Below are 57671 nucleotides of genomic sequence, written 5' to 3' on the forward strand. Positions count from 1 at the left end.
GCCTTTGGCGAGGTGGGGATCAAGAAAGTTTATAATGGTGCGATTGCCTATACGCCGGATGGTAATCCGATTATCGGTCCTGCACCGGGGTTGCAGAATTTCTGGCTCAATGAAGGCCATTCCTTTGGTGTGACTGCTGCGGGTGGTGCCGGCTGGCAGCTGGCCGAATGGATTGTCGAGGGCGAACCATCCATTGATATGATGGGCGTCGATCCGCGCCGTTTCGGCCCTTATGTGACTGAAGGCTATCTTAAAGAAAAAGCGGAAGAAGCCTATGCTGATGTTTTCACTGTGCATTATCCTGATGAGGAACGCACGGCTGCGCGTCCGCTGAAGCGCTCGCCGTCCTATGACCGCCAAAAGGCTTTGGGCGGTGTGTTCGGTTCCGTCTATGGCTGGGAGCGTGCCAACTGGTTTGCACCGGAGGGCTATGGCATTGATGTTGCATCGCTGGATAAGCCGGATGTGCTGCTGAACCATAATCATCCGGAGCCGGATGCCAATGGCAAAGTTCAGGAACTCTGGTCGTTCCGCCGCTCGAATTATTTCGAACATGTCGGCAATGAAGTGAAGAATGTCACCAACAATGTCGGCCTGCTGGATATGTCACCTTTCGCCAAGATGGAAGTGACCGGTTCCGGCGCGCGCCAGTGGCTGGAAAGCATTCTCGCCAATCGTGTGCCGAAGAAACAAGGCCGCGTGGCACTGAGCCATATGCTGACACCGCAGGGTGGCGTGCAGAGCGAATTCACCGTCTATGAGTGGAAACCAAACAGCTTCTATCTGGTGTCCGCCGGTGCCTATGAGAATATCGATCATGATTATCTCTATAAGCTGGCACCGAAAGACGGTTCGGTTATTCTGCGTCCGATCACCCAGAAATATGGTGTGCTGGTTCTGGCTGGGCCGAATAGCCGAAAAGTCTTGCAGAAACTGACCCGCACCAGCCTGTCCAATGAAGACTTCCCTTGGCTGACAGGTAAGGAAATCAGTGTCGGCACTGCAACCGCCCATGCATTGCGCGTCAACTTTGTTGGCGAGCTGGGATGGGAACTGCATCATCCGATTGAACAGCAGAACACGATCTATGATCTGGTGATGGAAGCCGGTGCTGAATTCGGTATCAAGCCGTTTGGTATCCGCGCCATGCTGTCGATGGGGATTGAAAAATCCTATCGTCTGATCCCGCGCGAAATGTCGGTGGAATATAATGCTTTTGAATCCGGTCTGGATCGCTTTGTTCATCCGAATAAAGGCGAGTTTATCGGCCGTGATGCAGCTGTGGCTGCCCGCGAAAAAGGTCTGCGCTGGAATTTTGTAACGCTGGAAATCCACGGTGTTGAGGATGCCGATGCCCGTGGTTCCGAGGCGATTTACAAAGACGGCAAGCTGGTTGGCCGCGCCACCAATGGCGGCTTTGCATGGCGTCTCAATAAGAGCATTGCACTGGCAATGGTAAAGCCGGAACATGCTGCAATCGGGACGGAACTGGAAATCAATATTCTCGGCAAAAACTACAAGGCGACGATCGTACCGGAATCGCCGTTTGATCCTGAAAATGAACGCCTGAGAGCTTAAAACTCTCCGTCATTGCAAAGACAAAATCACCGGCATTTCCTTTGAGATGCCGGTGATTTTTTATGGATTGAGCGCAAAATAAAAAGGCCGGTAAAACCGGCCTTTGCAGTGTTCTTAAGCAGCAATCAGCTGTTTTCTGTCGGCGCGTTCCTGCTGTGGTGAACGGCCGTAAAGTTCGCGATAGCATTTTGAGAAATGCGAGGCGGAGACAAAGCCGCAGGCAACAGCCACTTCAACCACCGGCATAGAAGACTGGATCAGCAGATGGCGGGCGCGGTCAAGACGGATTTCCAGATAATAGCGGGCAGGGGAACGCCCCATTTCCTGACGGAACAGGCGTTCAATCTGGCGGCGGGACAAGCCGACATTACCGGCAACATCCAGCAGTGACAGAGGTTCTGTGAGGCAGCCTTCCATCATCTCAATGATTGAGAGCACCTTGGAATTCTGTACGCCGAGGCGGGCACGCAGTGGCAGGCGCTGGCGGTCATGCGGTTTGCGTACGCGATCTGTCAGTGCCTGTTCGCAAATGCTGTTGACCAGATTTTCATCAAAATCATCGCCGATCAGTTTCAGCATCATATCCAGTGCCGCGGTGCCGCCTGCGCAAGTGTAGAGATTGCTGTCGATTTCAAACAGATCCGCATAGACCTCAGCCTTCGGAAAGGTTTCAGAAAAGCCGGGCAGATTTTCCCAGTGGATGGCGCAGCGTTTGCCGGAGAGCAGTCCTGCCGATGCCAGAATATGAGCGCCGGTGCACAGTCCGCCAACGGAAATGCCGCGATTATAGGATTCACGGAGCCATGCCAGTGCAGATTTATTCTGATAATTCTCTACATGGACGCCTGAACAGACAAATACCATGCTGGGGCGGTTCTCGCCGATCAGGTTGCGGCGTTCATCATCCAGCGATGTGTTTGCAGCAATTTCAATATCGCTGGATGCCATGACAGGTTTACCGTCTGCGGAGGCCAGCCGCCAGCGATAGGCTTCAAAACCGAGCATACGATTGGCAATGCGCAATGGCTCAATCGCCGTAGCAAAAGCAATCATAGAAAAATTCGGCACCAGAAAAAAGACAATAGACCGCTTAAGCCGTGCTTTATCATTCATGGCCATGTTCCCGCATTTTCAGAGCTGTCATGTCGTAAAACAAGATGCTCAATTATTAATTTGTGCAGATCAGATCGGGCCAGAGAAGAGCCGGGTTTATCCTTTAAGGTGCTTTTCCCGTAAAACACTCTCTGTTTTGTCTGAACCGCTTTGTATAGTTTGATCTCTGACAGGCCGGTTTTCTGTCCCACACAGACGGCGCAATCAGGATATCGGTATTGAGACATATTCTTTGGTCTTAGGGAAGTGCGGCCAAATGCCTGTCGCGAAATGGTAATTTTGTATCGAAAAATGGCGTGCAGACGCAAATTTTTTGTAATCTTAGAATTGGTGTAAAATGAAATTATGTCGCGAACGCTATATTGTTTGCGTCTCTTGATATTGTGCAAGGCACAGCCGGTAAGGCGCTCAATTATTTCCTGAATTATGTTTTAGTGATGCAACCAGAAAGGGGCGTTCCGCGTTCCTTGTCATGAAACTGTTCGTTTTCTGTCAGGAGTGATGCGGTTTTCTAAGGTTATTCTTTGGGAAAACGCCCCGTAACTGACAGGCGATCAGGTTTTGGTTCATGATTTGGGAGATATCTTGATGAAAACTTCTGTATTCGCCCCGCTTGTTATTGTTATCTGTGCGCTGTCGCTGGCCGCTTGTGCCAATACGGTGCGTGGTGTCGGTAAGGACGTGAAAGACACCGGCCGTGCTGTTCAGCAGACCATTGAGTAAATAAGCACACAAAATACTTTAAAAGCCTGCATTGAGGGATCAATGCAGGCTTTTGCTAGAGCATTTCACAGTCAAGCTGGATCAACTTGACGCCGGTGATAATGCGACCAAATAAAGAATTGAGACGCAAGCGCTATGATCCAATCTGGACGTAAACCGCTCTAGTTAAGCCTCTAAAGTTTAACGGCGTATCATCGCAGCCATAACCGAACTGACAGATGCCTGGCCGATGATGATGCCTTTTTCGCAGCACACATTGACCTGTTCAGTTTTTTCATCCACGAGCTTGCGCATTGCCTCTTCCAGCAGCGTATCAAAACGGATTACCGGCAGATTGGTGTCTGCACCTTGCGGGGGCGTCATAATCGTATCCACACGGATAACCCGCCCGCGATTGACCTCCTGCACAAAGCTTTCAATATAAGCATCTGCCGGATGAAGCACGATATCCTGACCTGTGCCTTGCTGAATAATTTCACCATCGCGCAAAATGGCAATCCGGTCACCCAGCCGCAAAGCCTCATCCAGATCATGCGTGATAAATACAATGGTCTTTTTGATCTCTTTTTGCAGATCGAGCAGCACAGATTGCATATCCACGCGGATCAGCGGATCAAGCGCGGAAAAGGCCTCATCCATGAGCAGGATCGGTGCATCATTGGTCAGCGCTCGGGCAAGTCCCACGCGCTGCTGCATACCGCCGGAAAGCTGGTTCGGATATTTTTCCTCAAAGCCTTTCAGGCCGACGCGTTCAATCCAGCGATGGGCTTCCTCCAACTGTCTGGCACGCGGCACCCCTTGTATCTCCAGTCCGTAGACGGTGTTTTCCAAAACTGTGCGATGAGGCAACAGGGCAAATTTCTGAAACACCATCGCGGTTTTGTGCCGCCGGAATGCGCGCAATTGCGCAGGCGTCATGGTGACCACATCTTCATCACCGACCAGAAGTTCACCGCTGGTCGGGTCAATCAGCCGGTTAATATGGCGGATAAGGGTGGATTTTCCGGAGCCGGACAAGCCCATCACCACCTGAATACAACCCGCAGGCATATCAATATTAATGTCGCGCAGCCCCAGAATATGACCATGCTTGTCATTCAGTTCTGCTTTGGTCATGCCTTCTCTGACAAGCTGCACATAGGCTTTCGGATCATGACCGAAGATCTTGTAGAGATTGCGGATGGAGATGCCGGCTGCAGGTGTCTCAGCCGTCGATACAGACGGATTATTGGCCATGCGTGATCTCCAGATGTTTCTGCAACCGTGCGCCATAGGCCTGACTGATGCGGTCAAAAATAATGGCAATACCGACAATGGCCATGCCGTTGAAAATACCCAAAGTGAAATACTGGTTGGAAATAGCTTTAAGCACCGGCTGTCCCAGTCCCTGCACGCCGATCATTGAGGCAATCACCACCATGGCCAGCGCCATCATGATTGTCTGGTTGATACCCGCCATAATAGTTGGCAAAGCCAGCGGTAGCTGCACATTTTTGAGCTTTTGCCACGGGGATGAGCCGAAAGCATCTGCCGCCTCCAGCACGTCGCGGTCAACCTGCCGGATGCCGAGATTGGTCAGGCGGATAATCGGCGGAATGGCGTAGATAACCACGGCAATCAGCCCCGGTACGCGGCCGATACCAAGCAGCATCACTACCGGAATGAGATAAACAAAGCTTGGCATGGTCTGCATAATATCCAGCACAGGGCTGATGACACTTTGCAGGCGGTTGGATTTGGCCATCAGAATGCCGGTCGGGATGCCGACGAGAATGGCGATAACCGTACAGACAAAAATCATCGAGATTGTCTTCATCGTATCATCCCACATGCCGAGATAGCCGATGATAAACAAAGTGATGACAGAGCCGATGGTGATTTTGATGCTGCGGCTGGAGAACCATGCGATTGCGGCAATGAGCAGTAATATGACCGGCCAAGGTGTGCCTGTCATAAAGCGTTCTGCTTGAATCAGAAAATATTGCAGCGGGTTGAAAAAGCCCTCAATGGCATCCCCGTAGGCACGGGTGAAGCTGCGGAATGTCTCGTCAATGGCTTTTTTGAGATTGGTAAGTGTCGCATTGTCGAGATTGGGAAAGCGGTACAGCCAGTCCATGAAGCGTCTGTTCTCCGATTTGCAACTCATTCAATTTCTTAAACACTCCCTGTCCGGCATAATGAGGCCGGACAGGAATTTTTGAAGAGGCTTTGTCACTGATAAAAATCAGTGACTAGAGCGGTTTACATCCAGATTGGATCATAGCGCTCGCTCTAGATTCTTTTCATTGTCGCATGTTCGCGGTAGCTCAAATGAATTCATTTGAGCGCGACATGCTCTAAGGATCAGATCGCAGCTTTCACTTTCTCAGCAACATCTGCCGGCACCCACTTCGTCCACATATCTTCCTGTGTTTTCAGGAAGTGAACGGCAGCCTGTTCACCGGTTGCCTGATTGTCGGTCATCCATGCGAGCAGCTTATTCAGCGTTTCATTCGACCATGACCGGTTTTTCAGATAATCGAGGGCAGGGCCTGCACGATCAGAGAATTTCTTGGTGACCAGTGTTTGCACACGATCTTTCGGCCAGCCGTTTTTCTTCGGGTCCGGGCAGTCGAGCACTGTGTTGCAGCGTTTCCATTCGGCTTCATCAATGTCATAGCCGGTTTTCAGCATGACCATTTCATATTTGCCGAGCAGGGCAGTTGGTGCCCAATAGAAGGCAGCAATCGGCTCTTTGCGCTCATTGGCTTTGGCGATAGCGCCGTCCAGACCTGCTGCGGATCCGGTATCGATCAGGTTGAAACCGGCCTTTTCAAATTCAAAAGCCTTGTAGAACTGGCTGGTAACAACCGTGCCGCCCCAACCCGGTGCACCATTATAAATAGCACCCTTGGATGGATTTTCCGGATCGGGAAACAGATCAGGATGTTTCAGCAAATCGTCAAAGGTTTTAATGTCAGGGTTTTTGTCGGCAATATATTTTGGAATCCACCAGCCCTGTTCACCGCCATCGGGCAGGGACTCGGACACGGCAATAATTTTGCCGTCATCAAAACCTTTTTTAACAATATCGGGCAGCAAATCGACCCAGCCTTCCGGAGCAATATCCGGCTGACCTTTTTCTACCATGGATGTGATGGTCGGTACTGTATCGCCGACAACGATTTCCGCATTGCAGCCATAGCCTGCGGTGAGAATGATTTTATCAAGATTGGAAAGCAGTTCTGCGGACTGCCAGTTCATATTGGAAATGGTGACTTCACCGCATTCGGCAGCTTGTGCAGACACAGACATCATACCGGAAGCCGTCAAAAGACCGGCGGCCAGAATAGTTGAAGCAAAGAGCCTCTTCATATGTGTTCTCCTATTCCCCGTGGTACCGGTTGTTATCTGTCTTCCGGTGGTACCGGTGCCGGAGACAGTTAATTTTTTATAATGATATGCAATATTCTAAGCAGCAAACTGTGCGGCTTCACAACGACGATCTGTAACGAATTAGCGACATTCCTATTTAAAGAGTGAAAAACTTTGCTGCTGTCAGTTGTTTTGTGACAGAGGAGAAATGGAGTGCTTCAGTTTTAAAAATGTGACTTATTTTGTCATGAAGATTTTGTGGGTAATATTTAGCTTGGTGTAAAATCAGATAAAAATAGTGATATTATACTTTGAGTAATTTTAAGTATCACTTTGATAGTAAAGAGATTTTTGGGGGGCGTAAGCAGTCTGTGCTACAGGCGCGAAAAAACGCGCTCTGGCATAACAGGCGGGGAAGATTTCTCAGAATTTAGAGCGGAGAAAATACAGGTGCAGGCTTGGCTGCGGCTGCGCATAGAGAGCAGATACGGCAAAAACCGCGCTATCGCTTTTAAGCTTGCGCGGTGATTGCCAAAATACGCTTGGCTTATCTGCCTCACTCAACGCGGCAGATAAAATACAACTCCGGTACGCAGTACCTGATCCGGAGCGGGAGACATAAATATCTCTTATCCACTCTTTTAAACACACATCGTTACCGTTCGGTTATCAAGAGTTTAACGGGTGGTAAATATGCAATTTTTTTGATTGTTTTTCTCTCGGGATGCAGATTATTTCTATTGTGCAATACATTAAATAATGGGCTGCGTGACCATTATTGTTAGTAGCATCTGAAAACTCAGAAGATTATTTACAAGAAACGCAGAAGACAAAGTTAAGGAACAGACAATGACGGAAAGCTGGCAATTCTGGGCGCTGGTATCAGCTGCATTTGCGGCACTGACAGCAATTTTTGCCAAGCTGGGTATTGCCGGAATTAATTCGGATTTTGCGACCTTTATCCGTACATTGGTGATTATCGCAGCCTTGTGCCTGTTTCTCACAATCAGCGGGCAATGGCAGAAAACATCCGATATTTCGGCAAAGAGCTGGTTGTTTCTGGTTCTGTCAGGACTGGCAACCGGTGCGTCATGGATCGCTTATTTTCGTGCGCTTAAAATCGGGGATGCCGCGCGGGTTGCGCCGGTAGACAAGCTCTCAATCATTATGGTGGCAATTTTCGGCGTGGTTTTTCTCGGCGAAAAACTCTCCGCGATAAACTGGGCCGGTGTGGTGATGATCGCAGGTGGTGTTATTCTGCTGACCTTAAAAGTTTAAAACCCGATCCAGAGACGCAGCGGATTGCTTGGCTCCATCAGCAGGCGGATTGTCAGCAGGATACAGGTGATAATCAGCAATGGCTTGATGAGACCTGCGCCGACGCGCATTGCCAGATGGGCACCCGCTGTTGCGCCGAACATTTGGGCGACACCCATCACCAGACCGATTTTCCAGTTAATCGCACCGAAGGCCAAAAAGGTCAGGAAGCTGCCGAAATTAGAGGCAAAGTTGAGCAATTTTGTGTGGGCGGTTGCTTTGAGCAGGCCATAGCCTGCCAGCGACACAAAGCACAGCATGAAGAATGAGCCGGTGCCGGGGCCAAACAAGCCGTCATAAAAACCGATCAGCGGCACGATGGTTACGCCGAAGAGAAACGGCTTCATACGCTGAACGCGGCTGACATCGCCTGCATTTGGTTTCAATGCGAAGTAAATGGCGATAGCGATCAACAGAATTGGCAGCAAGCCATAGAGAAAATCACCCGGAATATAAGTGGCCAGCAGGGCACCAAGCACAGCACCGAGACCGGACATTAAAGCTTGCGGCAATTGCTCTTTGATATTGACATGGCCTTTGCGCGCATAGGACAGGGTTGCGGAAGATGAGCCGAACAGCGATTGCAACTTGTTGGTGCCCAGTGCCTCAACAGGGGGAATACCGGCCAGCATCAGCGCCGGAACGGTAATCATCCCACCGCCGCCTGCAATCGCATCAATAAACCCGGCAATAAAACCGGCGAGAGCGAGCAGCAAAAGCAGGGAATCAATGGAGGCGGTCATAGACGCGAACATGGGGGAACCGTTCAGAACTGTGCAGCGGGTCTTGCGGAGAGGGGCAAAGCAGGCGGCGGGCTTTTATGTTGGGAGCAATTCATAAAGACTGCCGGATAGAGGTGCAAGATGGGACAGAACAATAACGGAATTGTTTATTTAAGTTCGTCTTATTTCTAAAGAGTTGCTAGGCAGGGCTTGTCATTTGGCCGCAGTCTTGCCAACACTGCATTTCTTAAAAGACTTGCGTTTTTCGGGGACGATGATGAGTGAAACGATTTTTGAGCGTATCAGCGCTTATCTGAGCAAAAAGACTGCTGTGCAGCGCCTGTCGGAGGATCCGGCTCTGGTCTCCGAATTGCTGCTGCTGGTGCGGTTGGTTTTTGCCGACGGACAGAAAAATCAGGCTGAAATGAATGCATTATTGCGCATCATGCAGCATGATTTTGATATCAAGCCGGAAGAACTGCCTGAAGTGGCAGATTATCTGAAAACATTCTCCTATGAGACGACCAGTACACAGGCCGCCGCTTTGTTCAGCGAAATGGTGCCGGAACGCCGTCAGTCGCTTGTCGGACATCTGCTGACCATTGCAAAAGCGGATAATGAAATTCATCCGGCGGAAAGTGCATTGATTGCCCGTGTGGTTGAGCAGCTGAATGTTACACCGGAAGAACTGTTTGAGCGCCGCCAGAACAGCGGACAGGTTGAAGATTAAGCACACTCCCTCAAGCGGGGTAATCAACAAAGAAAGAGCGCGCCCCGACCGGCGCGCTTTTTATTTATTCTCCGGCCATGCTCCAGCACGAGAACAGGTCATTTTCTCTCGGTGCAGCATGATAAACTCCGCGTGCTACAGCGCGTGCCATGGTTGAAGCCGCAGCGGCACAAAGATCAATAAAATCTTCAACCGAGGGTTCAATGCCGCTGGCACCGGTGGCGAGTGCAAAGATCAGATCACCGTCAAAAGGTGTATGTGCAGGCCAGATCGCGCGGGAGTAACCGTCATGAGCAGCAATTGCCAGACGCTTGGCCTGCGCTTTAGTTAAAACCGCATCGGTGGCAATGGTACCGATGGTGGTGTTGGCTGCAGGTGGCAGTGCAGCGCCGTTGTCACGGAATTTGATGCGCAGGTCTGTTGCATTTGCAGGCATCGGTGAGGGGTAACCAATCCCGCCGAATTCATTATCCTGCTCAAATGGTGCAGCCCAGAAGTGCTTTGTATCGCCGACTGTGACAGAACCGACCGCATTGACGGCAACCAGTGCGCCCATAGTCATGCCATTCGGCAGTCTGTGAGAGGCAGAGCCAAGCCCGCCTTTGAAACCGGCAACCAGAGCACCGGCACCGGCACCATAACTGCCAAGTTCAAATTCTTCTGCCGCATTTTCCGCTGCCAGATAGCCAAGCTCGCGATAGGGCGGGTAACGTCCCCAGTCTTTATTGCCGCCATTATGCATGTCAAAGAGAATGGCAGAGGGGACAATTGGAATATAATGCCCTGCCGCTTCAAAACCGATTTTTCTCTCGCGCAAGTAAGCCTGCACGCCGGAGGCAGAATCGAGACCGAATGCCGAACCGCCGGAAAGCACAATCGCATTCACGCTTTGCACGGTATTATGCGGCTCCAGCAGATCGGTTTCCCGCGCTCCGGGCGCGCCGCCGAGCACTTGCACCGCAGCAGTGGTTTCACGGTCGCAGAGAATAGTTGTGACGCCGGTTTTGATATGCTCGTCCTGCGCATTGCCAACCCGCAGCCCCGCCACATCGGTAATCAGATTTCGCAGGCCGGAAACAGTGGTGTTGTGGCTGTGGCTCAGCGGCTTTGTCATTTTCTGTCCCCCCATTTTGGTTTTCCCATTTCTGACTTTATTGTACCGGTTCAAAATCCTTGCCGTTAAAGCGCATCAGCCGGTAGGGATTTTCCTGCCGCAAACCTGCAGGTGTAAAGCTGAAGGTGCCACCGGCTGTTTCAAAACGGGTTGCATATAAAAGCTCGGCAGTGGTTTTTTGCGTTTCTGACGGATCGGTCAGGATCTGTGCGGCAATTTGCAGGGCGCTATAGGCAGTTAATGCATAACCGTCAGCCTTCATATCCTGCGTATCCGGTTGCTTTTCAGCCATAGCGGTAATGGCTTTAACTGCGCTTTCTGCCGAAGCCTGTGTAGTGGCTTCAGGAATGGCACTCATCAGCAGTCCTGCTGGCAACGGGTTTTGCGGATCAATGCGCAGAAAGGTTTCGCTGCCTGCTATTGTCAAAGGCCAGTTGGCAGCTGCTGCACTGCGGGCAATGACTGAAGCATCATCCCCTTCACCGCCGAGCAGAATATGGTTGATACCAGCACGTTTCAGCCGTGAGATTAAAGCATTTTGCGAGGTTTGTGCCGGACGGTAAGTGTCGGTCAATGCCGGTTCAAGGCCGCGGGATTTGAAAGCCAGCAGAGCATCGCGCGCAAAGTCACGACCCTGAACGGTTCCGTCTTCAATAAGAGCAAAAGGAGCGGTGCGCCAGAGGGGGGCGAGCTTATCAGCGAGAACTGCCGTTGCGAGCTTGCGATCCGGCTGCAACCGGAAAATGCCAAAACTTTGTCTGGTTTCCTGCTCAAGAATTGTTGGCTGGCGGCTGCCGAGGCTGAGAATGGCTATGCCGTCGCGCGCCAGTACCGGTGCCGCACCTTCAAGCGATTCACTGCACAAATAGCCGATAACGACTTTGACTTTTGCCTGTCTGAGTTTCTCGGCTGTGGCGGCATCCTGATCCGCTTTACAATATTCCTGCATATAGACAAGACTGACGGGATATTGGTTTTGTATTTTAGCCGCTTCTGCACCAAGCATGATCTGTTTTGCCAGAGTGGCATAGGGCCCCTCAAACGGTGCAACAATACCGATTTGCAGGGGAGAATTATCAGCCTGTGTCTGGCCGTGAGCGGTGCTCATGATCAGCGCTGATAGTCCGGTACAAAGACAGTAAAGCGTGGCGGCAAGTCTCATGAGATGCGGGTTCAACCTTGATAAGAAAATTCTGATCTCAGAGGTAGAGTGTTCTGCATCTGCTTGCAATGGCTTAGTATCTGATCCAAAACCGCCTGACTTGGCTGCAAATGGCAATTTTCTCCGCTTCCGTACTCACATACATTAAGTACGCTCCGTGCGGATGCTCAAAAATCACCATTTTCGCTTGTGTCAGTCGCTTTTTGATTCAGATACTTAAACTTGTTCTGGCCATACCTACGTAACTGTGCTGATTTTCTGTTGTCGTGTTTAGAATTCTGCTTTTATAGAGTTAAACGACAGTCCTCACTGTCATTTGATTGCTAAAATCGAAGAGTTGGTACTGTAAAGTGGGCACCGGACGTGTAAGAGGGTGTTGAAATCTTATGCGCATTTTATAGTGGTGCACTGGCAGAGCGATATAAATGAATATGGTAAAGTCTATTGTGACGACAAATCAGGCTGTGGATCCGCTGAACTATCGCAATGCGATGAGCCAGTTTGCCGGTGCTGTGAATATTGTGACGACTGACGGTCCGGCCGGACGCCGTGCTCTGACGCTTTCTGCCGGTTGTTCCGTATCAGATAATCCGGCGACCATTCTGATCTGCCTGCAGCGTGTGCATACCGATAATCTGATGTTCATTGAAAACGGTGTTTTTGCTTTCAATGTGCTTCATGCGGGGCAAAAAGATCTCGCAGAGGCTTTTGCCGGCCGCAATCACCTGACCATGGAAGAGCGTTTTGCCTTGGCTGAGTGGGATGTCATGGCGACAGGCTCGCCGGTTCTCAAAGGCGCGCTGGCAAGTCTCGATTGCAAGATCATCTCGCGTCAGGATCATGCCACGCATCATGTTCTGTTCGGGGAAGTGCTGGCCTTGCGGCAGATTTCTGCGGAACAGTCGCAGGCCGAGGGCAATGAAGCGCTGGTTTATCTCAACCGCTCCTATCATCAGCTCAAAATCTGAAGCCTGTTAATTAAACGAGACTTGGTTTGACAAAAAAGCCCGTGCGCAGCACTCTGCGCGCGGGTATTTTTATTATGAGAATGCTCAAGGACTAAAAGGGGAGGCTGCAAAGGGAGATTGCAGTGGGAGTTTTGGGAATTTCATTGCGGCCTGCGGGGGCGCTGGTTCTGGCTGCGGGATTATTCTGCGCTGGTATGGCTCATGCGCAACCGCAGTTACAACCTTTCAAAGATGACTTGTTTTCTGCACAGACCGTGCTGAAAAGCGCCGATGGCGGCAATTATCTCATCCTCGATTATAATGAAATGCGCGACATTAACGGGCGCGACACCATTGTTGAGAAACGGGTGCAGGATAAATATGTCTCGCTGAAAATACGGGCGCAGCAGAAGGATGTTGCTGTGCCGACTGCAGCGGGCATGGTGAAGACCTATCAGGTCGGCAAATTGACATCACAGACCTCCATGATTGTGCTCTATCTCCATGGTAAAGGCGGCAACCGCCATCAGGGTGTGAATGACTTTACATTTGGCGGTAATTTTAACCGGCTTAAGAATCTGGTGGTGCAGGGTGGTGGTGTCTATCTCGCCCCTGATTTTTCGGATTTCGCAGCCAAGGGAACTTCAGAAATTTCCGGTTTGATTGCTGCCATGAAGCAGCAGGCACCACGTGCCAAGGTGATTGTCACCTGCGGTTCAGCGGGTGGTGTGCTGTGCTGGCAATTGACTGCGGATGCAACTGCGGCGCAGCAGATTGACGGGCTGGCACTGCTTGGCTCCCTCTGGGATGACCAGTTCCGCAAGAGCATTGCGTTTAAACGTAAGGTTCCGGTTTTCCTAAGCCATGGCAGTCGTGATCCGGTTTTTGCGATTGACAGTCAGGAAGCTTTTTACCGGTCTTTGCGCAAAACAAAGGGCGGATATCCGGTGGTGATGCATCGTTATGAAAGCGGCAATCACGGTACGCCGATCCGCATGACAGACTGGCGGGTGGCATTGAACTGGCTTGTCAGCAAGGCTCCATAAAATCTGTTGCGGATAATGGCCGTGCAGGACATTTTGACTGTGGAGCATGAAGGATTGTTGGTCAGTGTGACTGTGCTGCCACTCGACATTTGGGAAAAAGCGAATAGGTTCGGCTCAGAAAAAAGTGACGATTTCACTGCAATAACATCTGTTTTATGAATGAGGCATGGTATGCGCACCAGCACAGGTTCCGCAAAACGTTTTGTACTTCTGGCAATGTTTGCTCCGCTGGTTGCCGCCTGTACCACAACATCCAATACAACACCGGCTCCGACAACGGCTGCTGCACAGGCGCCGGTTCCGGTTGCTTCGCAAATGCCTAGCTTCCCGCAATTCGTGCGCAGCAATGTAGCGCCTGAACTGGCAAATCCGTGCATTACAGCAGCGGCTAACCGCTACTATATTCCGGAGCGCGTGGTTACTGCTGTAGACAGCCGTCCGGGCGGCGGTGGCAATACGGATGTGATCCTGAAAGTGGATTCCCGTGATGCACGCTGCACAATCAGCGCCAACGGCACTGTGCGTTCGGTTGTTGATACCAGCCCGATGAGTGCCGATCAGCGCGCAGCCAATGAAGCAGCAGCTAAAGCGCCTGCAGCAACGCCTGCCAAGGCTGCACCTGCGAAAAAAGCCGCAGCAAAACAGAAAAAAGCCAGCTGATTTTTTAGAGCGCCGTGCGCCCTCCCGGGCGCACAAAGGTCGCTCTAACATTTTATAGGCTGAGAATTACAAAAAAGCCGCTCTTAATACAGAGCGCCTTTTTTGTTTGAGAAAATGATTCCGATAGTGGTGCTAACCATCTGAAATCATTGTGTAGATGAAGAAAAGGCCGCGGTCGTGAGACACGCGGCCTGATTTTTTAATGATGTCAGGAAATCAGCGTTTGAAGCCTTCACTGGCAACCATCAGATTGCGTGTATAGTCTTCTTTCAGATTGCCCTTGGCGAGATCATCAGCTTTGAGTTTCTCAACAATCGTACCATTTTGCATAACTGCCAGCTCATCACACATATGAGTGATAACTGCGAGATCGTGACTGACCATAACGAAGGTCAGCTTACGGTCACGACGGATCTGCTCCAGCAGGTTGAGCACTTCCGCCTGAACGGAAGCATCAAGTGCGGAAGTCGGTTCATCCAGCAGCAGAATGCTTGGCTCGACGATGAGGGCGCGTGCAATCGCAATACGCTGACGCTGACCACCGGAAAGCTGGTGCGGATAGCGGAAGCGGAAGCCGGAGCCCAAGCCTACTTCATCCAATGCACGGACAATACGCTTCTCCGTGTCTTTGATGCCGTGGATAGCCAATGGCTCAAGCAAGAGGCGATCTACAGTCTGGCGCGGGTGCAGGGAACCGTAAGGATCCTGAAACACCATCTGTACTGTGTTGTAGAAGGCCTTGTCACGCGGATTTGGTATTGGCTTGCCGTTGACCTCAATCTTGCCGGAAGAGGTTGGTGCCAGTCCGGCAACTGCGCGCAGCAGTGTGGACTTGCCCGAACCGGATTCACCGACCAGACCAAAGGAGGAGCCATTAGCAACCGTGATCGAGGCATCTTTCAACGCGTGGAAGTCATTGAACAATACATTGAGATTTTCAATGAACAATGCCGGATTGGCAGGTGTTTTTGTACTGGTACCGGTCATACGCTCCACTCCGCCTGACGTTGCAGGGTTGGCAGCGGATGACGGTCAGCGCCGATCTTAGGCATGCAGTTCAGAAGCCCCTGAGTATATGGATGTTTTGCATTGGCCAGATCGCTTGCGGCAATTTCCTCAACAATACGACCGGCATACATCACGATAACGCGGTCGCAGAATGAGGAGACCAGACGCAGATCGTGGCTGATAAAGATCAGCCCCATTCCGCGGTCTGCCACCAGCTTGTCGAGAATACCAAGCACTTCAAGCTGAACGGTGACGTCGAGAGCCGAAGTCGGTTCATCGGCGATCAGCAGTTCAGGCTGGGCAATCAGCATCATCGCGATCATTACGCGCTGTCCCATGCCGCCGGATACTTCGTGCGGATAGAGATCAAAAACGCGCTCCGGATCACGGATCTGTACCGCTTCCAGCATTTCCAGAGCCTTTTGACGGGCTTCGGATTTTTTGACCGGTGCATGAGCCGAAAGCGTCTCAATAATCTGGCGACCAATGGTCATAACCGGATTGAGCGAATATTTCGGATCCTGCAATACCATTGCCACGCGGCTGCCGCGCAAAGCACGGCGTTCTTTTGCAGAGATGCCGAGCAGATCAATACCATCAAATTCCAGACGCTTGGCAGTGATTTTTGCATGGGGTGGTGTCAGCCCCATGATGGCGCGGCCGGTCTGGGATTTACCCGAACCGGATTCACCCACAATACCCAGACGCTCACGTCCCAGTGTGAAAGACACGCCGCGAACAGCCTCAATCGAGCCGGTGCGGGTAGGGAATGATACCCGCAGATCGTCAACATAAAGCAGCTTATCACTCATTGGTTGTTGCCTCGCGGATCAAGAGCGTCACGCAGGCCGTCACCAAGCAGGTTGAAGCCAAGGCTGACAATGAGAATGGCCATGCCCGGTACAGCGGCTACCCACCACTGGTCGAGAATGAAACGACGGCCGGAAGCAATCATTGCACCCCATTCAGGCAGTGGCGGTTGAGCACCGAGACCCAGGAAGCCAAGACCGGCAGCAGTCAGAATAATACCGGCCATATCCAGCGTCACACGAACGATCAGCGAGGACAGGCAGAGCGGCATAATATGACGGATGACGATACGGGCAGGGGATGCGCCCATCAGTTTCACAGCTGAAATATAGTCCGAATTGCGCAATGTCAGTGTTTCTGCACGGGCAATACGGGCATAAGGCGGCCATGAGGTAATCGCAATCGCGATAACCGCATTTTCAATGCCGGGTCCGAGAGCCGCAACAAAAGCGAGCGCCAGAATGAGCTTCGGGAAGGCAAGGAAAATATCGGTAATACGCATTAGCAGCGCATCAACCCAGCCACCGGCATAACCGGCTACAGTGCCGACCAGAAGGCCGACCGGTGCGGACAGGATAGCAACCAGCAGCACAACATAGAGTGTCCAGCGTGAGCCGTAGATCAGACGGGAGAGAATATCGCGCCCCTGATCGTCTGTACCGAGCAGATAGCCCGGTGAGCCCATTGGCAGCAGGCGTGAATTGGCCAGATCACCGGAAACCGGTGAATGCGGTGCCAGCCATGGTGCAAAGGCAGCCACAAATACCAGCAGACCGATGATAATCAGGCCGAGTACCGCAAGTTTATTCGCGGTAAAACGGCGCCAGATCATGTAGGAACGGCCGAGTTTGGCTTGTGCACGGGATTGCGGACGCTCAGTGAGCAGCCATTCCCGCCATGTTTCTTTTGGAAGTGTTGTCTCACTCATCGTGCGCGCGTCCGTGGGTCGAGTGTCCGATAGAGCAGATCGGAAAGCAGATTAAGGGCAATAAACACAGAGCCGATGATAATAGTGCCGCCGAGAACAGCATTCATATCAGCGCTTTGCAGAGAATTGGTGATGTACAGACCAAGACCCGGCCATGAGAATACGGTCTCAGTCAGAACCGAGCCTTCCAGCATACCGGCATAGGACAGGGCAATCACAGTCACAAGCGGCACAGCCGCATTGCGCAGGGCATGACCCCAGATGATCTTGGTTTCGCTTAAGCCCTTTGCACGCGCTGCAACGATATATTCCTGATCCAGTTCATTGAGCATGAAAGAACGGGTCATGCGGCTGATATAGGCCAGAGAGAAATAACCGAGCAATGATGCAGGCAGAATGATATGCGAGAGAATATTCCCCAACGCATCCCACTGGCGCTGAATAATCGCATCCAGCATATAAAGACCGGTGATCGGCGTGAAGGTATATTCATAGGCCACGTCAATACGACCCGGACCTGCAACCCAGCCAAGTTTGGCGTAGAAAATCAGCAGACAGATCATGCCGAGCCAGAAGATCGGAACGGAATAACCGAACAGACCGATAACGCGCACCAGCTGATCGATGAAGCTGCCGCGCTTTACAGCCGCGAGCACACCGAGCGGAATGCCGAAGACAGCGCCGATCAGCGTGCCGATTGTTGCCAGTTCCATTGTCGCAGGGAAAACGCGCTTGATATCAGTCATAACCGGATTGGAGGTCAGAACCGACATGCCGAAATCGCCGGACAGGGCTTTTTGAACATAAATAATGAATTGCTGCCAGATCGGCAGATTTAATCCTAACTCTTCGCGGGTGCGCTCAATAACATGAGCCGGTGCGCGGTCACCGAGAATTGCAAGAACCGGATCAATCGGAATGACGCGACCAATGAAGAAGGTCACAGCCAGCAGTCCGAGATAGGTTGTGATGACGACCAGCAAGAAGCTCCCGATCCCGAGAGCCCATTTGCTGACCCGGGCGTTTTTGCGCCCGGATGCTGTAATAGTGGTTACACTCATACCGTATTATTTCTTCGATACGTCGTAGACAGAGTTGGTGGTGAAGGTCACGCCCAGCTTGTAGTTTTCGACATTATTGCGGTAAGCGGCAACTTCAGTCTGCTGGAACAGAATGACAAACGGACCGTCATCAAGCAGTTTCTTCTGCAGGTCCATATACATCTGTGTACGCTTCTCAGTGTCGCGTTCCAGAACAGCAGCTTTGGTTTCCTTGGTCAGCTCAGGAATATCCCACGCGTTGCGCCATGCCAGTGTTTTGGCCGATGCATCGTCTTTATTGTCAGGATTGCTGGCAAAGGTATCCGCATTGGTGTTTGGATCCCAGTAGTCTGTGCCCCACTGACCGATATAGAGATCATGCTTGCGGGCACGATATTTGGTCAGGGTCTGTTTGCCGTCGCCCGGAATGATTTCCATCTTGATACCGGCCTGAGCAAAAGTCTGCTGAATGGATTCAGCAATACCGGTTACAGGCTGGCTGGAACGCACATCCATGGTGATGTTGAAACCGTCTTTCAGACCGGCTTTTTCCAGCAATTCCTTAGCCTTGGCTACATCGAGCTTGTACGGTTTTTCATCCGACGCGCCGAGCAGACCCTTTGGCAGGAATGTCTGGTGCTGAACACCGATATGTTTAATCAGTGTTGATTCAATCGCGCTGTAATCAACGAGATATTTCAGAGCTTCACGCACTTCAGGCTTGGCCAGAGTTTCGTTTTTCTGGTTGAGGCTGAAGTAATAAACAGTGCCCTTTGGTGCGGATGCCAGCGAAACGCCTTCAGTCTTGGCAATCGCATCAATGTCGCCCGGCTCAAGGTTACGCGCTACGTCGATATCGCCTTTTTCAAGCATCAGACGCTGGGTCGCGCTTTCCTTGACATAGCGGTAAATCGCGCGTTTCAGCGGGGATTTGTCGCCACGGTAATTGTCATTGCGTTCCAGAACAACGATTTCATTGGCGCGCCAGTCGCGGACAATCATCGGGCCGGAACCGGCATAGTTGGTCTTCAGCCAGCCATAGCCGTAATCGCCGTCTTTGGCGTTTTCTTCAACCAGTTTCTTGTCAACAACCGAAGCCACGTCAGCGGTCAGGCAGTTCAGCACGAAGCTTGGCGCATAGGACTGGTCAACAGTGATAACCAGTGTATTGGCATCGGTTGCCTTGATCTTCTCTTCCACATTATCCGGCTTGAAACCGAACTGGGTGAGGATGAAAGACGGGCTCTTGTCGATCTTAACAGCGCGGATGAGCGAGTAGGCCACATCTTCAGCTGTCAGCGGGTTGCCGGAGGCGAATTTCTGGCCTTCACGGATTTTGAAAGTATAGGTCAGGCCGTCTTCGGAAACTTCCCAGCTTTCCGCAACGTCGCCGATGACTTTGGATGCATCATTCGGGTCGAGACGCAGCAGGCGGTCATAGGTGTTGCCGAGGATTTCACCGGTGGAGAGCTCGAAAGATTCCGCCGGATCCAGCGTAATCATGTCATCGAATGTCCAGCCCAGAACCAGTGTATCGGCCGGTGTTGCGGCCTGCACTGCTGCTGCGCTGACAAATACGCCCAGAGCGGCGGTGGCTGCGAGATAACCAAAACGATTTAATGTTTTAATCCCGTTGGATTTTTTAATCATTATATACCCCATATTTCATCCCAAATGATTGGCCGTTCAACGTGCCTGCGATACTGAAAACACGTGTATCGCACCGTGTTATTTTCTTTCTGCCGAGCTAATCCGGCAGAAAGATTTTTATCTATCATATGATTGAATGGCAGGACTCCGCAAGGAGGCTGACACTTGTCGTCAACTGATTGTTTTTGTGCTTTTTTATGATTGCTCAGTGGTGTTCATGCCAGGCAGAGCGCAGCACACGCAGCCAGTTTTCACGACAGATTTTTGCAAGATCATCCTCGCCATAGCCCGCTTCCCGCAGCGCCTGAACGAGATTTTGTGTACCCGCAGCATCCGTAATACCTTCCGGTATCGGGCCGCCGTCATAATCCGAGCCGAGCGCCACACCATCGATGCCGACTTTCTTCACCAGATAATCAATATGGCGCACCATATCGCTCATCGGTGTTGCCGTATTCACCTGACCATCTGCGCGCAGCATGGTGGTGACATAGTTCAGGCCGACCAGACCATTGCTCTCGGCAATTGCATCCAGCTGTTTGTCGGTGAGGTTGCGTGCAACCGGTGTCAGGGCATGGGCATTGGAATGGCTGGCAATCAAAGGCTGATTGCTGAGTTTGGCCACATCCCAGAAGCCTTTTTCAGTGATATGCGACAGGTCGATCAGGATGCCGAGGCTATTGCAGGCCTTAATCAGCTCTTTACCGGCATCGGTCAGTCCCGGTGCGGTATCAGGGCTCATCGGATAGGAGAACGGTACGCCGTGGCCGAAAATATTATGGCGGCTCCAGACAGGGCCGAGCGAGCGCAAACCGGCCTGATAGAACAGTTCCAGTGCCTTCAGATCCTTGTCGAGCGCTTCACAACCTTCCATATGCAGAACGGCTGCAAAGTCGCCGTCTGCAATGGCATTGTCGATATCCTGACCGGTACGGCAGATTTTCCATCCGCCTGCGCGTTCAAGCTTATAGGCAATGTCGATAAATTCGCTGGCGATGTCGAAGGAATAGGTGCGGTCAAGCGGGGCAGCAAGCGGCGTGTCGTAATGACCATTGCTGTCCGGTTCGCCGAAAATTGTTTCGCCGGTAGCAGGGTTGGGAATGTAAATCGCGCAGAGACCGCCGGCAAGGCCGCCTTTGCGGGAGCGTGGCAGATCAATATGACCCTGCGTGGTTCCTTCGATAAATTCCTTTATCGGATCTTCGCCTTTATTACGGTTCTCCCAAAGACGAAGCAGCACATCATTATGGCCGTCAAAAACTGCTTGCATGATTAAATTCCCAATTTCCTCAGCTTAACTTTAAAATCAGGGAGCCTGTTCAAGTCAAGCTGCGGGGCACACTCAAGCTGTTGACCGGTTGAGACGGCGCAAAGGTGCGCACAGAAAAGCGGTGAAAATGACGAAGACAAAGAGGAAAATGCATCGAAAAAGTTATTATCCTGACATTAATCAGGTGGGGGAATGCAAAATTTGCATAAGCCTATGCTGAAAAAACAAACCATATTCAGAATGGATACGCTTATTCAAGCTTTTGTTTTTTATAATAAAATCAATGTATTTTAGCAAAAAATCTGAAAATATGAAAAAAGCGCCGTATTTAAGAAAATACGGCGCTTTGGTTTGTTTTGTTCAAATACTCAAGAATCAGAAGCGGTAATTAACACCGGCTTTCAGAGTGTGAGTCTTGAGATTGTTTTCATAACGTGTGTCATTCACGCTGGTTTTTACGCCATTGTGACGCATATAGTTATATTCTGCTTTGACAGAGAACGGACCGGAGAGCTGTTGCTCAACACCAACGCCCATCTGTACGCCGCCAGCCCATTTGCTGCCGGATGTAACATTGTCTTTTGGTTTGAAACGGGTCAGGCCATAACCGACAGTACCGTAAACCAGAGTCTTGTCCATGGCATAACCGGCTTTCACCTTGGCTACACCGCTCCATGACTGCTGCAGACGGCCGCCATCCTGAATTTTATGTTCCGCTTCACCGAAGTTGCCTTCGACTTCACCACCATAAACGAAGTTGCCGGACTGGAAGTTCTTACCGGCAACGATACCGCCCATTGCCGAAGTACGGCTGGAGAACGGGCTTGGTGTTTTGGAAGAAGTGGTGCCGAGATGCGCGCCGACATAGTTACCTTCCCATGTCGCAGGCGCATCATAGCTCGATGAGCTGTCATTGTAGTTATAGTCATTATTGAAGGAATCTGCTGCGAAAGCAGAAGCCTGTGTAAGTGCCAGCGCGAGTGCTGCTGTGCTCATAAGTGTAAAGTGACGCATAGTCCGGCTCCGTATTTGCCATGTGAGGCAATCTTGAAATTTGTCTGGCGCCCGAGTCTTTTTAGTCTTGCGCCTTTGAGCCGGTTATGCCGGTTAATTGTGACCAATTTGGTTTGTTTATGTCATGTTTCTGTTAAGCCGGTCTTATTGTTTTGTTTATAATTAATAATGGGTTAACCGGATTTTTGTGCGTATTTTTTCAGATAAGTCCGAGGCCGCGCATACTGATATGACCAGCTTTGCCGATGATAATATGGTCGTGGACAGCGATATTCAGCGGCGATGCAATTGAGATAATTACCTTGGTCATATCAATATCGGCGCGGGATGGTGTTGCGTCACCGGACGGATGATTATGGAATAAGATCAGGGCAGTAGAGGACAGTTCCAGTGCCCGTTTGATGACTTCGCGCGGATAGACCGGTGTATGATCGACAGTACCGATTTGCTGTATTTCATCGGCGATCAGGCGGTTCTTCTTATCAAGAAACAGGATGCGGAATTGCTCGCGGTTTTCATAGGCCATTGAGGTCATGCAATAGGCGATGACCTTGCTCCATGAATCCAGCACATCCTTTTTCATGATTTCACTTTTGCCGGAACGGCGGGCACAGGCGTTAAGCAGTTTGATATCCTGCGCCACGGCTTCACCGCAGCCTGCAACTTCCCTTAGTAATTGCGGTTCTGCCCCCAGCACACCGGCAAAACTGCCGAACCGGTTGAGCAGAGCTTTGGCCAGAGGTTTGGTATCTGCCCGCGCAATGGTGCGAAACAACAAAAGCTCCAGCAGCTCATAATCGGCCAGAACGTCGTCGCCATGATTGTTGAAACGCTCGCGCAGGCGCTGACGGTGGCCGCTATAATGGGGTTTGTTTTTCTTTGCAGCTGCAGAGGTTTTAACAGGCTGTTCCGGTTGCGGAGGTGTTTCTGCCGAACAAACCGGATGGTTTTCGGTTGCTCCGGCAGGCACAGACAAGCGGCCGGAAGGCTGTTGCATTATGCCAGCCTCGTTGAATATCTGCAGATGAAGTCTCTCATCAGCAGGCGGAAACAGATCTGTCTCATCCGCTGACGCAATTTTATTTGCCATACTGCAACGTGCCCCCGAATGCACAGATGGCTACCGCAGGGATGAGCGGTTTCCGTTTACAGATTAAGCGGAAAATCTCAGAATGGTCTATCGGAAAATAGGTTTTAAGAGGCAGTTTAACAATTTAAGTATTTGATTATATTTCTTAAATTGTTTTTATGGCTGAGCTGATTGCTGTGTTGTGTCTGTCAGACCCGGCCAGTAAAAAGCGTCTGCAGTCGGCCTTGGGCCAAAGATTGCCTGACCGACGCGGACAATATCCGCGCCTTCTTCAATCGCCGCCTCAAAATCACCGGACATGCCCATCGAGAGTTTGGTGATACCGGAATGATGCCGCGCCGCCTGATCACGCAGGTTGCGCAGAAGCCGGAAGCATGGGCGCACTTTATTAAGATCAGAGCTGAACAGAGCAAGGGTCATCAGGCCGCGCGGTTGCAGACGCGGAAAATCGGGCAGGCGCTCGATGAATGGCAGCAGATCATCGGGATGCAGACCATATTTGCTCTCTTCACCGGATGTGTTGACCTGCACAAAGACATCCAGATCTTTGTTTTCACTTTCCAGCCGACGGTTCAGTTCTTCCGCAAGGCGGATACTGTCGAGCGCATGAAACTCTGTGGCGAAACGTGTGAGATATTTGACCTTATTGGTCTGGAGATGGCCGATAATGCTCCAGTTAATCGCAAGATCTTCCAATTTCGCACGCTTGTCGCGGGCTTCCTGAAGTTTGTTTTCGCTAAAATCTGTAATGCCTGCGGCAAACGCATAGCGCAGAATATGTGCAGGAACAGTTTTGGTAACCGGTAGCAGACGCACATCTTCTGGCTTGCGATCACTGCGCAAGGCTGCCGCAGCAATACGTTCCTGAACCAGCTGCAAATTCTGCGCAAAGCGAATTGCGGGTGTTTCACCAAAGCGGGCAATATCTTCGGCAGAAAGCGGGGTGAGCAGTTGATCCATGGCATGTGTCTTTCAGTCGTGCTGCCTTGAGTGCAGGCAAAATACGACACAGAGCATAGTATAGAAATGGCTGGCTTAGACCGGCCACTTTTGAATTCACTGGCAGGCCATTTGAAATTTCAGATTTTGATGTTCTGAAAAGCTGTTTTGAGCTTTTTAACGGCAATTTCCAGTTCTGCCGGTGTATAGGCCGCAAAACCCATCAGAAATCCGGCTCTGCCGCTGCCGGATGCATGAAGCGGCGATAGCCCCAGCAATTCGATGCCGACACGTCTTGCGGCATCAATGGCTGCACGCTCCGATATTTCGCAGATCAACAGACACGGCATCTGCAAGCCGCCGATTGGTACACGCGGTTCAATAAATTCGCTCAGATGTATCCCGACGAGTTTTGTCAGAACTTCGAGACGCTCGGCATAAATATTGCGCATGGCACGTATATGCGCACCGAAATGACCGCCCTCCATAAAACGCGCGAGTGTAAGCTGAGCCACGGATGCTGTATGACCATCCAGCAAGGTGCGCGCTACGGTCATGGGTTTAACCAGTTGTGGCGGCAGCACGATATAGCCAATGCGAAGACCCGGAAACAGAGATTTGGTGAAAGTGCCGATATAGATGGTACGGTCATGGGGGTCGAGCCCCTGTACGCAGGCTGTCGGCTTGCCGGTATAGCGAAACTCGCTGTCATAATCGTCTTCGATAATCCATGCCTGATGTCGGGATGCCCATTCGATCAATGCCAGACGCCTGTCCAGCGCCAGTGTTGCACCGGTCGGAAACTGATGGGACGGGGTGAGAAACACGGCTTTGGCTTTAAGCGGATCTTCGAGAATATGCTCAGCTATAATGCCTTGCCGGTCAACGGGAATTGGCACGGGGATCAGTCCCGCCGCATCAAAAGCTCTGCGAGCGCCGTAATAGACCGGATCTTCAATGAAAATACTGTCACCGGCATCCAGCAACATATTGGCGCAGAGTGTCAGTGCTTGCTGCGAACTGGTCAGCACCAGCACACGGTCGGCGGTGGCACGGGCGCCACGCTCCAGATTGACATAATCGGCAATCGCACGGCGCAGCGGCTCAGTGCCTTGCGGATTGCCGTGCAGCAGTGCCTGCGTGCCGGTTTCTTTGAGAACCTGCCGTTCCAGCCGCTCCCAGAGTTGTATCGGGAAGCTGCGGGTTTCCGGCAGACCTGGTGCAAAAGGGCGGGGAACCAGTTGTTCACGCACACCGCCGCTTCGAAACATGGCATTGCCGCGTTTGCTCAGGTTCGGTGCCTGATTGCGGGCAAGCGCATCGCGTTGCGAGAGCCTGCGCCCCGCAGAGAAGTCGGTCATCTCGGCCACGAAACTGCCACTGCCAACCCGACGCTCAATAAAGCCTTCTGCATGAAGCTGGCTATAGGCAGCCTCAATCGTATCACGCGAGACATCCAGCGATTTTGCCAAGGCGCGGGAGGCGGGGAGCGGTTTACCCGATGCCAATGCACCATTGACGATCAGTTGGCGGATGGCGCGCTGTATCCGTGCATGAAGCGGCATCGTGGCATGAGCCGGATGGGCAATCCATGCTTTGACAGATTCAAGTTGGGAGTGCCTGAACAATTGGTCTGGCTCCAAAGCGATAAGTGGATGGAGATAACAGACCATTCACAGGTTAAAAGTCAAGCGCATCATGACCATCCTGTGACCGTCGGCTTTATGCAGAACCGGCTGCGCCACAGCCATATTAGAGAGCCTGTCTTATGTCGCACACTATTCCGCCACCATCTCCTTTGCGCTTCAGCGATCTGACCCATCCGATTGTTGCCGGATTGATTTCGGTGATCGTCAATTACGGAGGAACTTTTATTCTCGTATTTCAGGCGGCAAAGATTGCCGGTCTCAGCCCTGAACTGACTGCGTCATGGGTCTGGTCTGTGTCTATTGGTGTCGGTGTAACGGGGCTGATACTGAGCTGGCATTTTCGTGAGCCTATTATCACCGCATGGTCAACGCCCGCAGCGGCCTTTCTGGTTACTGCGCTGGCCACAACGCCTTATGCAGAGGCGGTTGGTGCTTATATTATCTCGGCGCTTGCTTTTGTCGTGCTCGGGCTTTCCGGCACATTCGAGAAAGTAATCCGGCTTATTCCGGCAAGTATCGCTTCCGGCCTGCTGGCCGGTATTCTGCTGCAATTCGGTATTGGTGCATTTGGCGGTGCAACCATTGATCCGCTGCTCGTTGGCGGGCTGATCGTGGCCTATGTTTTGCTCAAGCGCTTTACTGCACGCTATGCGGTGGTCGGGATTTTGGTGCTGGGCATCGGTTTTCTGCTGGTGCAGGGGCGGGTGGATTTCTCCAATTTGAGCCTCACTCTGGCAGCTCCGGTGTTTACAATGCCGGTCTTCTCGCTGAATGCATTGCTGAGCGTTGCCCTGCCGCTATTCCTCATTACGCTGACCGGCCAATATATGCCGGGCATGCTGGTGCTGCGGAATGACGGTTTTAAAACCAGTGCCAATCCGATTGTCACAGTCACCGGTCTCGGCTCGCTGATTATGGCACCATTCGGCTCGCACGCTTTTAATATTGCTGCGATTACCGCTGCGATTGCCACAGGGCGTGAAGCGCATGAAGACCCGCGCAAACGCTGGGTTGCCGGTATTGCTGCGGGCGTTTTCTATGTGCTTGTCGGTGTGTTCGGTGTCACGCTTGCTGCGGTCTTCATGGCTTTTCCATCAACATTTATCACCACGCTCGCTGGTCTTGCTCTGCTCGGCACCATTGGCGGCAGTCTGGCAGGTGCGCTGGCTGATCCGAAAACCCGTGAAGCGGCTTTAATCACTTTTCTGGCCTCCGCTGCCAATATTAATCTGCTCGGTATTGGCGGGGCATTTTGGGGGCTAGTGATTGGTCTGGTTGCTTATATGTTGCTGAACGGACAGTTACCGAAGCGGGATCGTGAAGCGCTGGTCGCTGCCAAAGAAGGAGTAAAGTAATGTCGCAGCCATTATCAATGCAGACATCAGTGATTTCCATTCAAAGTCAGGTTGTCTACGGCCATGTCGGCAATAGTGCTGCGGTACTGCCAATGCAGGCGCGCGGGCTGAATGTTGCGGCAGTGCCGACGACATTGCTCTCCAACCATCCGGGCTATGAAACTATGCGCGGGCGCGTGCTGGAACCGGAACTGGTGAGTGACCTGCTGCGCGGCGTGGAAGAGCGCGGCTTAATCAGTACCAGCCGCTATATTGTCTCCGGCTATCTGGGGTCGCGTGCCAATGGCGAGGTTGTTGAGGATTTTGTCAAACGGGCGCGTAAGATCAATCCGGAAATCATCTATATTTGTGATCCGGTGATGGGTGATACGGGGCTGGGTGTATTTGTGGCCGATCCGGTGGTGGATTGTATTATCAATGAGCTGGTGCCGCTGGCAGATCTCCTGACACCCAATCAGTTTGAAGTCGGACTGATTGCCGGAAGCGATGCTTCATCCTTTGATATTCTGCAGGAAAAGGTGCGGCAGATACAGGCGTTCAACAATGCGCGGTTGATTGCGACGGGCTGTATGTTTCCCGATACGCCTTATGGCTCGCTGGAGAATGTGGTGTTTGAAAGCGGGGAGGTGACAAGACTGACTTCGCCGCGTGTGCCGATTGTACCGGTGGGAACCGGCGACCTGTTCACCGGCACGCTGACGGCCAATCTGGCGCATGGCAGCACTTTAACAGAAGCAGCCCGTGATGCGGCGTCAACCGTGCTCAACGTTGTCGGGCGCACTGCTGAACAAGGCGAATATGAGATGCAGTTGGGGAGTGCAATCGATATATTGGTGCCTGCTTAATCCAAAAAAATGGCCGCGTCTTCGATTAAAGGACGCGGCCATTTTGTTATTTGTTGCCGGTGGTGAAGAAAATATCCTTCGGCGACAGTGTGAAAATCTCACAGCCGTCTTTGGTCACACCAATTGTATGCTCATATTGTGCTGTCAGCGAACGGTCGCGGGTGACGGCTGTCCAGCCGTCTTTCAGCACTTTCACATCAGGCTTGCCGAGATTAATCATCGGCTCGATGGTGAAGATCATGCCCTCGCGGATTTCCACGCCATCAGTCGCTTTGCCATAGTGCAGAATATTCGGGGCATCATGGAATAACTGTCCCACACCATGACCGCAAAAGTCGCGCACGGCAGAGCAGCGTTCCGCTTCCACATAAGACTGAATGGCGGCACCGATTGCACCGGTTTTTGCGCCGGGCTTCACCGCTGCAATACCGCGCAGCAGGCTTTCATAGGTGACTTCCATCAGGCGCTCGGCAGCGCGCTTAATCTGGCCAACCGCATACATGCGGCTTGAATCGCCATACCAGCCATCCTGCAGGAAGGTGATGTCGATATTGAGAATATCGCCTTCACGCAGCGGTTTGTCATCAGGGATACCGTGACAAACAACGTGGTTGATCGAAGTACAGGAGCTTTTGGTATAGCCGCGATAATTCAGCGTGGCAGGCACCACTCCGCGATCGGCACCGAATTCAAAGACAAAACGGTCGATCTCATTGGTAGTGATGCCCGGTTTGACAATATCATTCAGCGCATCAAGACATTCGGATGTGATTGCGCAGACCTTGCGCATGGCTGCAAAACCTTCAGGTCCGTAAAGCTTGATCTGGCCTGTATATTTAAGCGGGGCGCTGTCGGCATTGACATAGGTTACCATCGGGTGATCCGTATATATGTTAGGACAGCGCTCAGGCTGTACCGGAATTGACTGCCTTGCGACTAAGGCAAAGCAAAAGATTTACAGGTTCAGAACGGGAACCGTCTGATCCGCGATAATTGATTCAGGACTTATGTGGCACCGAATTGCGTAAGCCTCAACCCCATGCTGCCGCGCATTCGCAAATGCTGCGGCATAAGCAGGATCAAGATCGCCGCATATGGACAGAGAATCGCAATCCTGACGCTGAATAACGAAGACCATAACACCGCGGTGACCGGCTTTGACCATCTCGCTGAGCTCAACGAGATGTTTGGCACCACGTGCGGTTACGCTATCGGGAAACTCTGCCAGTTGTCCTGTGCGCTTAAAATGCACATTCTTGACCTCTACATAGGTCTGCTGATGCGTTTCTCCAAGAAGCAATAAATCAATGCGGGAGTTCTGCCCGTATTTTTGTTCGCGCTTGAGCGTGGTGAAGCCGGATAATTGCGGAATCATGCCGGACAGGATCGCTTCCTCAGCAATTTTATTCGGCAGGCCGGTATTGATTCCGACCAGAGTGTCGTCGGCCTGCACAATTTGCAGCGTATGGGCATATTTGCGAGTCGGGCTGTCGGATATACTGAGCCATGCTTCTGAACCCGGCGTGGTCAGGCCGCGCATAGAACCGGTATTCGGCACAGATGCGGTAATCAGTTCACCGCTATCAAGCCGGATATCCGCCAGAAAACGTTTATAGCGCTGCAATAATGTGCCGCGAATAAGGGGAGAAGGAAAAAGCATGTTTCTGGTTAGATCAAAGCTGATCTGAATGCAAAACTGAATTTTTATTCTTGGAGATTTGTTTCCGGAAAACTGAATTTCTCAAGAGAGAAAGTGGTACGCCCAAGGGGAATCGAACCCCTGTCTGCGCCGTGAAAGGGCGCTGTCCTAACCGCTAGACGATGGGCGCCTGCCGGTGAGCGCTGTATAGCTAAGCCGTATTGAATGCGCAATAGGGAAAATGCAAAAAAATACAAAATATGTGAAAAAAATCTGATGCTTATGAAAAAGCAACGAAACAGCCGGAATCAGAATCGCGGCGGATTAAAGCGCGTTACGAAGTTCGGTTTCGAGTGTTTTGATTTAGTTCAGAAGGGGAGATTTTATATCTGATCCTGAGATCATTCATCTTCATCAGCCTAGAGAAGATGGTACGCCCAAGGGGAATCGAACCCCTGTCTGCGCCGTGAAAGGGCGCTGTCCTAACCGCTAGACGATGGGCGCCTGCTGGTGAACCGGCTTATAGCGGCATGATATTTATCGTGCAAGTGGGTAAAATAAGAAATTTGCAAAAAATGCAGATTTTTTTCATTTGGCAGTGCTCTGCCTGTGAATAAAGCCACGGAAGCGCTGCTTTTGTCGTGTGGAATTAAGTGTTTAGCGCTGAATGACGGGAGCTGAGGCGTGTTCGGGTGCCATTTTGCCCTGCAAATAAATGCAAATCTGCTGCACAAATCACCAGAGCGGTTCAGAAAATGAAGACAGGCCGGAATCAGATAGCTGATCCGGCCTGTAAAATGATTTGTCTGACGGTATTTTTTAGCCGCGACGGCAGCGCCAGTTCCAGTCGCGCTCCGGCCCGACATCGATATGTACCGATTCTGTATGGCAATAGGTGCCGACACCGCCGCGACTTGGCCATGTGCGTACCTGACGGGCGATTTCCCATTTGGAAACGCCTGGAATCTGCAGATCAGCTGCTGAGCACGACATATGCAATGAGCGTTTCGCACCTCTGACCGAACGGTTGTGCGCCGGACTGCGGTAGCCGGAGGTGATGACAACCGGTTTGCGGTAGTGGCTTTCAAGGCGTTTAATCATTGAGACCAGCTGCGGTTTCAGGCAGGAAACCTGTACTTTATCATGCTGGGTGCGCAGGCCGTTCGGCGCAAGACGCGCCATGCCGCCTGCGGAGGCGAGTGTTACCGGCGCGCTGAAATCGTCTTCATCAAGATCAATATCGCTTTCGTCGAACACTTTATTACTGTGGCGAATCTCTACGCCGCCATTCGCACGCACACCCGGCAGCGTATAATTATAGTCGCTTGCTCTTTTAGGAGTGGCAGAAGCTGTGACCGTAGCTTCCTGCTTGCCGGTGCCGCGCACACTGTTTTTGCCCGGTGAGAAAAGACGGGCTGCCGCGCCTGCGCTCTGGCTTGTTCTGTCAATTGCAGGAGTTTGTGCGGTATTTGCGCTTGCATCCGGCTTGGCAGTTTCGGCCTGAGCAGCATTATTCTGCGGCTTTGTCTGGTTTGTCGCCGGTGTTGCTGCTTCTGCCTGCGGAATCGCTGCTAAAGCAGCAGTAGGCTTGTTTCGTGTGCCGAAAAGTGCAGCCAGAGTGCTCGGTTGTTCGGCAGGGGCTGCTGCTTCCGGTGTTTGTACAATCTGATTGGTTGCGGCGGCGGCTGTATCAGCCAAGGCGACCTGTACCGGTTTTTCCGTTTGTGCTTCTGCTGTCTGTTTTGCGGCTTCTGCCGCTATAGCAGAGGCCGGAGCAGTTTTTGCCGCAGCGGTTGCTGTATTTGCCGCCGGAGTTTCAGAAGCGGAATCGCCGGATTTATTTTCGGCCAGAGTCGTATCATTGGCGACGCTTTCCAGCAGGGATGTGCCGGAAGATGTGGTACAGCCACTGATGCTTAAAGCGAGAATGATAGCTGAGCCGCAGAAAAGCTGAGCGTTTTTTTCTCGTATACGTTTTATCGTATCGAACAAAGCAGACCCTTCATTATGCTGCGACTTGTCTGAGTGCATCTGCGGAAACTGAACTCAAATCAAAGGTTTCCTGTGCAACTGCTGGCACAAAGGGCTGTAAAGAGGCTCCGTTTGTGCAAAATTCTGGCTATTATTAATATATGCGGAATGACTGTTTTCGTCGCAAAAATTGTTAATTCTTTATTAATTGGGGCGCAAGTTATGCCCTGTAACAATTCTTTTCAAAACAATAACAATTGTTACATTTCGTGTTCGCGGGCAGACTTGGCAGAATGGCGTAAATAAGAGTGTTTTTCACGGCGGAAATGAAAGCTTCCTGTTGCGAAATGCGTCTATACGTTTATTGTCCGGTTATTCGGCCAGAGTTACGACCAGAATTCGATATGCAGGGAATTTCCTCTATGAGCGCACAACAGACACATCACTTCGCAACGCTGCGTAATGCAATGTTTGCCGTGGCTGCTGTGGCGCTCGCGGGTTGCACAAGCGGGCCTTCTGCCGGTGTGCCGCAGGAGGGTGCGCTGCGTACCGGAGCTTATCCGAATTTCGGGATTATGCCGCGCGGTGAAACCAAGCAGCTGACCTTTGAGGAAAAAGACCGGATTACCGGTAGCCTCAGCAGCGCCAAGGCGCGTCAGGGAAGCGCACCCGCAACAGGATCGAGCCGAGCGGAAATCGAAGCCCGCAAACGCCAGTTGCAGGCGGAAACCGATGCCACATTAAAGGCAATCGAAGCCACAGAGTAACAGGCTGATCTGACGACAGGCGTTTTGATACGCCATAAATTTATTCGCATTTTAGAATTTACAGATCGGAGTGCTGTTTTGGCACTCTGGATTCGGGTCGTACTGATCCGGACTTTTAACAGCCGTGCAGTTTTACAAGATTATGCTGCATCGCATTTTAATTAAACGGAAGAGAGATATGTCGGAACAATTCCATAAAATCCGTCGCCTGCCACCTTATGTCTTCGAACAGGTTAACCGCCTGAAGGCGAGTGCGCGAGCGGCGGGTGCCGACATTATCGATCTTGGCATGGGCAATCCCGATCTGCCGACACCGCAGGGCATTATTGATAAGCTCTGTGAGGCTGTGCAGGACCCGCGCACCCATCGCTATTCCTCATCCAAAGGGATTCCGGGCTTACGTAAGGCGCAGGCCAATTATTATGCGCGTCGTTTTGGTGTGAAGCTCAATCCGGATACACAGGTTGTTGCCACGCTTGGTTCCAAAGAAGGCTTTGCCAATATGGCGCAGGCAATTACTGCGCCGGGTGATGTTATTCTGTGTCCGGATCCGACCTATCCGATTCATACTTTCGGCTTTGTCATGTCCGGCGGTGTCATCCGTTCCATCAGTGCAAAACCGGATGACAGTTTCCTCGTCTCGCTGGAGCGCGGTGTTAAGCACTCGATCCCGAGCCCGATTGCGCTGATTCTGAGTTTTCCGTCCAACCCGACTGCGCAAGTGGCGACACTCGACTTCTATAAGGAAGTGGTGGCCTTCGCCCGTAAGCATAATATTATCATCCTGTCAGATCTGGCCTATTCGGAAATCTATTTCGATGAAAACAACCCGCCGCCATCGGTGTTGCAGGTTGAGGGCGCAATGGATGTGGCGGTTGAATTTACCTCCATGTCCAAGACATTCTCGATGGCCGGTTGGCGTATGGGGTTTGCGGTTGGCAATGAAAGGCTGATTGCGGCGCTCACACGGGTCAAATCCTATCTCGATTACGGTGCTTTCACGCCGGTTCAGGTGGCTGCAACGGCTGCACTGAACGGCGACGGCAGCGATATTGAATATGTGCGTAATGTTTATAAGACACGCCGCGATGTTCTGGTTGAGAGTTTTGGCCGTGCAGGTTGGGAAATTCCGTCTCCTGAGGCGACAATGTTTGCGTGGGTTCCGATCCCTGAACGCTACCGTGCCATGGGCTCGCTCGATTTTTCCAAACTATTGATCGAAAAAGCTGATGTAGCTGTTGCGCCCGGCCTCGGTTTCGGTGAACATGGGGATGAATTTGTGCGCATTGCTTTGGTGGAGAACGAACATCGTATTCGTCAGGCCGCGCGTAATATCAAACGCTTTCTGGGAAATGCTGACGGAGCTGCCTGATAAAAAGGCGGCTTCAGGGAATGTCCTGAGCCAAGCGAATAAAGTGAGGCGGGAGCATACAGTTCCCGCCCGTTGAATTAAGTATATATTGCTGAGGCACAATAATGAGTAATGCATTGCGGATCGGTGTCGCCGGACTTGGCACCGTAGGAGCATCGGTTTTGCGCATTCTGCGCGATAAAGCCGAAATGATGACAAGGCAATGCGGACGCGAAATTGTAGTGACTGCGGTCAGCGCACGTGACCGTACGCGTGACCGTGGTGTTGATCTCAGCAATATTGAATGGTTCGATGATCCGGTTGCACTGGCAAAATCAGATAATATTGATGTTTTTGTTGAGCTGGTTGGCGGCTCGGAAGGTACTGCACGCGCTGCGGTTGAGGCTGCACTCAATTCCGGTCGCCATGTGGTGACTGCCAATAAAGCCTTGCTGGCCTATCATGGTGTGGAACTGGCTAAAATCGCGGAAGCTAAAGGCGTGTTGCTGAATTTTGAAGCAGCGGTTGCAGGCGGCATTCCGGTGATTAAGGCGATGCGTGAATCGCTGACGGGGAATACTGTGTCGCGCGTTTACGGTATTATGAACGGCACCTGTAACTATATCCTGACCCGTATGGGTGAGGAGGGGATTTCCTTCACCGAATGTCTGAAAGATGCACAGCGTCTGGGCTATGCGGAAGCTGATCCGACCTTTGATATTGAAGGCAATGACACGGCGCATAAGCTGGCACTGCTGACCAGTATCGCATTCGGCACGCAGATTGCGGCGGATGATATTTATCTGGAAGGGATCAGCAATATTTCGCTTGCGGATATCCGTGCAGCGGAAGAGCTTGGCTATAAAATCAAGCTGCTCGGCGTGGCTCAGAAAACAGAAACCGGTGTGGAGCAGCGTGTGCATCCGACATTGGTGCCAACCTCTTCTGTTATTGCACAGGTGCATGGCGTGACCAATGCGGTGGCGATTGAGACTGATCTGCTTGGTGAGTTGCTGCTCTCAGGTCCGGGTGCCGGTGGCAATGCCACGGCCTCTGCTGTGATTGGTGATATTGCCGATATCGGTAAAAGCCGTCCGGGTTTCCAGCACGGACCGGTCTTCGGTACGCCTGCAAAAGATCTGAAGCCGACAGCGCGCGCGAAAATGCGTTCTCATGCCGGTGGTTATTTCATTCGCCTGAATGTGCATGATCGCGCCGGTGTATTTGCAACGATTGCCAAGCGCATGGCGGAAAATGATATTTCGCTGGAATCTATCGTACAGCGCGGCACGGGTGCCAATGTCGAAGAGGCTGTGATTAAGACAGTTGTACTCGTAACCCATGCAACGACGGAATCAGCGGTTAAGCAGGCTTTGAAGGCGATTACCGAAGATGGTGATCTCTTCGACAAGCCGCAGATGATCCGCATTGAACGTGCGGGGTAGAGCATAATTCCTTAAACTTGGATCAGTTTAAGGTAAAATTATGCTCTCATTTTAAAGTGTTAGAGCGAGTTTTGTGTGCCAAGTCTGGCACACGGCGCTCTAATAAAGACAGAAATTGATAAAAACCGCCGGAATTTCCGGCGGTTTTTTGTTGCGGATAGCTCTTGTCAGCAAAAAATCTATTTGATAAATTTCTGAGCAGCTCAACGCAGTTTAGGAAAGGAGGGCCGTAAGATGTTTTCTCTGCGATATCAGCATCATCACACATTCGGCCCTGATTTCGCCCTGTCTCATTAATTTGTGCAGGGCCGATTAAGACTGTAAAATCTGTCTTTATCAGCCTTTTCTGAAAGGTGCAGTTCTGCTTGGAGTATGCTGCATCTGATTTGAGCCATCCTGTTACCAGTTTGCATCTATGCGATGCTCTGTGCGGCTATGGCAAATTCTGAGCTGATCTTATGTCCTACCTTAATCTTCAAAATCTTTCTCTCACTTTGTCCGTTGAACTGTTTCGTAATTTAAGCCTTGTTGTCGGTGAGGGGGAACGTCTTGGTGTGGTTGCCGCCAACGGACGCGGTAAATCCAGTCTGATGCGTATCATCAGCGGTGAGCTGGAGCCAACGGATGGTCTGGTGACCCGTGCCCGTGGTTTGAAAACCGGTGTGGTGCCGCAATATGTGCCGCAGGACTGGCTGGATATTTCCTTATATAATGTGGTGCTGAGCGGGCTGGATGAGGACGCGCAGCTGCATGAAAGCTGGCGCGTTGATATTATTCTCGATGATCTGAGTGTGCCGCAGGATATGCGTGATCGTGCAATGCGACAGTTGAGTGGCGGCTGGCAACGACTTGCTTTGCTGGCGCGAACGCAGATTGCCGAGCCTGATCTGTTGCTGCTGGATGAGCCGACCAACCATCTGGATTTGGAAAAAGTCCATCTGCTTGAAGGCTGGTTGAATGATCTGCCGCGTTCAACAGCAGTGATTATGTGCAGCCATGACCGTGCTTTTCTCGATGCTGTGACCAAGCGTACATTGTTTTTGCGGCCTGAAAATTCGCAAATCTATGCGCTGCCTTATAGCCGTGCCCGTGTCGCATTGGATGAGGCTGATGCTGCGGATGCGCGCCAATATCAGAAAGATATGAAAACTGCGCAGCAATTGCGCAAACAGGCGGCCAAACTCAATAATATTGGTATCAATTCGGGCAGTGACCTGCTGGTGATAAAAACCAAACAGCTGAAGGACCGTGCGGAGAAGCTGGAAGATGCTGCCAAGCCTGCGCATCTGGAGCGGTCTGCCGGTGTTATCAGGCTGGCAGGGCAGAGCAGTCATGCCCGTGCACTGGTGGTGATTGATAATCTTGATGTAGTCACACCGGATAATCGCATTCTTTATAAAACCGGCCGTTTATGGATCAATCCGGGTGACCGTATCGTGCTGCTGGGTGCCAATGGTACCGGTAAAACGCGGTTGCTGACCATGGTACGGAATGTGATTACGGGTGTTGAGCCGGAAAGTCCGGCACTTAAAGCCACGCCGTCACTGGTGCTGGGCTATAGCGATCAGGCATTGTCGGAACTCAATGACAAGCATACGCCGCTGGAAACCATCATTCGTCGTTTTGATATCGGCGATCAGAAAGCGCGTTCGCTGCTGGCAGGGGCGGGTATGAATATTGATATGCAGGGGAAGGCGGTTGCACGACTTTCCGGCGGGCAAAAAGCGCGGCTTGCTATGCTGGTGCTGCGGCTGACACATCCGAATTTCTATATTCTCGATGAACCGACCAACCATCTGGATATTGAGGGGCAGGAGGCGCTGGAAGCTGAATTGCTGAACAGTGATGCCGCCTGTCTGCTGGTGTCGCATGACCGTAATTTCGTGCGCAATACCGGCAATCGTTTCTGGCAGATTGTGAAGAATAAGCTGGTTGAAGTGGAGTCACCGGAAGCATTCTTTGAAGAAGCCGGACAGCTTGCGGGCTGAATAGTCTGATATATAACAAAAGATACCGGCAGTGTAATTCTTACGAAAATACACTGCCGGTATCACTCGTTTTCAAATGTGATGGTTTTTCAACCGAGTATAATCGATTTACTTTTTCTCCCCGCGCTTTATCCCTTGCAGGGAGAGCCCGACTTTGCCAAAAGATGGCGACCATGTCTGACAATCCCCTGTCATCATAATCGGCTACAGCAGTTTTGTATCCGTTGCGCAGCGATACTATTCCGGATTGCAGGCATATCTTTCGATAACGAATTTAGGACTGTTTAAATGGCCAATTCTGCAGATCAGACCCCGCAGGGTCTCGACCGTATTCTGACACTCGAGCTGGTTCGCGTGACCGAGCGCGCCGCTGTGGCTGCTGCCCGTCTGCGTGGCCGCGGTGATGAAAAAGCTGCGGATCAGGTTGCTGTTGACGCAATGCGTAAAGAGCTGAACCGTCTGCCGATCTCCGGTACTGTTGTTATCGGTGAAGGTGAACGCGACGAAGCGCCGATGCTTTATATCGGTGAAGAGGTTGGTACCCGCAACGGTCCTGAAGTTGACATTGCGCTTGACCCGCTGGAAGGCACCACCATCTGCGCCAAGAACCTGCCGAACTCGCTGGCTGTTGTTGCAATTGCTGAAAAAGGCAATCTGCTTTACGCGCCGGACGTTTACATGCAGAAAATCGCTGTTGGTCCGGGCTATCCGCGCGGCGTTGTAGATATTGATGCTTCTGCGACTGAAAACCTGAACGCGCTGGCAAAAGCCAAAGGCGTTAAGGTCAATGAAATCACCGCCTGCATCATGGATCGTCCGCGTCATGCACGCCTGATCGAAGAAGTACGCGCAACCGGTGCTGCAATCCGTCTGATCGGTGACGGTGACGTTGCCGGTGTAATGCACACCACCAATCCGGATGAAACCGGCATTGATATCTATCTCGGCATTGGCGGCGCGCCTGAAGGCGTTCTGGCAGCTGCAGCTCTGCGCTGCATCGGCGGCCAGATGCAGGGTCGTCTGCAGTTCAATTCCGATGATCAGATTGCCCGCGCTCTGAAAATGGGCGTTACAGACCCGAACAAAGTTTACCTGATGGAAGAAATGGCCAAAGGCGACGTGCTGTTTGCAGCCACCGGTGTAACCGACGGTAACATGCTCTCCGGCGTTAAATTTGCCCGCGACTACATCCAGACCCACACCATCGTCATGCGTGCTCAGTCACAGACTGTGCGTGAGATTAAGGCGCGGCACCAGGACCTCTCCAAGTTCGCATAAAGTAAAAATCGCCAGCTTGGTCTGCAAATGGCGTCTGTCTCGAAATCCGGTGCTCACGTACTAACAGTACGCTCCGCTCCGGTTTCAAAACAGCCACCATTTTCGCCGCAACCTGATGATTTTTAAACTCGGCGCTAGTTTGCCTGCTAAGACAATAGCCCAAAGAGTGGCACCACAATTAAATTCTGCTATAAGGCGACATTGAAAAATGTCGCCTTTATTGTTTCGATCAAGCTCTGAAATGACAAAGAGCGACATTTTCTTCTTTATGCGCATAATCTTGTCCGGACAGTCATGCAACTTTTCGGGATTATGCTGATATCGCCTTTGTTGTTTGTAAAAACAGGAGTTGCCCGCGTGGATATGAATGAGCGTTTGTTTCTCGGAATACGTTCTTCTGCAACGGGCATGAAATGGGTTGATCGTTTAGGTCTGCGGGAAGCCAATACCGCCCTCGCTATCGCCCAGAATTACGGTATTCCCGATCTGGTTTCCCGCGTTATGGCCGGTCGTGGCGTTGGCCTTGAAACCGCCGAAGAATTTCTCAATCCGAGCATCCGCTCCCTCATGCCTGATCCGCTCACTCTGACGGATATGAAACAGGCTGCCGTACGCATTGCCGATGCTATTCAGCGCCGTGAGAATGTTGCCATTTTCGGTGACTATGACGTGGATGGTGCCTGTTCATCAGCGCTGTTATCCCGCTTTCTCAATGCCTATGACATTAAAAATCTGATCTACATTCCGGATCGTATCTTTGAAGGTTACGGCCCAAATCCCGATGCCATGCGTGAGCTGGTTGCCAAAGGTGCATCGCTGATTGTGACCGTCGACTGCGGCACTAACAGTGCCGTGTCGATTACCGCTGCGAAAGATGCCGGTGCTGATGTTGTGGTTCTGGATCACCATCAGGTTGGCGGCGATTTGCCGGAAGATGCCGCCGCGATTGTTAACCCGAACCGTGAGGATGATATTTCAGGGCAGGGGCATCTCTGCGCTGCCGGTGTTGTCTTTATGACTTTGGTGCAATTGGCACGGGAATTGCGTGAGCGCGGTATTAAAGCGGCAAATGGTACGCCGGATTTGCTTAGGTTTCTCGATCTGGTGGGCTTGGCCACGGTTTGCGATGTGGTGCCGCTGATCGGTGTGAACCGTGCTTTTGTTGTAAAAGGTTTGCTTGCTGCCCGCAATCAGAGCAATGCAGGTTTGGCGGCGCTGGCGCGGGTATCTCGCATTGGTGAGCCGCTCAATAATTTCCATTTCGGTTTTCTCATTGGTCCCCGCATTAATGCAGGCGGGCGTATCGGTAATGCTGCTTTGGGTAGCCGTTTGCTGACATTGGATGACCCTGTTGAAGCCAATACCATCGCCGAAGAACTGGACAGGCTGAATGCCGAGCGTCAGGCGATGGAAGCAATAATGTTGCAGCAGGCGGAAGCGGAAGCCTTTGCTGAGCTTTCCGGCAAATCGGGACCTGCGGTTCTGGTCACTGCCAATGAAGACTGGCATCCGGGTATTGTTGGTCTGCTGGCTTCCCGTCTGAAGGATAAGGCGAAACGTCCGACATTTGCCATTGCCTTTAATGGTAATGGTGTGGGCACAGGATCGGGGCGTTCGATCAGCGGTTTTGATCTTGGCAAACTGGTACGCAAAGCCGTTGAACAGGGCTTGCTGGTCAAAGGCGGCGGTCATGCTATGGCGGCGGGTATCACGGTGGAGAAATCCAAACTCGGTGCTTTGCGCGCATTTTTTGAAGAGCAGGCTGCCGAGCAGGTGGATGAACTGCGCGCTGAGCAAAGTCTGGCGATTGATGGTGCGGTTTCTGCCACAGGTGCCACGGTTGCGCTGTATAATGCTTTGGAAAAAGCAGGGCCATATGGTGCTGGTCATGTGCAGCCGCTGCTGGCACTGCCAAACCATACAATCGCTGATGTGCGTGTTGTCGGGCGCGATCATGTGAAAGTTGCCCTGAAAGGGCTGGACGGCAAACGCGTGGACGGTATTGCCTTCCGTGCTGCTGACAGTGATCTTGGGCGTTTCCTGTTCGATCAGGCCGGACACATGGTGCATGTTGCCGGCCATTTATCGCTCAATCACTGGAATGGCTCTGTTTCAACGCAGATCCGCATCGTGGATGCCGCGAAAGTTGATCTCTCGCGCCAATAAGAGGCAGTTTAACAGCTTGCTGAGGTTCGTTTACCAGCTGCCGGTATTTTCCATAGATGCCCATGGTTCCTGCGGTGCCAGTCTTTCGCCTTTTTGCAGAATTTCAATGGAAATACCGTCCGGTGATTTTACAAAAGCCATGCGGCCGTCGCGTGGCGGACGGTTAATGACAACGCCTTTGTCTTTCAGATTTTGGCAGAAGTCATAAATATTATCGACCTCATAGGCGAGATGGCCGAAATTGCGTCCGCCGCTATAGGTTTCCGCATCCCAGTTATAGGTCAGTTCCAGCTCCGGCGCGCGGGAGCTTTCTGCATTTGCCTGATCTTTCGACGCGCTGAGGAAGATCAAAGTGAAGCGTCCCTGTTCACTTTCCGTGCGGCGTGTTTCCACCAGTCCGAATTTTTCAACAAAAAAATCCAGTGACTCATCAATGTCACGAATACGGATCATGGTGTGCAAATAGCGCATGTTTGCCTCCTGTTTTACCCTGTTTGATCCTGTCTGTTTTAGCAGGTGTCATATTTAAAACAGGGCAGATTTGAAATAGTTCACCGCTGTTTTAGCATGCCTGCTCATAAAGTCTGTGATCGAAACAGGAATATTGAAAGTTTGCTCTTGCCGGATACGGTTAAGGAAGTGTTATCTTGAAGATGAGAATCAACCTGATTTGCCCGGCAGATGAAAGGAGGAGCGTGCCATGACTGACAAGTCTTTGTCCCATGAGTTTATGGATGGTACCAACTCCGCTGAGGATGCAACCGATATTGTCGAGATTTCCGGTGCCATTAAATGGTTCGACGTCGCGAAGGGCTATGGTTTTGTCGTTCCCGATCAGGACGGCTACGGTGATATTCTTGTTCATGTGACGACATTGCGCCGTGACGGTTTTCAGACCGCACAGGAAGGTGCGCGTGTTGTTTGCGAAATTCGCCGCGGTGAACGCGGCTGGCAATGTTTCCGCGTTTTGTCTCTCGACCTTTCCGATGTTGCGCATCCTTCAACGCTGCCGCCTGCACGCACCCATGTTGTGGTTACGCCGTCGAGCGGGCTGGAGCGGGCAATTGTCAAATGGTTCAACCGTACCAAAGGTTTTGGCTTTCTAAGCCGCGGTGAGGGGACGGAAGATATTTTTGTTCATATGGAAACGCTGCGTCGCTTCGGTATGATGGAACTGCGTCCGGGACAGGTGGTTCTGGTACGGTTCGGTCATGGTGATAAAGGGCTGATGGCGGCAGAAATTCATCCGGATATTGGTTCGCCTTTTACTAATCCGCATTAAAACCGGTCTCTGACCGGTTTTTTTATATTTGCTATAATGGTCTGCACGTATATTTTCTCTCAAACATGTTTTGAAGTATGGTTTGCCCGATGAAACAGTGGTTTGCTTATTTGGTATTTGTGGCCGCGCTTTTGGGTGGCAGTTTTGCGGTATCAGCGCAGGAAGAGCCGATGCGCGTTCCTTTGGATGCGCAGGCTTTGAAAATACAGACCGCATCGGGCGAGAAAAGTTTCGGGCTGGAAGTTGCCGATACGGATCAGAAACGCAGTGCAGGACTGATGTATCGTAAGGATTTTCCGGCTGACCGTGCGATGATCTTTGTTTTCGGTGAAGAGCGCCCGGTCATGATGTGGATGGCCAATACGCCGCTGCCGCTGGATATGTTGTTTGTCCGTAATGACGGATCAATCGCGCGGGTTGCTGAAAATACGGTGCCTTTTTCAAAAGATATTGTTGCTTCCGGTGAGCCGGTGGCTTTTGTCATTGAAGTGAATGCAGGCATTGCCGCTAAACTTGGCATCAAGGCTGGTGATACAGTCAAGCACCGGATAATATGCGGGCAATGTCAGTGAATTTGAGTCCTGTTGCGCTAAACAGGGCGGAAGATAAATCTCGGAAGTGAACTATGGTCGTGAATGTGAATGAAGTCCGTTATTTTGAACATGACGGATTAAAGCTGGCTTATCGTGACGAAGGACAAGGTGAGCCGGTTTTATTGATCCATGGTTTCGCATCTTCCGGTATGGTCAACTGGCTCAATCCGGGCTGGATTAAAACACTGACCGATGCCGGTTATCGCGCGATTGCGATTGATAATCGCGGCCATGGCCGTTCTGACAAGCCGCATGATCGTGAACTCTACTACCCGTCATTAATGGCGGCTGATGCTGTTGCCCTGCTGGATCATCTGAATATCGATAAAGCCCATGTTATGGGTTATTCCATGGGCGCGCGGATCAGTGCTTTTGCGGCGCTGGAACACCCGTTACGGGTGCATAGTCTGGTATTCGGGGGCTTAGGCATTGGTATGGTCACCGGTGCCGGTGACTGGGATCCGATTTATGATGCGCTGTTGTCGGAGGATGTGGACAGTATCACCCATCCGCGCGGTCTGATGTTCCGTAAATTCGCGGATCAGACAAAGAGCGACCGTTTTGCGCTTGCAGCCTGTGTTATCACGTCCAAAGAGCTTATTCCCGCACAGGCTATGGCGATGATCAGCCAGCCTGCACTGGTTGCTGTCGGCACGAAGGATGATATTGCCGGTGATGCGCAGGATCTGGCCGATCTGATGCCGCATGCAACGGCTGTTGATATTCCTGACCGCGATCATATGCTGGCGGTCGGAGATAAAGTTTACAAGCAGGCTGTGCTGGAGTTTCTGAAGGCGCATCCGATTGACTGAGTGCTGCCGGACAGGTTTTCTATGAAAATGTGACGATCCGCTCAGGTAATTTTACCGCAATAGCAGCAGAGGGATTTTCATCTCTTGTAATGCGGTTTAAACTCGCCCAGATAAATGCCGGAAGCAGCAGCATGAAGGACTGGCGAAAATAATCGGAAATATTTGGTTTCCGGTAAGATTTTCCAGCCATTTCAATGCATTTGGCGGTTTCCGGTGATTGAAGAATAAGTGAATGCTGTAAAGCCAGGAGTGATGCAATGGCCGCACATGGTTCTATTCCGGTGAGCAAGGTCGTCGATCATATGGATCCGATCTGGTATTCCGTGCGTGCTGAGGCCGAAGCTGCAGCCGTGAAAGAGCCGTTGCTGGCGGCGTTTCTGTATTCCACAGTGCTTAATCAAGGCAGTCTGGAAGATGTGGTTATGCATCGCATTTCCGAGCGTCTCGGTCATGCGGATGTGGCTGCTGATCTGCTGCGCCAGACTTTTGTAACGATGAGCAAAGCCTCGCCGGAATGGTCGCAGACTTTGCGCATTGATTTGCAGGCGGTTTATGACCGTGATCCGGCGGCAAACCGTTTTCTTGATCCTCTGCTTTATATGAAGGGCTTCCATGCCATCCAGACCCATCGTCTGGCGCATTGGCTGTGGAAAGAGGGACGCAAGGATTTCGCCTATTATCTGCAGAGCCGCTCTTCATCGATTTTCCAGACCGATATTCATCCGGCGGCGAAATTCGGCAGCGGTATTTTTCTCGATCATGCGACCGGTGTGGTTATCGGTGAAACTGCGGTGGTCGGCGATGATGTGTCGATCCTGCATGAGGTAACACTGGGTGGTACCGGTAAGGCTGGGGGTGATCGTCATCCGAAAATCGGCCGTGGGGTGCTGATCGGTGCCGGTGCAAAAATTCTTGGCAATATCACGATCGGTGAATGCTCAAAAATTGCTGCCGGTTCCGTGGTGGTTAAAGCCGTGCCAGATAATGTGACGGTCGCCGGTGTTCCGGCGAAAGTGATCGGCAGTTGCGATTGTGCTGAGCCTTCGCGCGCGATGGATCAGCTGATTAATGCTGCTGAATAAAAGCACGCCCCGAAAAGTGTAAGCGGTTTTCGGGTAAGGCGTGCGTAAGAATAAATGCACGCCCCGAAAAGTGTGAGCGGTTTTAGGATAAAGCGACATGTTGCCCCTTTACATATCGGGCACAGGGGCGCATGAGACAGCCCCGTAAAATGAAACAGGAGAATCCGTTTGAAACCCGAAGAAATTAAGAAACTGGACGCCTATTTCAAGCGGACTTTTGATAATCAGAACCTGACTGTTAAGGCGCGTCCGCGTAAGGATGACTCCTGCGAAGTCTATATGGATGATGAGTTTCTGGGCATCATCTATAAGGATGAAGATGAGGGCGAACTGTCCTACAACTTCTCCATGGCCATTCTGGAAATGGATCTGTAATTTTAGCAACCCTGTTTGCTGAAGTTAAAAATCTTTTGAATTACAAATATTTATGGCGGCTTATGCATGAAGAGATTCATTCGCATCAGCCGCCGTTTTTATATGTAAGCCTTCAATCTGTGTAATCAGGTCGCAATAGCGTAAAATCTCTTGTGATGTGTTATATTATAACATATCAATATCGCCTTTCCGATAATGACGGGCTGTGCGCTGAAGCGCGCATGACCCATAACATGGCGATATTCAGGAGATGAAATGGAACAACGTTTACCTGTCACGGTTTTGTCCGGTTTTTTGGGCGCCGGAAAAACCACTTTGCTCAACCATATTCTGAACAATCGTGAAGAGGTGCGTGTTGCCCTGATCGTGAATGATATGAGTGAAGTGAATATTGATGCGGCTTTGCTGCGTGATGGCGGTGCCAATCTGTCCCGCACACAGGAGCAACTGGTTGAGCTGACCAATGGCTGTATCTGCTGCACTCTGCGCGATGATCTTTTGCAGGAGGTGACGCAGCTCGCAAAACAGGGGCGGTTTGATTATCTGCTGATTGAATCGACCGGTATTTCCGAGCCTTTACCGGTAGCCTCGACTTTTGAGTTTCGCGATGAGGAAGGTTTCAGCCTTTCTGATGTGGCGCGGCTGGATACGATGGTAACGGTTGTCGACAGCGCCAATCTGCTGCGCGATTATGCATCGCAGGATTTTCTGAGCGATCGTGGCGAGACAGCCGGTGAGGGCGATGAACGCGGTATTGTGGATTTGCTGGTGGAGCAGATCGAGTTTGCCGATGTCGTGGTGCTGAATAAGATCAGCGAAGTTTCGCCCGCGCAAAGACAAGATATTTATAAAATTATCCGCGCACTCAATCCGGACTGCGATGTGGTTGATGCTGACTTCGGCAAAGTGCCTTTGGCGAAGATCATGAATACCGGCCGCTTCAGTTTTGAAAAGGCCGAGCAACATCCGTTATGGTTTAAAGAACTCTATGGTTTTAAAGATCATGTGCCGGAGACTGAGGAATATGGCATCTGTTCTTTTGTCTATCGTGAGCGCCGCCCGTTTGATCCGGCTAAATTCCATGACTTCATTCAGCAAAGTTGGGCAGGGCTGATCCGCTCGAAGGGTTTTTTCTGGCTGGCCACCCGCCCGCGCTATGTGGGTGAGCTTAGTCAGGCGGGGGCATTATTGCGCACCGGCAAGCGCGGATTGTGGTGGGCGTCAATCCCGAAACAATATTGGCCGGAAGATGAGGGTTGGCGTCAGTCTATGCAGCCTTATCTTGATCCGTTCTGGGGTGACCGGCGGCAGGAACTGGTTTTTATCGGTACTGCCGCGATGGATGAGGGGGCAATACGGGCTGCGCTGGATAATTGTCTGGTTGAAGCCGATAATTTTGTGCCCGATGAATGGGCATCGCTTTACGATCCGTTCGAGCCATGGGATCAGCGCGCAGCATAATTTATTATTTTAAAACAATATTATACGCCTTTGCGTGAAGAAATAGATTCACGCAAAGGCATGACGCTTTTAAATCCCGATTGCCGAGGTTTCTTTAACCTCCTCCATCACCGGATAGGTATGGGTTTCACGTACGCCCGGTAGCGAGAGCAGGGAGTCTGCCAGAAAGCGGCGATATTGTTCCATGTCCGCTACACGTGCTTTCACTAGATAATCAAAGCCGCCTGCCACCATATGGCATTCCATCACCACCGGATTGTTTTTTGTGGCCTCGGCAAAGGTTTCAAAAACCTCCGGTGTTGTGCGGTCGAGCTTGATCTCAACAAAGACAAGCATGGAGCGGTTGAGCATTTTTGGTGAGAGCTTTGCCGTGTAGCCCAGCACATAACCATCGCGGGTTAAACGCTTGACCCGCTCGGCCGTTGCGGTCTGTGACAGGCTGATTTTCTCGGCCAGTTCGGCATTGGTCAGCTTGCCGTCCTCCTGCAATGCACGGAGGATCTTTTTGTCCATAGCGTCAATTTGCTTCATTTTAGCTAAAATTCCGATTTTTGCAGTGATATCCACCGAATAAGGCACTTTAATTAGTGAGATAAACTATATGAGATAAAATATACAGTTAAAAACCCGTCGCAAGACTCTACAGGAGCCTTTTTATGACACTGCCCAATACAGCCCTTTCAAACGCCCCTCAGGTTGTTTCTGAAAAGGCTCAAAATACAACCCTGCCACTGCCGCCTTTTACCGCGCCTTATGCACCGGATGACCATGAGCTGGTCAGTGCATTGCTGGCCAGCGTAACATTCGATGATGCCGCCAACCGCCGCATTGATGCGCGGGCTTCGGAATTCATCACCAATATCCGCAAGCAGTCCAAAGGGATTGGCGGTGTTGAAGATTTCCTGCGTGAATATGGCCTGTCCACCCGTGAAGGTCTGGCGCTGATGGTGCTGGCCGAAGCGCTTCTGCGCGTGCCGGATAGTGCGACACAGGACAAGCTGATCGAAGATAAGCTGAAACAGGGCAACTGGTCTGAGCATCGTGCGCAGGGCGATACATGGTTTGTATCCGCTTCCGCATGGGGGCTGGGTCTGGCAGCTAAAGTTATCCGTCCGGGCGAAACACCGGAAGGCGTTCTGTCTTCGCTGGTTAAGCGTATGGGCTTGCCGACAGTTCGCACAGCCACCAAACAGGCAATGCGCTTTCTCGGTTCGCATTTCGTGCTGGGTGAAAATATTCACGATGCATTGAAGCGCGCCAAAGTCGCTGAGAAAAAAGGCTATCGCCATTCTTTCGATATGCTGGGCGAAGGTGCCCGCACTGCAGAAGATGCCAAGCGCTATTATAAGTCCTATTCCGATGCGATTGATGAAATCGGCAAAGCTGCCGGCAATGGCAAACTGCCGGATCGTATGGGTATTTCGGTCAAACTTTCGGCACTGCATCCGCGTTATCTGGCAACCCATCATGCGCAGGTGATGCGTGAACTGGTGCCGGATGTGCTGGCGCTGGCTCAGAAAGCCAAATCCTATGATCTGAACTTCACCATTGATGCGGAAGAAGCAGACCGTCTGGAGCTGTCGTTAGATCTGATCGACCGCGTTTTCGCTGATCCGTCACTGGCTGGCTGGGATGGTTTTGGCCTGGCGATTCAGGCCTATCAGAAGCGCGCTCTGCCGGTTATCCAGCATATTGTTTCCCTGTGCGAAAAGACCGGCCAGCGCATGATGGTGCGTCTGGTGAAGGGTGCTTACTGGGATACAGAAGTGAAGCGTACGCAGGAGCGCGGTCTGGAAGACTATCCGGTCTTCACCCGCAAAGCTGCAACCGATGCGTCTTATATTGCTTGCGCCCGCTATATGCTGAATCAGCGTAAGCATATTTTCCCGCAATTTGCCGGACATAACGCCCTGACAGTGGCGATGATTCTGGAAATGGCCGGAAATGATAAGAGCGGTTTCGAGTTCCAACGCCTGCATGGCATGGGTGAAAGCCTGTTCAAACAGGTGACAGAAGCCGGTGAAAAGATTGCCTGCCGCGTTTATGCGCCTGTTGGCGGCTATCGCGACCTGCTGGCTTATCTGGTGCGCCGCCTGCTGGAAAATGGTGCGAACTCGTCGTTTGTTTCCGTTGTGGGCGATGAAAATGTGCCGGTTGCAAGCCTGCTGAAGCGTCCGGTTGAAATTTTGAATGATGGCAGAGGCATGCGGAATGCAAATATTCCGTATCCCGTTGATATGTATGGGCAGCGTCGCAACTCTGCCGGACTTGAATTTGGTGACAGACTAGTATTGGGGACTTTTATGGACGGGATCGTTAAGGCGCGGGCGAATGTTGATGCAGTGCCATTATTTGCCGGTTTTGCTAAAAAAGGCTCCGGTCAGCCTGTATTGTCGCCGGTAGACGGTTCTCAGGTGGGTACAGTTGCCGAAGCAACTGCTGAAGATGCTGCAAAAGCTGTTGAAGTTGCACGTAAAGGCTTCGCCGGCTGGTCACGCATGAGCGTTGAAGACCGCGCAACAGCGCTGGAACGTGCCGGTGATCTTCTGGAGAAGAACCGCGACTGTTTCATCGATCTTCTGTCGCGTGAAGCCGGTAAGACAATGGATGACGGTATTGCCGAAATCCGTGAAGCCGTTGATTTCTGCCGTTATTATGCTGCGGAAGCCCGTCGTCATTTTGCCAATGAAACCATTATGCCTGGCCCTACAGGTGAAGATAACCGTCTGCGTTATCGCGGTCGCGGTGTGTTCGTTTGTATCAGCCCGTGGAACTTCCCGCTGGCAATCTTCCTTGGTCAGGTGACCGCTGCACTGGCTGCTGGTAACGCCGTTGTCGCTAAGCCTGCGGAACAGACCCCGCTGATCGCCTATGAAGCAATCAAGCTGCTGCACGAAGCCGGTGTACCGCAGGATGCAGTGATTTATCTGCCGGGTGACGGTTCCGTTGGTGCTGCTCTGACCTCACATGCCCGCATTGACGGTGTGTGCTTCACCGGTTCGACCGATACAGCATGGGCAATCAACCGTACTTTGGCCGCCAAGAAGGGGCCGATTGTGCCGCTGATCGCTGAAACCGGTGGCCTGAACGCCATGATCGTTGATGCGACTGCTCTGCCAGAGCAGGTTGCGGATGATGTTGTTATGTCGGCATTCCGCTCTGCCGGTCAGCGTTGTTCGGCTCTGCGTATTGTTTATCTTCAGGAAGATGTTGCTGACGGCATGCTGAAGATGATCGAAGGTGCAGCACGTGAAATGCATCTCGGCAATCCGGCTCTGGAAACCACAGATATCGGCCCGATCATTGATCGTGAACAGCAGACCATGCTGAACGACTATGTTGAGCAGATGAAGGGCAAAGCCAAAGTGACCAAGGTTGGCGTGACACCGGAAGGTGAATTGCAGGCCGGTCATTTCTTTGCACCGCATATTATTGAGCTGAAAGATGCATCAGAACTGACACGCGAAGTGTTTGGTCCGGTTCTCCATGTCGTGCGCTGGAAGGCATCTGAACTTGATAATGTTCTCGATCAGGTTGCCAATTCGGGCTTCGGTCTGACCTTTGGTCTCCATAGCCGTATTGAAGCGGTTGTGGCTCGTGCGGTTGAGCGTCTGGATGTGGGTAATATCTATATCAATCGTAACACAATCGGTGCGGTTGTCGGTACGCAGCCATTCGGCGGTTCTGGCCTGTCCGGCACCGGTCCTAAGGCTGGTGGCCCGAACTATCTGCTGCGCTTTGCGCTGGAGCAGGTTGTGTCGGTTAACACCGCAGCAGCCGGTGGTAACGCTTCGCTGATCGCGATGGGCGAATAATATAGCCAACGCGATTGCCCTCAATCAGGGCACTATGTTGCGTTTTATCGAAAAAGAATCGCCTGCCGCATAAAATGTGGCGGGCGATTTTTTATTTTCTGTTTTGCACAGAATTTCGTTGACGAAAAATACAACCTGAGGTAGTTTTGATCTTGTACTGAAAAGCATACTTCACTTAGTTATTTTAGATCTGAGCATAATATTTTTTTGAAATTAATTGCTTTTGAAAAGCGGGACGGGCAAATCTTCCCCATATGATCGCCTGCCTGACAGTTCGCATATCGGACATTTTAACCCGGATCTTTTTGCTGATCCGGGTTTTCTTTTGGAAGTTTTTGATTGATGGCTTGATATAAGCTTCTGTTATTGTGCTGTTATATGAAAATGTGCTCTTTACCGGCTGGGGCAGTTCTCAGAGGTTTGATGTAGTGAATGGGGTGTGAGCGTTTGAGCATTTGTAACGCGGTGGCTCATAGTGCAGACTCATGTCGTGTGTTGAATGGGCTTGATCGGCGTTTATTCGAATGAAATTTAAAATGCAATTTTAAGATGTATGTATTTGTTCTGCGCAATAATATCTTTTCCGCAAAATGATAAAACAGAAGAGCTTGCAAGGTCTGAAAAACAGAGCTAAAAATAGCGCATGACTAATTTTACTTTTGCATCTCTTATTTGGTGGTGGGCTCGCTTCTAGCGGCCAACGCAGACATTTGCATAAGTGTCATTCAGGTCGCTCAGGGGTTCACCGGGCGGCCGTTTTTATTTTCTGCCCTGAAATCCTGAAACGCCTGAGTATCTACTTAAAATCAAAGCAGAGATGCTTTGTTGAAAAACAGGTGCGAAACCGGCCGTTTGGCAGTATAGGGATCGCAGCAACAGGAGCAGAGCGATTATGGCAAAAACTGCCGATCAGGATCAGCACGATCATATCACGCAGGGCGGCATTACTGTCGCACGCCGCCGTCATCTGGTGGATTATAAAACGGCTATCGACAAGCGTATTGATGCGCTGGATACAAGACGCGGCGCTGTCTTTTCATCCAATTATGAATATCCGGGTCGTTACACACGCTGGGATACAGCAATTATTGATCCGCCGCTGGTGATTACCTCCAAAGGCCGCTCTATGCGCATTGAAGCACTGAATGCCCGCGGTGAAATTCTGCTAGGCGGTATCCGCCCTGTGATCGGTGCTTTGCAGGAAGTGACGATTAATGATGAAACAGAGCAGAAAATTCAGCTGACGATTGCTGAGCCGACACGCCAATATATGGAAGAAGAACGCTCGCGTATGCCGTCGGTCTTCACCGTGCTGCGTGAGATCGTCTCTCTGTTTTATTCCGAGGAAGACAGCAATCTCGGCCTTTACGGTGCTTTCGGCTATGATCTGGCCTTCCAGTTTGAGCCGATTACTTACAAGCTGAAACGCCCTGAAGATCAGCGCGATCTGGTCCTGTTTTTGCCGGATGAAATTCTCGTCGTTGACCATTATTCGGCAAGAGCATGGGTGGATTCCTACGACTTCACTGTCGGCAATAAGAAAACTGATGGCTTACCGCGCGAAACACCGTCTGACGTGTTCAAAGCAGCTGAAAAACTGCAGGCAAAAGGCGATCACCAAAAGGGCGAATATGCTGCTCTGGTTGAGCGCGCTAAAGAAAGCTTCAAATGCGGAGATCTTTTTGAAGTCGTGCCGGGGCAGATTTTCTATGAGAAATGTGAAAACCAGCCGTCAGCCATTTCCCGCAAGCTGAAAAGCATTAACCCGTCACCATATTCTTTCTTCATCAATCTGGGTGATCAGGAATATCTGATCGGTGCTTCACCGGAAATGTTTGTGCGGGTGAATGGTCGCCGCATCGAAACCTGCCCGATCTCCGGCACGATCAAGCGGGGTGAAGATGCGATTTCAGATTCAGAGCAGATTCTGAAACTGCTCAATTCCAAAAAAGATGAATCCGAACTGACCATGTGTTCCGATGTGGATCGCAATGATAAAAGCCGCGTTTGCGAGCCGGAATCGGTGCGTGTAATCGGTCGTCGCCAGATCGAGATGTATTCCCGCCTGATCCATACGGTTGACCATATTGAAGGTCGTCTGCGCGATGGGATGGATGCATTTGACGGTTTCCTCAGTCATGCATGGGCTGTAACCGTGACTGGTGCGCCGAAGCTATGGGCAATGCGTTTCATTGAAGAAAATGAGCGTAGCCCGCGTGCATGGTATGGCGGTGCGGTTGGCATGATGCATTTCAACGGTGATATGAATACCGGTCTGACACTGCGCACTATCCGCATTAAAGACGGTGTGGCGCAGGTGCGGGCAGGGGCAACTTTGCTCTATGATTCAAACCCGCAGGAAGAAGAAGCCGAAACCGAGCTGAAAGCATCGGCAATGCTGACAGCGATCCGTGAGGCGCATATCAAGCCGGAATTGCAGGAGAAGGCGCAGTCTATGAAAGCAGGAACCGGAATTTCTGTTCTGCTGGTCGATCACGAAGATTCCTTCGTGCATACGCTTGCCAATTATTTCCGCCAGACCGGCGCCAATGTGGCGACTGTGCGTTCGCCGGTGAGTGATGAAATTTTTGACCGCTTCAAACCGGATCTGGTGGTGCTTTCACCGGGACCTGGTACGCCGAAAGATTTCGACTGCACGAATACAATCCGCAAAGCACGTGAGCGTGATCTGCCGGTCTTTGGTGTGTGTCTCGGCTTGCAGGCGCTGACAGAGGCCTATGGCGGCTCGCTGAAACAGTTGGAAATTCCGATGCATGGCAAGCCGTCACGGATTAAAATTCTGAAAAACGGCGTGGTGTTTGATGGACTCGGGCAGGAAGTCACCGTTGGCCGTTATCATTCACTTTATGCGGATAAGGCAACATTGCCAGCGGATTTCATCGTCACTGCTGAGACAGATGACGGCGTTATCATGGGCTTTGAACATGCAAAAGAACCGGTGGCTGCAGTACAGTTCCATCCGGAGTCAATCATGACACTCGGCGGTAATGCCGGTATGCAGATGATTGAAAATGTAGTGTCAAAGCTCGTCAAGAAATAACTGCAAGTGATGTTTAAAAGAAAAGCCGCGTAACATCTGTTGCGCGGCTTTTTTTTGAAGCAGATATGCGTATCTGACAAATACCAAGATTAAGCAGACGGTCTCATAGTTTGCAGCTGCATACGGGCGTTTTCTTCCCGCACGGCCTTAGCCAGTTCGATGCTGACAACACGTCTGCCAACCGGCCAGAAGGAGATGCCGGCCAGTTTGAAAGATTGTATGCCGAATGGAATACCAATGATGGTTATGCAGTTGATGATACCGGCAATGATGTAAGAAAAGAACAGCACGATACCGAAGGTGCATGCCCAAAGAACATTAAATATAAAGCCTATCGTTCCGGTGGTGGCAGTGGTGGCCGTTACGCCCTTGCGGTCTAACTCCCTGACATGGACGACATCTTTACCGAATGGAAATGCAGACATTTTAGCCATTTCAATCGCTGCACGGGTCAGCGGTAAGCCAATAATAGAAATAGCGAAGACTGCTGCACCCAAAAGCCATATCAAGGCAAGAACTGCACCGCCGAAAACAAACCAAATAACATTTCCTGCAAACCGCATATTTATATCCATTATTATGAGTGAAATTATATAATAAAATTATTCATCTAAAGGTTCAAACTTTCTTTTTGCATGTCCAATTTATTGGGGTGTTAATCTTTGATGTACGATAAAATTACTTTGCCCGTTAAATCCACGCTTCGTCGCCGGTGAAACTCACAGTAATCCAGCGTTGCGGTCCTGCGCCGCCGATTTCCTCGCCGATCTCTTCGCGGATTGCATCCAGTGTTGCGATCGAAGTTATCGGGAAGTTAGCGGGCAGAACGATGTGAATTTCAATGAAACGTGCGCGACCGATTTTGGCTGCATAGCTGGCATATTTTTTGAAGCCATGTTTGGCCTTCATTCTATCCATGATCTTGCGCACCCGCAGATCCATGCGTTCCGGTGTGACCAGCAAAATTTCGCGAAATGCACCCAGAACTGTTTTGAGCGGCACAAAGATAAGGCCTGCCGACAGAAACAGCAAAATGGCGGGGTCTGTATAGACCGTCCATGGCTCAAAAGCTGTACCCTGTAACAGCCATGCCAGACTGAAGGCGATCAGAAGAGCCATCGTAATCAAAGCGGTCATCAGCCAGCTTTGCGTATCAAGCGTGATAAAGTTCGATTTGAGCCGTTTATTGATCTTGTGCTGATAGGCCATCATGACAAAACAGATGATACAGACAATCACGGCGTAGAGAATTGCCCAGTCAAAATTCAGCTCTGTGCCGCCTTGCAGCAAGGTGCTGACGGCGTTGATGAAAGCATAGAGACAGAACAATATCAGCACGATGCCGTTAAAAGCGAGAACGAGTGGTTCAATATGCCAGAAACCATGCTGGAAGCGGCGTGTTCCTTCGCTGGTCAGGAGTCGCGCGACAAAAAGGGCAAGTATCGACATGACAGCATCGGTTGAGGAGAACATGCCGTCAAAAATGACTGCGCTGGAACCGGAGAGTATGCCGAAGACTATTCCGAAGAGGCCGATAAAGATTGTGACAAATATTGATCTTCGTAAAATCAGTTGTTCAAAACGTGCGAGACGTTGCATTTTAAAGGGTCTGCCTTTGTAGAAAGAACAACCATCTGTGAAACCGGAAGGCACAAGTAATTTATGCCGTGAAAACGGTTTAGCTGGCTGCTTTTTTGTTTTTAGCACTTTTTCTGCGCTGATCCGGACAGATATTGTCTTATTACTGCTGTGCGTAATTTCGGATCGGGATGTTAAGCTGCGCATTTATGCATAGGCACTCTATATATTATTATTATGAAAATTAAAAGAGATGCCGCTTTTTGACCGTTTGGCACGTCAGTTTCGGATGGTTATCTGATTCGAATTGCCAGTTTTTCCTCATCTGTATTTGCAAATGATTTGCAGTTAAACCATATGTAAGTCTATGAATTTGCTGATTTATTAAAAATACAGCGCTGAGTGAAAACCAGTTGCAACTGGACGGCAGAAATTAGCGAAAAATGTCAGGTCTGGTACTTTAGAGATTTGGAATTGGCACATTTTGCGCTAAGGGTAATTACATCTCAGCGAGTGCTGAATTGAATTTATTTCGATGAGGGCGGCTTTGGATGACTGTTAAGCAGTCTCTGCATAAGCTGCCGAATTTTATAAACTGCAAAATTGTAAATCTCCGGCTGTCCCGTCGTTTTTCAATAAAACGGCGCAATAACATGTTCGGAGAGATAAAAGGTTTGGGTATGGATGCTAATCTGAGAATTCGGCGACTGGCTACATGGACAATTCCGGTATCCATCGGCGTGATGGCGCTTAAATATCTGGCCTATCTGCTTACCGGTTCTGTTGCGCTTTATTCCGATGCGCTGGAATCGATTGTCAATGTCATCGCTGCTGTCGGTGCATGGTGGGCAATTACAGTCAGTATTATGCCGGCAGATGGTAATCACCCTTACGGGCACCATAAAGCGGAATATCTTTCTGCTGTGGTTGAAGGTGTACTGATTGTTGTTGCGGCACTGCTGATTGTGCGTGAGGCATGGAGCGCTCTGGAAACACCGCGCACGCTGGATGAACCATGGCTTGGGTTGGGCATCAACCTGATTGCAGGCGTGATTAATATGCTCTGGGCAGGGCTGCTGATCCGTGTGGGACGCGCTGCCAAATCACCGGCTTTGCTGGCTGATGGCAAACATATTATGACGGATGTGGTGACTTCCGCAGGCGTGCTGGTCGGTCTGGTTGCAGCAATTATCACCGGCTGGTCAATTCTTGATCCGATTTTGGCGATTGTTGTGGCGCTAAATATTCTCTGGCAGGGCTGGCATGTTATCAATGCCTCCGTGCAGGGGCTGATGGATGTGGGTGTTGAACCTGTTGAGGAAATGCAGATCCGCGATATTATTTCCACCAATGCGGAAGGGGCACTTGAGGTACATGACCTTAAAACCCGCATTGCCGGACGTGTGACTTTTATCGAATTTCATCTGGTTGTCGCAGCCGATATGACAGTCGGTGAATCGCATATTATCTGCGACCGCATCGAAGATGCGCTGCATGAGAAAATTGATAATTCACGGGTTGTGATTCATGTTGAGCCTGAGGATGAGGCAAAGCTTCCACCGGGAACTGCAGCCGTTCCTTTTGCATGATGGAAATTTAATGCATTGATTTTTCATAATAAAAACGCTGTCCTGTCATCGTGCGGGGCAGCGTTTTTATTTTTCTCTGAATAGGCCTGTAATTTTATTTCGTTTGCGGGGAAGTCTCTTGCAACTTGTTATCAAGGCGTATAGCATTTGTCCCATGAACAACGCGCATCATCATACCAGCTCTTTTGTGAGCTTCGGAGCAGATCAGGGCTTTGCAGCCGCTGAGTCTTGCGCGCGTCCACTCTCGCTTCTACTTCTACTCGGCCTTAGCGGCGATCGCCGGGCTCGTTGATTGGAGCGTCCGGCGGTCGTACAGAGCCGTCAGACTCATGCTCCGGTCAAAGAAACCGTTTCGATTGTGCACGATATTTCTGCATCTTCATTCTATAATTGAGCAGACAGGGCGTGTTTAAGGCGGCTGTATATTGCAGTTGCTGTGGCTGATGAGACTTTAAAATGACCAATATTATTTCCGCTTCCAAATCCCCTCGCAAAGGCATGCCGATTGCGGCTGAAAAATACACGCCGTTCAGAACCACTGTTTTGCAGGATCGCCAGTGGCCTTCAAAAATGATCGAAAAGGCACCGATCTGGTGTTCGGTTGATCTGCGTGACGGTAATCAGGCGCTGATTGACCCGATGGGTCATGACCGCAAGGCACGTATGTTCCAGTTGCTGATGGATATGGGCTTTCCGGAAATTGAAATCGGCTTTCCGTCCGCTTCCCAGACTGATTTTGACTTCTGTCGCTGGGCGATTGAAGAAGGCAATGTGCCGGATGATGTGGATTTGCAGGTGCTGGTGCAGTGCCGTCCGGAATTGATTACCCGCACATTTGAAGCGCTGGAAGGCGCTAAGACCCCGATTATCCATTTCTACAATTCTACCAGTGAGTTGCAGCGCCGCGTTGTGTTCGGCAAGGATGTTGCCGGTATCAAGCAGATTGCCACCGATGCCGCCAAGATGATTATGGATATGGCTGCCAAAGCAGGCGGCGGCTATCGTTTCCAATATTCACCGGAAAGCTTTACCGGCACCGAGCTGGAAGTGGCTTTGGAAATCTGTAATGCGGTGACGGAAATCGTTAAACCGACTGCTGAAAACAAGCTGATCCTCAATCTGCCGTCCACGGTGGAAATGAATACGCCGAATGTCTATGCCGATCAGATCGAATGGATGTGCCGTAATCTGGATAATCGTGAAAATCTGATTATCTCTCTGCATCCGCATAATGACCGCGGTACAGGTATTGCCGCAACCGAACTGGGGCTGATGGCCGGTGCCGACCGCGTGGAAGGCACATTGTTCGGCAATGGCGAGCGCACCGGTAACGTAGATGTGGTGACACTGGCAC

The 57671-nt window shown here is 51.1% G+C and carries 51 protein-coding genes and 2 tRNA genes (2 of these 53 only partly in view); 25 read left to right on the forward strand and 28 right to left on the reverse strand.

Annotated features, from left to right (window positions below; genetic code table 11):
- On the forward strand, positions 1-1578 hold the 3' portion of the coding sequence (locus tag BKD14_RS12005) for an FAD-dependent oxidoreductase (RefSeq protein ID WP_075656267.1). It extends 933 nt beyond the left edge of the window; the window shows 1578 of its 2511 coding nt (coding positions 934-2511); the start codon falls outside the window, past its left edge; its stop codon occupies positions 1576-1578.
- A gap of 114 nt (positions 1579-1692) precedes the next feature.
- Here BKD14_RS12005 and BKD14_RS12010 read toward each other — a convergent pair whose 3' ends face one another.
- On the reverse strand, positions 1693-2691 hold the full coding sequence (locus tag BKD14_RS12010) for a GlxA family transcriptional regulator (RefSeq protein ID WP_022709850.1): 999 nt from the start codon (positions 2689-2691) through the stop codon (positions 1693-1695).
- Positions 2692-3279: 588 nt separating this feature from the next.
- Here BKD14_RS12010 and BKD14_RS12015 point away from each other — a divergent pair.
- On the forward strand, positions 3280-3414 hold the full coding sequence (locus BKD14_RS12015; RefSeq protein ID WP_075656425.1) for an entericidin A/B family lipoprotein: 135 nt from the start codon (positions 3280-3282) through the stop codon (positions 3412-3414).
- A 180-nt stretch (positions 3415-3594) separates the two neighbouring features.
- Here BKD14_RS12015 and BKD14_RS12020 read toward each other — a convergent pair whose 3' ends face one another.
- The 3 genes from BKD14_RS12020 to BKD14_RS12030 form a co-directional block, all read right to left on the reverse strand.
- Positions 3595-4650, reverse strand: a complete 1056-nt coding sequence (locus tag BKD14_RS12020; protein WP_075656269.1) for a glycine betaine/L-proline ABC transporter ATP-binding protein — start codon at positions 4648-4650, stop codon at positions 3595-3597.
- Positions 4640-5530: a proline/glycine betaine ABC transporter permease gene (locus BKD14_RS12025; protein ID WP_075656271.1), complete on the reverse strand. Its 891-nt coding sequence runs from the start codon at positions 5528-5530 to the stop codon at positions 4640-4642. The genes BKD14_RS12020 and BKD14_RS12025 overlap by 11 nt, the downstream gene beginning before the upstream one ends.
- A gap of 227 nt (positions 5531-5757) precedes the next feature.
- A complete protein-coding gene (locus BKD14_RS12030) occupies positions 5758-6768 on the reverse strand; it encodes an ABC transporter substrate-binding protein (protein ID WP_022709846.1) in 1011 nt (336 codons plus the stop codon).
- 849 nt (positions 6769-7617) lie between these two features.
- Between BKD14_RS12030 and BKD14_RS12035 the strand changes: the two genes are divergently transcribed.
- Entirely contained in the window at positions 7618-8046 is a 429-nt protein-coding gene (locus BKD14_RS12035; RefSeq protein WP_022709845.1) for an EamA family transporter, read from the forward strand.
- On the opposite strand, the gene BKD14_RS12040 is transcribed toward BKD14_RS12035, so the two are convergent.
- On the reverse strand, positions 8043-8828 hold the full coding sequence (locus BKD14_RS12040) for a TSUP family transporter (protein ID WP_075656427.1): 786 nt from the start codon (positions 8826-8828) through the stop codon (positions 8043-8045). The genes BKD14_RS12035 and BKD14_RS12040 overlap by 4 nt on opposite strands.
- Positions 8829-9084: 256 nt before the next feature.
- Between BKD14_RS12040 and BKD14_RS12045 the strand changes: the two genes are divergently transcribed.
- Positions 9085-9537, forward strand: a complete 453-nt coding sequence (locus tag BKD14_RS12045; RefSeq protein WP_075656273.1) for a TerB family tellurite resistance protein — start codon at positions 9085-9087, stop codon at positions 9535-9537.
- A 64-nt stretch (positions 9538-9601) separates the two neighbouring features.
- Here BKD14_RS12045 and BKD14_RS12050 read toward each other — a convergent pair whose 3' ends face one another.
- Positions 9602-10651, reverse strand: a complete 1050-nt coding sequence (locus tag BKD14_RS12050; RefSeq protein ID WP_075656275.1) for a P1 family peptidase — start codon at positions 10649-10651, stop codon at positions 9602-9604.
- Between the two features lie 37 nt (positions 10652-10688).
- On the reverse strand, positions 10689-11759 hold the full coding sequence (locus BKD14_RS12055; RefSeq protein WP_075656277.1) for an ABC transporter substrate-binding protein: 1071 nt from the start codon (positions 11757-11759) through the stop codon (positions 10689-10691).
- Between the two features lie 479 nt (positions 11760-12238).
- Here BKD14_RS12055 and BKD14_RS12060 point away from each other — a divergent pair, with 479 nt between their 5' ends.
- The 3 genes from BKD14_RS12060 to BKD14_RS12070 all read left to right on the forward strand — a co-directional run bounded on the left by BKD14_RS12060 (position 12239) and on the right by BKD14_RS12070 (position 14466).
- Entirely contained in the window at positions 12239-12781 is a 543-nt protein-coding gene (locus tag BKD14_RS12060) for a flavin reductase family protein (RefSeq protein WP_022709840.1), read from the forward strand.
- A 194-nt stretch (positions 12782-12975) separates the two neighbouring features.
- A complete protein-coding gene (locus BKD14_RS12065; protein WP_075656279.1) occupies positions 12976-13806 on the forward strand; it encodes a phospholipase in 831 nt (276 codons plus the stop codon).
- Between the two features lie 171 nt (positions 13807-13977).
- Complete coding sequence (locus tag BKD14_RS12070) at positions 13978-14466, forward strand: hypothetical protein (RefSeq protein ID WP_075656281.1); 489 nt, start codon at positions 13978-13980, stop codon at positions 14464-14466.
- Between the two features lie 216 nt (positions 14467-14682).
- Here the strand turns inward: BKD14_RS12070 and BKD14_RS12075 are convergent, their stop codons facing one another.
- From BKD14_RS12075 to BKD14_RS12120, 10 genes are all read right to left on the reverse strand, one after another.
- Positions 14683-15453, reverse strand: a complete 771-nt coding sequence (locus BKD14_RS12075; RefSeq protein ID WP_022710890.1) for an ABC transporter ATP-binding protein — start codon at positions 15451-15453, stop codon at positions 14683-14685.
- Positions 15450-16286 (reverse strand): ABC transporter ATP-binding protein, encoded by an 837-nt coding sequence (locus BKD14_RS12080; RefSeq protein WP_022710891.1) that lies wholly within the window; start codon positions 16284-16286, stop codon positions 15450-15452. Before BKD14_RS12080 ends, BKD14_RS12075 begins: the two co-directional genes overlap by 4 nt.
- Entirely contained in the window at positions 16283-17212 is a 930-nt protein-coding gene (locus tag BKD14_RS12085) for an ABC transporter permease (RefSeq protein WP_022710892.1), read from the reverse strand. The genes BKD14_RS12080 and BKD14_RS12085 overlap by 4 nt, the downstream gene beginning before the upstream one ends.
- Complete coding sequence (locus BKD14_RS12090) at positions 17209-18273, reverse strand: ABC transporter permease (protein WP_075656283.1); 1065 nt, start codon at positions 18271-18273, stop codon at positions 17209-17211. The genes BKD14_RS12085 and BKD14_RS12090 overlap by 4 nt, the downstream gene beginning before the upstream one ends.
- Positions 18274-18279: 6 nt before the next feature.
- A complete protein-coding gene (locus BKD14_RS12095; protein ID WP_022710894.1) occupies positions 18280-19902 on the reverse strand; it encodes an ABC transporter substrate-binding protein in 1623 nt (540 codons plus the stop codon).
- A gap of 205 nt (positions 19903-20107) precedes the next feature.
- Entirely contained in the window at positions 20108-21172 is a 1065-nt protein-coding gene (locus tag BKD14_RS12100) for a dipeptidase (RefSeq protein ID WP_075656285.1), read from the reverse strand.
- Between the two features lie 375 nt (positions 21173-21547).
- The gene (locus tag BKD14_RS12105) at positions 21548-22186 is read right to left on the reverse strand and encodes an outer membrane protein (protein ID WP_075656287.1); all 639 of its coding nucleotides are present in this window, start codon (positions 22184-22186) and stop codon (positions 21548-21550) included.
- A 199-nt stretch (positions 22187-22385) separates the two neighbouring features.
- Positions 22386-23156, reverse strand: coding sequence for a DNA repair protein RadC (gene radC / locus BKD14_RS12110; protein ID WP_075656429.1), 771 nt, complete (start codon positions 23154-23156; stop codon positions 22386-22388).
- Between the two features lie 276 nt (positions 23157-23432).
- Positions 23433-24236 carry a YggS family pyridoxal phosphate-dependent enzyme gene (locus BKD14_RS12115; protein ID WP_075656289.1) on the reverse strand — a complete coding sequence of 268 codons (804 nt, stop codon included), beginning with the start codon at positions 24234-24236 and terminating at the stop codon, positions 23433-23435.
- Between the two features lie 119 nt (positions 24237-24355).
- Positions 24356-25843, reverse strand: coding sequence for a PLP-dependent aminotransferase family protein (locus BKD14_RS12120; RefSeq protein WP_075656431.1), 1488 nt, complete (start codon positions 25841-25843; stop codon positions 24356-24358).
- A 140-nt stretch (positions 25844-25983) separates the two neighbouring features.
- Here BKD14_RS12120 and BKD14_RS12125 point away from each other — a divergent pair, with 140 nt between their 5' ends.
- Together BKD14_RS12125 and pdxY are read left to right on the forward strand one after the other, a co-directional pair.
- The gene (locus BKD14_RS12125) at positions 25984-27219 is read left to right on the forward strand and encodes a benzoate/H(+) symporter BenE family transporter (protein ID WP_075656291.1); all 1236 of its coding nucleotides are present in this window, start codon (positions 25984-25986) and stop codon (positions 27217-27219) included.
- The gene (gene pdxY / locus BKD14_RS12130; RefSeq protein WP_075656293.1) at positions 27219-28064 is read left to right on the forward strand and encodes a pyridoxal kinase; all 846 of its coding nucleotides are present in this window, start codon (positions 27219-27221) and stop codon (positions 28062-28064) included. Before BKD14_RS12125 ends, pdxY begins: the two co-directional genes overlap by 1 nt.
- Positions 28065-28110: 46 nt before the next feature.
- Here the strand turns inward: pdxY and map are convergent, their stop codons facing one another.
- From map to BKD14_RS12155, 5 genes are all read right to left on the reverse strand, one after another.
- Complete coding sequence (gene map, locus BKD14_RS12135; protein WP_075656296.1) at positions 28111-28938, reverse strand: type I methionyl aminopeptidase; 828 nt, start codon at positions 28936-28938, stop codon at positions 28111-28113.
- A gap of 81 nt (positions 28939-29019) precedes the next feature.
- Positions 29020-29724, reverse strand: coding sequence for a DNA/RNA nuclease SfsA (gene sfsA, locus BKD14_RS12140; protein ID WP_022710903.1), 705 nt, complete (start codon positions 29722-29724; stop codon positions 29020-29022).
- 94 nt (positions 29725-29818) lie between these two features.
- Positions 29819-29893: transfer RNA gene (locus BKD14_RS12145), tRNA-Glu, on the reverse strand.
- A gap of 239 nt (positions 29894-30132) precedes the next feature.
- Positions 30133-30207 (reverse strand) — tRNA-Glu (locus BKD14_RS12150).
- A 315-nt stretch (positions 30208-30522) separates the two neighbouring features.
- Positions 30523-31695, reverse strand: a complete 1173-nt coding sequence (locus BKD14_RS12155; protein ID WP_245293629.1) for a YcbK family protein — start codon at positions 31693-31695, stop codon at positions 30523-30525.
- A gap of 401 nt (positions 31696-32096) precedes the next feature.
- Here BKD14_RS12155 and BKD14_RS12160 point away from each other — a divergent pair, with 401 nt between their 5' ends.
- The 3 genes from BKD14_RS12160 to BKD14_RS12170 all read left to right on the forward strand — a co-directional run bounded on the left by BKD14_RS12160 (position 32097) and on the right by BKD14_RS12170 (position 35237).
- Positions 32097-32441: a hypothetical protein gene (locus BKD14_RS12160; protein WP_022710906.1), complete on the forward strand. Its 345-nt coding sequence runs from the start codon at positions 32097-32099 to the stop codon at positions 32439-32441.
- A gap of 178 nt (positions 32442-32619) precedes the next feature.
- The gene (locus BKD14_RS12165) at positions 32620-33813 is read left to right on the forward strand and encodes an LL-diaminopimelate aminotransferase (RefSeq protein ID WP_022710907.1); all 1194 of its coding nucleotides are present in this window, start codon (positions 32620-32622) and stop codon (positions 33811-33813) included.
- A 104-nt stretch (positions 33814-33917) separates the two neighbouring features.
- Positions 33918-35237 (forward strand): homoserine dehydrogenase, encoded by a 1320-nt coding sequence (locus BKD14_RS12170; protein ID WP_075656298.1) that lies wholly within the window; start codon positions 33918-33920, stop codon positions 35235-35237.
- Between the two features lie 46 nt (positions 35238-35283).
- On the opposite strand, the gene BKD14_RS19140 is transcribed toward BKD14_RS12170, so the two are convergent.
- A complete protein-coding gene (locus BKD14_RS19140) occupies positions 35284-35505 on the reverse strand; it encodes a hypothetical protein (RefSeq protein WP_139316409.1) in 222 nt (73 codons plus the stop codon).
- Positions 35506-35695: 190 nt separating this feature from the next.
- Between BKD14_RS19140 and BKD14_RS12175 the strand changes: the two genes are divergently transcribed.
- The 3 genes from BKD14_RS12175 to recJ all read left to right on the forward strand — a co-directional run bounded on the left by BKD14_RS12175 (position 35696) and on the right by recJ (position 40669).
- On the forward strand, positions 35696-37225 hold the full coding sequence (locus BKD14_RS12175; protein WP_075656300.1) for an ABC-F family ATP-binding cassette domain-containing protein: 1530 nt from the start codon (positions 35696-35698) through the stop codon (positions 37223-37225).
- A 288-nt stretch (positions 37226-37513) separates the two neighbouring features.
- Entirely contained in the window at positions 37514-38503 is a 990-nt protein-coding gene (gene glpX / locus BKD14_RS12180) for a class II fructose-bisphosphatase (RefSeq protein WP_022710910.1), read from the forward strand.
- 363 nt (positions 38504-38866) lie between these two features.
- Positions 38867-40669, forward strand: coding sequence for a single-stranded-DNA-specific exonuclease RecJ (gene recJ / locus BKD14_RS12190; protein ID WP_075656437.1), 1803 nt, complete (start codon positions 38867-38869; stop codon positions 40667-40669).
- A 30-nt stretch (positions 40670-40699) separates the two neighbouring features.
- Here the strand turns inward: recJ and BKD14_RS12195 are convergent, their stop codons facing one another.
- Positions 40700-41140 carry a VOC family protein gene (locus tag BKD14_RS12195; protein ID WP_075656304.1) on the reverse strand — a complete coding sequence of 147 codons (441 nt, stop codon included), beginning with the start codon at positions 41138-41140 and terminating at the stop codon, positions 40700-40702.
- Between the two features lie 229 nt (positions 41141-41369).
- On the opposite strand from BKD14_RS12195, the gene BKD14_RS12200 reads away from it, so the two are divergent.
- The 3 genes from BKD14_RS12200 to BKD14_RS12210 all read left to right on the forward strand — a co-directional run bounded on the left by BKD14_RS12200 (position 41370) and on the right by BKD14_RS12210 (position 43356).
- Positions 41370-41951: a cold-shock protein gene (locus BKD14_RS12200; protein ID WP_075656306.1), complete on the forward strand. Its 582-nt coding sequence runs from the start codon at positions 41370-41372 to the stop codon at positions 41949-41951.
- A 170-nt stretch (positions 41952-42121) separates the two neighbouring features.
- A complete protein-coding gene (locus BKD14_RS12205; RefSeq protein WP_225688477.1) occupies positions 42122-42523 on the forward strand; it encodes a DUF192 domain-containing protein in 402 nt (133 codons plus the stop codon).
- A gap of 59 nt (positions 42524-42582) precedes the next feature.
- Entirely contained in the window at positions 42583-43356 is a 774-nt protein-coding gene (locus BKD14_RS12210; protein ID WP_083647101.1) for an alpha/beta hydrolase, read from the forward strand.
- 19 nt (positions 43357-43375) lie between these two features.
- On the opposite strand, the gene BKD14_RS19330 is transcribed toward BKD14_RS12210, so the two are convergent.
- The gene (locus BKD14_RS19330; RefSeq protein WP_175576099.1) at positions 43376-43546 is read right to left on the reverse strand and encodes a hypothetical protein; all 171 of its coding nucleotides are present in this window, start codon (positions 43544-43546) and stop codon (positions 43376-43378) included.
- 67 nt (positions 43547-43613) lie between these two features.
- Here BKD14_RS19330 and cysE point away from each other — a divergent pair, with 67 nt between their 5' ends.
- The 3 genes from cysE (at position 43614) to zigA (ending at position 46274) form a co-directional block, all read left to right on the forward strand.
- Positions 43614-44438, forward strand: coding sequence for a serine O-acetyltransferase (gene cysE / locus BKD14_RS12215; RefSeq protein ID WP_075656312.1), 825 nt, complete (start codon positions 43614-43616; stop codon positions 44436-44438).
- 168 nt (positions 44439-44606) lie between these two features.
- A complete protein-coding gene (locus tag BKD14_RS12220; RefSeq protein WP_022710917.1) occupies positions 44607-44813 on the forward strand; it encodes a DUF3126 family protein in 207 nt (68 codons plus the stop codon).
- 255 nt (positions 44814-45068) lie between these two features.
- Entirely contained in the window at positions 45069-46274 is a 1206-nt protein-coding gene (gene zigA, locus BKD14_RS12225) for a zinc metallochaperone GTPase ZigA (RefSeq protein WP_075656314.1), read from the forward strand.
- Positions 46275-46343: 69 nt separating this feature from the next.
- Here the strand turns inward: zigA and BKD14_RS12230 are convergent, their stop codons facing one another.
- Positions 46344-46805, reverse strand: coding sequence for an Lrp/AsnC ligand binding domain-containing protein (locus tag BKD14_RS12230; RefSeq protein ID WP_075656316.1), 462 nt, complete (start codon positions 46803-46805; stop codon positions 46344-46346).
- A 125-nt stretch (positions 46806-46930) separates the two neighbouring features.
- Between BKD14_RS12230 and putA the strand changes: the two genes are divergently transcribed.
- A complete protein-coding gene (putA, locus tag BKD14_RS12235; protein ID WP_075656318.1) occupies positions 46931-50089 on the forward strand; it encodes a bifunctional proline dehydrogenase/L-glutamate gamma-semialdehyde dehydrogenase PutA in 3159 nt (1052 codons plus the stop codon).
- A gap of 889 nt (positions 50090-50978) precedes the next feature.
- Positions 50979-53150, forward strand: coding sequence for an anthranilate synthase (locus BKD14_RS12240; protein WP_139316410.1), 2172 nt, complete (start codon positions 50979-50981; stop codon positions 53148-53150).
- Between the two features lie 89 nt (positions 53151-53239).
- On the opposite strand, the gene BKD14_RS12245 is transcribed toward BKD14_RS12240, so the two are convergent.
- Positions 53240-53713, reverse strand: a complete 474-nt coding sequence (locus tag BKD14_RS12245; RefSeq protein WP_075656322.1) for a YccF family protein — start codon at positions 53711-53713, stop codon at positions 53240-53242.
- 127 nt (positions 53714-53840) lie between these two features.
- Positions 53841-54749, reverse strand: a complete 909-nt coding sequence (locus tag BKD14_RS12250) for a cation transporter (RefSeq protein ID WP_075656324.1) — start codon at positions 54747-54749, stop codon at positions 53841-53843.
- A gap of 659 nt (positions 54750-55408) precedes the next feature.
- Here BKD14_RS12250 and BKD14_RS12255 point away from each other — a divergent pair.
- Both BKD14_RS12255 and leuA read left to right on the forward strand, forming a co-directional pair.
- On the forward strand, positions 55409-56317 hold the full coding sequence (locus BKD14_RS12255) for a cation diffusion facilitator family transporter (RefSeq protein ID WP_028233639.1): 909 nt from the start codon (positions 55409-55411) through the stop codon (positions 56315-56317).
- Between the two features lie 456 nt (positions 56318-56773).
- A protein-coding gene (leuA, locus tag BKD14_RS12260; protein WP_075656326.1) for a 2-isopropylmalate synthase crosses the window boundary here: on the forward strand, positions 56774-57671 show its 5' portion. Its footprint extends 809 nt past the window's final position; only the first 898 of its 1707 coding nucleotides appear in the window; it begins with the start codon at positions 56774-56776; its stop codon lies off the right edge, out of view.

The organism is Pseudochrobactrum sp. B5 (genome assembly GCF_001939785.1).
Taxonomy (GTDB): Bacteria; Pseudomonadota; Alphaproteobacteria; order Rhizobiales; family Rhizobiaceae; genus Pseudochrobactrum; species Pseudochrobactrum saccharolyticum.

Excerpts from the sequence above, each read along its gene's own strand:
- BKD14_RS12085 (WP_022710892.1), bottom strand. The coding sequence starts at position 17,212 with ATGAGTGAGACAACACTTCCAAAAGAAACATGGCGGGAATGGCTGCTC.
- BKD14_RS12090 (WP_075656283.1), bottom strand. The coding sequence starts at position 18,273 with ATGAGTGTAACCACTATTACAGCATCCGGGCGCAAAAACGCCCGGGTC.
- BKD14_RS12035 (WP_022709845.1), top strand. The coding sequence starts at position 7,618 with ATGACGGAAAGCTGGCAATTCTGGGCGCTGGTATCAGCTGCATTTGCG.
- BKD14_RS12020 (WP_075656269.1), bottom strand. The coding sequence starts at position 4,650 with ATGGCCAATAATCCGTCTGTATCGACGGCTGAGACACCTGCAGCCGGC.
- map (WP_075656296.1), bottom strand. The coding sequence starts at position 28,938 with ATGGTAACCTATGTCAATGCCGACAGCGCCCCGCTTAAATATACAGGC.
- sfsA (WP_022710903.1), bottom strand. The coding sequence starts at position 29,724 with ATGCTTTTTCCTTCTCCCCTTATTCGCGGCACATTATTGCAGCGCTAT.
- BKD14_RS12050 (WP_075656275.1), bottom strand. The coding sequence starts at position 10,651 with ATGACAAAGCCGCTGAGCCACAGCCACAACACCACTGTTTCCGGCCTG.
- BKD14_RS12075 (WP_022710890.1), bottom strand. The coding sequence starts at position 15,453 with ATGACCGGTACCAGTACAAAAACACCTGCCAATCCGGCATTGTTCATT.
- glpX (WP_022710910.1), top strand. The coding sequence starts at position 37,514 with ATGGCCAATTCTGCAGATCAGACCCCGCAGGGTCTCGACCGTATTCTG.
- BKD14_RS12080 (WP_022710891.1), bottom strand. The coding sequence starts at position 16,286 with ATGAGTGATAAGCTGCTTTATGTTGACGATCTGCGGGTATCATTCCCT.
- BKD14_RS12070 (WP_075656281.1), top strand. The coding sequence starts at position 13,978 with ATGCGCACCAGCACAGGTTCCGCAAAACGTTTTGTACTTCTGGCAATG.
- BKD14_RS12030 (WP_022709846.1), bottom strand. The coding sequence starts at position 6,768 with ATGAAGAGGCTCTTTGCTTCAACTATTCTGGCCGCCGGTCTTTTGACG.
- BKD14_RS12200 (WP_075656306.1), top strand. The coding sequence starts at position 41,370 with ATGACTGACAAGTCTTTGTCCCATGAGTTTATGGATGGTACCAACTCC.
- BKD14_RS12160 (WP_022710906.1), top strand. The coding sequence starts at position 32,097 with ATGAGCGCACAACAGACACATCACTTCGCAACGCTGCGTAATGCAATG.
- BKD14_RS12010 (WP_022709850.1), bottom strand. The coding sequence starts at position 2,691 with ATGAATGATAAAGCACGGCTTAAGCGGTCTATTGTCTTTTTTCTGGTG.
- BKD14_RS12055 (WP_075656277.1), bottom strand. The coding sequence starts at position 11,759 with ATGAGCACCGCTCACGGCCAGACACAGGCTGATAATTCTCCCCTGCAA.
- BKD14_RS12065 (WP_075656279.1), top strand. The coding sequence starts at position 12,976 with ATGGCTCATGCGCAACCGCAGTTACAACCTTTCAAAGATGACTTGTTT.
- BKD14_RS12195 (WP_075656304.1), bottom strand. The coding sequence starts at position 41,140 with ATGCGCTATTTGCACACCATGATCCGTATTCGTGACATTGATGAGTCA.
- BKD14_RS12230 (WP_075656316.1), bottom strand. The coding sequence starts at position 46,805 with ATGAAGCAAATTGACGCTATGGACAAAAAGATCCTCCGTGCATTGCAG.
- zigA (WP_075656314.1), top strand. The coding sequence starts at position 45,069 with ATGGAACAACGTTTACCTGTCACGGTTTTGTCCGGTTTTTTGGGCGCC.
- BKD14_RS12250 (WP_075656324.1), bottom strand. The coding sequence starts at position 54,749 with ATGCAACGTCTCGCACGTTTTGAACAACTGATTTTACGAAGATCAATA.
- BKD14_RS12045 (WP_075656273.1), top strand. The coding sequence starts at position 9,085 with ATGAGTGAAACGATTTTTGAGCGTATCAGCGCTTATCTGAGCAAAAAG.
- pdxY (WP_075656293.1), top strand. The coding sequence starts at position 27,219 with ATGTCGCAGCCATTATCAATGCAGACATCAGTGATTTCCATTCAAAGT.
- BKD14_RS12170 (WP_075656298.1), top strand. The coding sequence starts at position 33,918 with ATGAGTAATGCATTGCGGATCGGTGTCGCCGGACTTGGCACCGTAGGA.
- putA (WP_075656318.1), top strand. The coding sequence starts at position 46,931 with ATGACACTGCCCAATACAGCCCTTTCAAACGCCCCTCAGGTTGTTTCT.
- BKD14_RS12015 (WP_075656425.1), top strand. The coding sequence starts at position 3,280 with ATGAAAACTTCTGTATTCGCCCCGCTTGTTATTGTTATCTGTGCGCTG.
- recJ (WP_075656437.1), top strand. The coding sequence starts at position 38,867 with ATGAATGAGCGTTTGTTTCTCGGAATACGTTCTTCTGCAACGGGCATG.
- BKD14_RS12245 (WP_075656322.1), bottom strand. The coding sequence starts at position 53,713 with ATGCGGTTTGCAGGAAATGTTATTTGGTTTGTTTTCGGCGGTGCAGTT.
- BKD14_RS12040 (WP_075656427.1), bottom strand. The coding sequence starts at position 8,828 with ATGACCGCCTCCATTGATTCCCTGCTTTTGCTGCTCGCTCTCGCCGGT.
- BKD14_RS12165 (WP_022710907.1), top strand. The coding sequence starts at position 32,620 with ATGTCGGAACAATTCCATAAAATCCGTCGCCTGCCACCTTATGTCTTC.
- BKD14_RS12025 (WP_075656271.1), bottom strand. The coding sequence starts at position 5,530 with ATGGACTGGCTGTACCGCTTTCCCAATCTCGACAATGCGACACTTACC.
- BKD14_RS12105 (WP_075656287.1), bottom strand. The coding sequence starts at position 22,186 with ATGCGTCACTTTACACTTATGAGCACAGCAGCACTCGCGCTGGCACTT.
- BKD14_RS12060 (WP_022709840.1), top strand. The coding sequence starts at position 12,239 with ATGAATATGGTAAAGTCTATTGTGACGACAAATCAGGCTGTGGATCCG.
- BKD14_RS19140 (WP_139316409.1), bottom strand. The coding sequence starts at position 35,505 with ATGTGTGATGATGCTGATATCGCAGAGAAAACATCTTACGGCCCTCCT.
- cysE (WP_075656312.1), top strand. The coding sequence starts at position 43,614 with ATGGCCGCACATGGTTCTATTCCGGTGAGCAAGGTCGTCGATCATATG.
- BKD14_RS12175 (WP_075656300.1), top strand. The coding sequence starts at position 35,696 with ATGTCCTACCTTAATCTTCAAAATCTTTCTCTCACTTTGTCCGTTGAA.
- BKD14_RS19330 (WP_175576099.1), bottom strand. The coding sequence starts at position 43,546 with ATGGCTGGAAAATCTTACCGGAAACCAAATATTTCCGATTATTTTCGC.
- BKD14_RS12205 (WP_225688477.1), top strand. The coding sequence starts at position 42,122 with ATGCGCGTTCCTTTGGATGCGCAGGCTTTGAAAATACAGACCGCATCG.
- BKD14_RS12255 (WP_028233639.1), top strand. The coding sequence starts at position 55,409 with ATGGATGCTAATCTGAGAATTCGGCGACTGGCTACATGGACAATTCCG.
- BKD14_RS12115 (WP_075656289.1), bottom strand. The coding sequence starts at position 24,236 with ATGGATCAACTGCTCACCCCGCTTTCTGCCGAAGATATTGCCCGCTTT.
- BKD14_RS12095 (WP_022710894.1), bottom strand. The coding sequence starts at position 19,902 with ATGATTAAAAAATCCAACGGGATTAAAACATTAAATCGTTTTGGTTAT.
- BKD14_RS12100 (WP_075656285.1), bottom strand. The coding sequence starts at position 21,172 with ATGCAAGCAGTTTTTGACGGCCATAATGATGTGCTGCTTCGTCTTTGG.
- BKD14_RS12125 (WP_075656291.1), top strand. The coding sequence starts at position 25,984 with ATGTCGCACACTATTCCGCCACCATCTCCTTTGCGCTTCAGCGATCTG.